Annotated in this window: 53 protein-coding genes, 1 pseudogene and 2 riboswitches (2 of these 56 only partly in view); of the genes and pseudogenes, 35 read left to right on the top strand and 19 right to left on the bottom strand. The window is 41.9% G+C overall.

Annotated elements, in window-relative coordinates; genetic code table 11:
- The 5 genes from NST65_RS18365 to NST65_RS18345 all read right to left on the bottom strand — a co-directional run.
- Positions 1-571, bottom strand: partial view of a glycosyl hydrolase 53 family protein gene (locus tag NST65_RS18365; protein WP_061110302.1) — the start only. Its footprint begins 638 nt before the window's first position; only the first 571 of its 1,209 coding nucleotides appear in the window; its start codon is at positions 569-571; its stop codon lies beyond the left edge, outside the window.
- An 11-nt stretch (positions 572-582) separates the two neighbouring features.
- Complete coding sequence (locus NST65_RS18360; RefSeq protein WP_024423962.1) at positions 583-1,425, bottom strand: sugar ABC transporter permease; 843 nt, start codon at positions 1,423-1,425, stop codon at positions 583-585.
- Between the two features lies 1 nt (position 1,426).
- The gene (locus NST65_RS18355; protein ID WP_065214989.1) at positions 1,427-2,665 is read right to left on the bottom strand and encodes a sugar ABC transporter permease; all 1,239 of its coding nucleotides are present in this window, start codon (positions 2,663-2,665) and stop codon (positions 1,427-1,429) included.
- A gap of 146 nt (positions 2,666-2,811) precedes the next feature.
- A complete protein-coding gene (locus NST65_RS18350; protein ID WP_041118317.1) occupies positions 2,812-4,077 on the bottom strand; it encodes an extracellular solute-binding protein in 1,266 nt (421 codons plus the stop codon).
- A 172-nt stretch (positions 4,078-4,249) separates the two neighbouring features.
- Entirely contained in the window at positions 4,250-5,245 is a 996-nt protein-coding gene (locus NST65_RS18345) for a LacI family DNA-binding transcriptional regulator (protein WP_044334886.1), read from the bottom strand.
- A gap of 172 nt (positions 5,246-5,417) precedes the next feature.
- Here NST65_RS18345 and NST65_RS18340 point away from each other — a divergent pair, with 172 nt between their 5' ends.
- The gene (locus tag NST65_RS18340) at positions 5,418-6,314 is read left to right on the top strand and encodes a LysR family transcriptional regulator (RefSeq protein ID WP_046312694.1); all 897 of its coding nucleotides are present in this window, start codon (positions 5,418-5,420) and stop codon (positions 6,312-6,314) included.
- An 18-nt stretch (positions 6,315-6,332) separates the two neighbouring features.
- Here NST65_RS18340 and NST65_RS18335 read toward each other — a convergent pair whose 3' ends face one another.
- Positions 6,333-8,009: a hypothetical protein gene (locus NST65_RS18335; RefSeq protein ID WP_340891044.1), complete on the bottom strand. Its 1,677-nt coding sequence runs from the start codon at positions 8,007-8,009 to the stop codon at positions 6,333-6,335.
- A gap of 398 nt (positions 8,010-8,407) precedes the next feature.
- Between NST65_RS18335 and NST65_RS18330 the strand changes: the two genes are divergently transcribed.
- From NST65_RS18330 to NST65_RS18305, 6 genes are all read left to right on the top strand, one after another.
- Positions 8,408-8,851: a hypothetical protein gene (locus NST65_RS18330; protein WP_024427564.1), complete on the top strand. Its 444-nt coding sequence runs from the start codon at positions 8,408-8,410 to the stop codon at positions 8,849-8,851.
- Positions 8,852-8,854: 3 nt separating this feature from the next.
- Positions 8,855-9,193, top strand: coding sequence for a DUF3969 family protein (locus NST65_RS18325; protein WP_051627327.1), 339 nt, complete (start codon positions 8,855-8,857; stop codon positions 9,191-9,193).
- A 164-nt stretch (positions 9,194-9,357) separates the two neighbouring features.
- A complete protein-coding gene (locus tag NST65_RS18320) occupies positions 9,358-10,215 on the top strand; it encodes a MurR/RpiR family transcriptional regulator (RefSeq protein WP_342489211.1) in 858 nt (285 codons plus the stop codon).
- Positions 10,216-10,400: 185 nt separating this feature from the next.
- Complete coding sequence (gene gntK, locus NST65_RS18315) at positions 10,401-11,945, top strand: gluconokinase (RefSeq protein WP_342489210.1); 1,545 nt, start codon at positions 10,401-10,403, stop codon at positions 11,943-11,945.
- Between the two features lie 24 nt (positions 11,946-11,969).
- Positions 11,970-13,298 carry a GntP family permease gene (locus NST65_RS18310; RefSeq protein ID WP_034281397.1) on the top strand — a complete coding sequence of 443 codons (1,329 nt, stop codon included), beginning with the start codon at positions 11,970-11,972 and terminating at the stop codon, positions 13,296-13,298.
- Between the two features lie 215 nt (positions 13,299-13,513).
- On the top strand, positions 13,514-14,497 hold the full coding sequence (locus NST65_RS18305; protein WP_342489209.1) for a hypothetical protein: 984 nt from the start codon (positions 13,514-13,516) through the stop codon (positions 14,495-14,497).
- Between the two features lie 31 nt (positions 14,498-14,528).
- On the opposite strand, the gene NST65_RS18300 is transcribed toward NST65_RS18305, so the two are convergent.
- Positions 14,529-15,866 (bottom strand): amino acid permease, encoded by a 1,338-nt coding sequence (locus NST65_RS18300; RefSeq protein ID WP_041118308.1) that lies wholly within the window; start codon positions 15,864-15,866, stop codon positions 14,529-14,531.
- A 314-nt stretch (positions 15,867-16,180) separates the two neighbouring features.
- Here NST65_RS18300 and NST65_RS18295 point away from each other — a divergent pair, with 314 nt between their 5' ends.
- A complete protein-coding gene (locus tag NST65_RS18295) occupies positions 16,181-17,695 on the top strand; it encodes a PAS domain-containing protein (protein ID WP_101676610.1) in 1,515 nt (504 codons plus the stop codon).
- Positions 17,696-17,734: 39 nt separating this feature from the next.
- On the opposite strand, the gene NST65_RS18290 is transcribed toward NST65_RS18295, so the two are convergent.
- Entirely contained in the window at positions 17,735-18,718 is a 984-nt protein-coding gene (locus NST65_RS18290) for a Gfo/Idh/MocA family oxidoreductase (protein ID WP_144496463.1), read from the bottom strand.
- 130 nt (positions 18,719-18,848) lie between these two features.
- Entirely contained in the window at positions 18,849-19,208 is a 360-nt protein-coding gene (locus NST65_RS18285; protein WP_024423948.1) for a MerR family transcriptional regulator, read from the bottom strand.
- A gap of 301 nt (positions 19,209-19,509) precedes the next feature.
- Here NST65_RS18285 and yidA point away from each other — a divergent pair, with 301 nt between their 5' ends.
- The gene (yidA, locus tag NST65_RS18280) at positions 19,510-20,322 is read left to right on the top strand and encodes a sugar-phosphatase (RefSeq protein ID WP_041118302.1); all 813 of its coding nucleotides are present in this window, start codon (positions 19,510-19,512) and stop codon (positions 20,320-20,322) included.
- Between the two features lie 35 nt (positions 20,323-20,357).
- Here the strand turns inward: yidA and NST65_RS18275 are convergent, their stop codons facing one another.
- Entirely contained in the window at positions 20,358-21,365 is a 1,008-nt protein-coding gene (locus tag NST65_RS18275) for a helix-turn-helix transcriptional regulator (RefSeq protein WP_144496462.1), read from the bottom strand.
- Between the two features lie 129 nt (positions 21,366-21,494).
- On the opposite strand from NST65_RS18275, the gene NST65_RS18270 reads away from it, so the two are divergent.
- Both NST65_RS18270 and NST65_RS18265 read left to right on the top strand, forming a co-directional pair.
- Positions 21,495-22,202, top strand: coding sequence for a class I SAM-dependent methyltransferase (locus tag NST65_RS18270; protein ID WP_065214978.1), 708 nt, complete (start codon positions 21,495-21,497; stop codon positions 22,200-22,202).
- Entirely contained in the window at positions 22,199-23,296 is a 1,098-nt protein-coding gene (locus NST65_RS18265) for a saccharopine dehydrogenase NADP-binding domain-containing protein (RefSeq protein WP_342489208.1), read from the top strand. Before NST65_RS18270 ends, NST65_RS18265 begins: the two co-directional genes overlap by 4 nt.
- Before the next feature lie 27 nt (positions 23,297-23,323).
- Here NST65_RS18265 and NST65_RS18260 read toward each other — a convergent pair whose 3' ends face one another.
- On the bottom strand, positions 23,324-25,147 hold the full coding sequence (locus tag NST65_RS18260; RefSeq protein WP_342489207.1) for an acyltransferase family protein: 1,824 nt from the start codon (positions 25,145-25,147) through the stop codon (positions 23,324-23,326).
- 226 nt (positions 25,148-25,373) lie between these two features.
- Between NST65_RS18260 and NST65_RS18255 the strand changes: the two genes are divergently transcribed.
- The 11 genes and pseudogenes from NST65_RS18255 (at position 25,374) to NST65_RS18205 (ending at position 35,700) form a co-directional block, all read left to right on the top strand.
- Positions 25,374-26,249: an aldose 1-epimerase family protein gene (locus NST65_RS18255; protein ID WP_098677080.1), complete on the top strand. Its 876-nt coding sequence runs from the start codon at positions 25,374-25,376 to the stop codon at positions 26,247-26,249.
- Between the two features lie 59 nt (positions 26,250-26,308).
- A complete protein-coding gene (locus NST65_RS18250) occupies positions 26,309-27,253 on the top strand; it encodes a sugar-binding transcriptional regulator (RefSeq protein WP_251232373.1) in 945 nt (314 codons plus the stop codon).
- 84 nt (positions 27,254-27,337) lie between these two features.
- Positions 27,338-28,009 (top strand): deoxyribose-phosphate aldolase, encoded by a 672-nt coding sequence (deoC, locus tag NST65_RS18245; protein WP_034281386.1) that lies wholly within the window; start codon positions 27,338-27,340, stop codon positions 28,007-28,009.
- Between the two features lie 166 nt (positions 28,010-28,175).
- Positions 28,176-29,357: a NupC/NupG family nucleoside CNT transporter gene (locus NST65_RS18240; RefSeq protein WP_034281385.1), complete on the top strand. Its 1,182-nt coding sequence runs from the start codon at positions 28,176-28,178 to the stop codon at positions 29,355-29,357.
- A gap of 25 nt (positions 29,358-29,382) precedes the next feature.
- On the top strand, positions 29,383-30,684 hold the full coding sequence (locus NST65_RS18235) for a pyrimidine-nucleoside phosphorylase (RefSeq protein WP_041087525.1): 1,302 nt from the start codon (positions 29,383-29,385) through the stop codon (positions 30,682-30,684).
- A 151-nt stretch (positions 30,685-30,835) separates the two neighbouring features.
- A pseudogene (locus NST65_RS18230) lies at positions 30,836-31,320 on the top strand (MarR family transcriptional regulator).
- Positions 31,321-31,333: 13 nt separating this feature from the next.
- Positions 31,334-31,972: a nitroreductase family protein gene (locus NST65_RS18225; protein ID WP_041118286.1), complete on the top strand. Its 639-nt coding sequence runs from the start codon at positions 31,334-31,336 to the stop codon at positions 31,970-31,972.
- Positions 31,973-31,997: 25 nt separating this feature from the next.
- Positions 31,998-32,291, top strand: a complete 294-nt coding sequence (locus NST65_RS18220; RefSeq protein WP_098677081.1) for a putative quinol monooxygenase — start codon at positions 31,998-32,000, stop codon at positions 32,289-32,291.
- A 189-nt stretch (positions 32,292-32,480) separates the two neighbouring features.
- Complete coding sequence (locus NST65_RS18215) at positions 32,481-34,862, top strand: immune inhibitor A domain-containing protein (RefSeq protein WP_098677082.1); 2,382 nt, start codon at positions 32,481-32,483, stop codon at positions 34,860-34,862.
- 206 nt (positions 34,863-35,068) lie between these two features.
- Positions 35,069-35,323: an ORF6C domain-containing protein gene (locus NST65_RS18210; protein WP_012011773.1), complete on the top strand. Its 255-nt coding sequence runs from the start codon at positions 35,069-35,071 to the stop codon at positions 35,321-35,323.
- A 5-nt stretch (positions 35,324-35,328) separates the two neighbouring features.
- Positions 35,329-35,700, top strand: coding sequence for a DUF1304 domain-containing protein (locus tag NST65_RS18205; protein WP_034281380.1), 372 nt, complete (start codon positions 35,329-35,331; stop codon positions 35,698-35,700).
- Positions 35,701-35,734: 34 nt separating this feature from the next.
- Here NST65_RS18205 and NST65_RS18200 read toward each other — a convergent pair whose 3' ends face one another.
- Positions 35,735-35,899: a hypothetical protein gene (locus tag NST65_RS18200; protein WP_003214630.1), complete on the bottom strand. Its 165-nt coding sequence runs from the start codon at positions 35,897-35,899 to the stop codon at positions 35,735-35,737.
- 255 nt (positions 35,900-36,154) lie between these two features.
- On the opposite strand from NST65_RS18200, the gene NST65_RS18195 reads away from it, so the two are divergent.
- From NST65_RS18195 to NST65_RS18145, 11 genes are all read left to right on the top strand, one after another.
- Positions 36,155-36,811, top strand: a complete 657-nt coding sequence (locus tag NST65_RS18195; RefSeq protein WP_326135197.1) for a type 1 glutamine amidotransferase domain-containing protein — start codon at positions 36,155-36,157, stop codon at positions 36,809-36,811.
- A gap of 141 nt (positions 36,812-36,952) precedes the next feature.
- Positions 36,953-38,080 carry a hypothetical protein gene (locus NST65_RS18190; protein ID WP_326135198.1) on the top strand — a complete coding sequence of 376 codons (1,128 nt, stop codon included), beginning with the start codon at positions 36,953-36,955 and terminating at the stop codon, positions 38,078-38,080.
- A 56-nt stretch (positions 38,081-38,136) separates the two neighbouring features.
- Positions 38,137-38,240, top strand: a riboswitch (TPP riboswitch).
- Between the two features lie 87 nt (positions 38,241-38,327).
- Positions 38,328-39,014 carry a thiaminase II gene (gene tenA / locus NST65_RS18185; RefSeq protein WP_025093767.1) on the top strand — a complete coding sequence of 229 codons (687 nt, stop codon included), beginning with the start codon at positions 38,328-38,330 and terminating at the stop codon, positions 39,012-39,014.
- Positions 39,011-39,610: an ECF transporter S component gene (locus NST65_RS18180; RefSeq protein ID WP_061110279.1), complete on the top strand. Its 600-nt coding sequence runs from the start codon at positions 39,011-39,013 to the stop codon at positions 39,608-39,610. The genes tenA and NST65_RS18180 overlap by 4 nt, the downstream gene beginning before the upstream one ends.
- Complete coding sequence (locus NST65_RS18175; RefSeq protein ID WP_046312729.1) at positions 39,585-41,183, top strand: ABC transporter ATP-binding protein; 1,599 nt, start codon at positions 39,585-39,587, stop codon at positions 41,181-41,183. Before NST65_RS18180 ends, NST65_RS18175 begins: the two co-directional genes overlap by 26 nt.
- Positions 41,173-41,907, top strand: a complete 735-nt coding sequence (locus NST65_RS18170; RefSeq protein ID WP_342489206.1) for an energy-coupling factor transporter transmembrane component T — start codon at positions 41,173-41,175, stop codon at positions 41,905-41,907. Before NST65_RS18175 ends, NST65_RS18170 begins: the two co-directional genes overlap by 11 nt.
- Before the next feature lie 149 nt (positions 41,908-42,056).
- Positions 42,057-42,896 (top strand): methyl-accepting chemotaxis protein, encoded by an 840-nt coding sequence (locus NST65_RS18165; protein ID WP_342489205.1) that lies wholly within the window; start codon positions 42,057-42,059, stop codon positions 42,894-42,896.
- A 169-nt stretch (positions 42,897-43,065) separates the two neighbouring features.
- The gene (locus NST65_RS18160; protein WP_024427540.1) at positions 43,066-43,881 is read left to right on the top strand and encodes a YwqG family protein; all 816 of its coding nucleotides are present in this window, start codon (positions 43,066-43,068) and stop codon (positions 43,879-43,881) included.
- Positions 43,882-44,116: 235 nt separating this feature from the next.
- Positions 44,117-44,950 carry a PRD domain-containing protein gene (locus NST65_RS18155; RefSeq protein ID WP_034281373.1) on the top strand — a complete coding sequence of 278 codons (834 nt, stop codon included), beginning with the start codon at positions 44,117-44,119 and terminating at the stop codon, positions 44,948-44,950.
- Between the two features lie 326 nt (positions 44,951-45,276).
- The gene (locus NST65_RS18150; RefSeq protein WP_034281372.1) at positions 45,277-47,184 is read left to right on the top strand and encodes a beta-glucoside-specific PTS transporter subunit IIABC; all 1,908 of its coding nucleotides are present in this window, start codon (positions 45,277-45,279) and stop codon (positions 47,182-47,184) included.
- Positions 47,156-48,574: a glycoside hydrolase family 1 protein gene (locus tag NST65_RS18145; RefSeq protein ID WP_034281371.1), complete on the top strand. Its 1,419-nt coding sequence runs from the start codon at positions 47,156-47,158 to the stop codon at positions 48,572-48,574. The genes NST65_RS18150 and NST65_RS18145 overlap by 29 nt, the downstream gene beginning before the upstream one ends.
- 53 nt (positions 48,575-48,627) lie before the next feature.
- Here NST65_RS18145 and NST65_RS18140 read toward each other — a convergent pair whose 3' ends face one another.
- The 5 genes from NST65_RS18140 to NST65_RS18120 all read right to left on the bottom strand — a co-directional run bounded on the left by NST65_RS18140 (position 48,628) and on the right by NST65_RS18120 (position 54,784).
- Positions 48,628-49,752, bottom strand: a complete 1,125-nt coding sequence (locus NST65_RS18140) for a 5-methyltetrahydropteroyltriglutamate--homocysteine S-methyltransferase (RefSeq protein WP_342489204.1) — start codon at positions 49,750-49,752, stop codon at positions 48,628-48,630.
- An 88-nt stretch (positions 49,753-49,840) separates the two neighbouring features.
- A riboswitch (SAM riboswitch) is annotated at positions 49,841-49,953 on the bottom strand.
- An 82-nt stretch (positions 49,954-50,035) separates the two neighbouring features.
- Entirely contained in the window at positions 50,036-51,355 is a 1,320-nt protein-coding gene (locus NST65_RS18135; protein ID WP_024423918.1) for a gluconate:H+ symporter, read from the bottom strand.
- 50 nt (positions 51,356-51,405) lie between these two features.
- Positions 51,406-52,827 carry a four-carbon acid sugar kinase family protein gene (locus tag NST65_RS18130; RefSeq protein ID WP_342489203.1) on the bottom strand — a complete coding sequence of 474 codons (1,422 nt, stop codon included), beginning with the start codon at positions 52,825-52,827 and terminating at the stop codon, positions 51,406-51,408.
- Between the two features lie 7 nt (positions 52,828-52,834).
- Positions 52,835-53,728 (bottom strand): 2-hydroxy-3-oxopropionate reductase, encoded by an 894-nt coding sequence (gene garR / locus NST65_RS18125; RefSeq protein ID WP_081125095.1) that lies wholly within the window; start codon positions 53,726-53,728, stop codon positions 52,835-52,837.
- 198 nt (positions 53,729-53,926) lie between these two features.
- On the bottom strand, positions 53,927-54,784 hold the full coding sequence (locus NST65_RS18120) for a MurR/RpiR family transcriptional regulator (protein WP_212051342.1): 858 nt from the start codon (positions 54,782-54,784) through the stop codon (positions 53,927-53,929).
- Positions 54,785-54,944: 160 nt separating this feature from the next.
- On the opposite strand from NST65_RS18120, the gene NST65_RS18115 reads away from it, so the two are divergent.
- Positions 54,945-55,622: a DUF3298 and DUF4163 domain-containing protein gene (locus NST65_RS18115; protein ID WP_342489202.1), complete on the top strand. Its 678-nt coding sequence runs from the start codon at positions 54,945-54,947 to the stop codon at positions 55,620-55,622.
- An 84-nt stretch (positions 55,623-55,706) separates the two neighbouring features.
- Here NST65_RS18115 and NST65_RS18110 read toward each other — a convergent pair whose 3' ends face one another.
- Positions 55,707-55,886, bottom strand: coding sequence for a hypothetical protein (locus NST65_RS18110; RefSeq protein WP_008345664.1), 180 nt, complete (start codon positions 55,884-55,886; stop codon positions 55,707-55,709).
- Positions 55,887-56,175: 289 nt separating this feature from the next.
- Positions 56,176-57,408, bottom strand: a complete 1,233-nt coding sequence (pepT, locus tag NST65_RS18105) for a peptidase T (protein ID WP_047202931.1) — start codon at positions 57,406-57,408, stop codon at positions 56,176-56,178.
- A 226-nt stretch (positions 57,409-57,634) separates the two neighbouring features.
- On the opposite strand from pepT, the gene NST65_RS18100 reads away from it, so the two are divergent.
- Positions 57,635-57,671, top strand: partial view of a WXG100 family type VII secretion target gene (locus tag NST65_RS18100; RefSeq protein WP_024427532.1) — the 5' end (the start) only. The gene runs 287 nt beyond the window's last position; the window shows 37 of its 324 coding nt (coding positions 1-37); the start codon lies at positions 57,635-57,637; its stop codon lies beyond the right edge, outside the window.

Raw genomic sequence — 57,671 nt, 5'->3', positions numbered from 1 at the left:
CGTTTGGCCACAGCATACCTGAGTTCAACTCATTCCCAACCTGAACCATATTCGGCAAGGCATTTTGCGCTCTCATCGCTTTGAGCACATCGCCTGTGTAAGTGCCGACCGCTTTTTCTAAATCGTTTTGTGAGAGGGATGCCCACGCTTTCGGTTTGAATTGTTTACCGGGGTCAGTCCAGAAATCACTGTAGTGAAAATCAAGCAGCACTTTCATGTTTTGTGCTTTTGCACGTTTCGATAAAGCGATGGCTGTATTGAGATCATTTGTGCCGCCGTTATAGGCTCGGCCTTGATTGTCATATGGATGGTTCCACAGTCTGATACGCACATAGTTGACGCCTTTATCCTTTAATAGCTTGAGCGGATCAACCTGCTGTCCGTTCTGGTTGTAGTATTTGCCGCCGCTTTTCTCTACTTCTGCAAGCATAGAGATATCGGCTCCCTTGATGAAATCACCTTGCAGGCCATTGATCGGTTTCACAGAAATCGTATCGGCCCTTGCTTCAGGCAGAATACCTAATCCCATCAGAAAGAAAACGACAACAGTGACAAGCAACCATTTCTTCATCAAATCTCCCCTTATCCTTTTGTGCCGCCTTGTGTAAGGCCGGATACAAATTGTTTTTGTAAAACAAGAAACAATAAAGCAACTGGAATCGCAATGAGTAAAGCCCCGGCTGCAAAGGTCGTGTAGCTGGCACCCATTTTATCTGACACAAGATTGTACAGACCGATTGGGAGCGTATACATTTCGGGTGAGCGGACAATGACACTGGAGATGATGAAATCACCCAGTGGTCCTGTAAATGAGTTGATGGCAACAACGGCTAAAATCGGCTTGGCAAGCGGCATAATAATTTGGATGAAAATCCGGAAATGCCCTGCGCCATCCATTCTGGCTGATTCATCGAGATCCTTTGGAATCGCATCAAGATAGCCTTTCATTAAATACGTATTCATCGGAATTTGTCCACCTGCATAAATCAAAATCAGGGCAAGGTGGCTGTTAATGAGTCCAAGCATTTGAGCGAGAACAAAAATCGCAATCAGCGCTGAAAATTGAGGAATCATTTGCAGCAGCAAAAAGAGCATCAGCCCATTTTTTCGTCCTTTGAAGCGGAATCTGGAAAAGGCATAGCCTGTAAAACTGACAAGAACCAGCGTTAAAACCATTGTGGCAATGCTGATCTTCATTGAGTTCCAATACCATTTTGCATAAAGTGCCCCCTGACCGAAGAAGAGTTCTGTGAAGTGGCTGAACGTTGGATTCTTCGGAAACATGCTTGTACTCATGAGGCTGTTCCCAGGGTTAAAGGAAGCACCGATCGTCCAAAGCAGTGGATATAGAATACAAATGGAGGCTATGAAAAGGATAAAATATGTGATGCTCAGGCGAATGAGCTTGTTTTGTTTTGACCCCATATCACATCATGTCCTCCTCTTTGAATGAATTCGTTCTCTTAAACTGCCAGAGTGCAATGGCGATGACAAAGATTGAAAGTAAGATCGTGACAGCGGCAGCGAGTGCATATTGAGAAGACTGCATCGTGAGTTTGTAAATCCAAGAAACCAAGATGTCCGTCCCCCCAGCAGTTGAGCCAGCCACAGGCGGTCCTCCGCCATTAAATAAGTAGATGATATTAAAGTTGTTAAAGTTAAACGTATATTGCGTGATTAATATAGGCGCAATGGAATAAAGGACAAGCGGTAACGTGATGGACCGGAATTTCTGAAAGAAGTTTGCCCCATCAATGGTCGCAGCTTCGTATAGATCCTCTGGAATCGCCTGCAGAACACCGGTTGTCATAATGAAAACAAAAGGAAATCCAAGCCAAGTCTGCATCGCAATGAGGGCAATTTTGCTCCAAAATGGATCTGTCAGCCATGGTTTTGGATCAATTCCAATCGATGCAAAAAGTGTGTTGTTAATGGCTCCAAATGTATCGTTGAACAGTCCGGCAAACACCAAAATGGTCACAAAACCCGGAACAGCCCAAGGGAGAATCAAAATGGTTCTAAAAAACCGTTTTCCTTTTAAATCCTTCTGATTGAGCAGAACCGCTAGAAAGATGCCGACAGCACATTGAAGGGTCGAAGCAGCGAGCGTCCATACGACGGTCCAGCCAAGTACATCAATGAAGGTGTCTCTCCAAATATCAATTGAAAAGATATTTTGAAAGTTCTTGATCCCTACCCAATCGATCAGATTGGCAGGAGGCGAGTGGTATAAATCGTAGTTCGTAAAGGCAAGCGCAAAGCTGAACATAATAGGAAAGACAACAGAAAAAAGAAGTAAAAAGAAAGCAGGAGTGCTCATTAAGTAAGGAAAGCCTTGGTCGATCAGCTGATGATATTGAGCTCGGATGGAATGGAGCGGAACCCCTTGATCACGTTTCTTTCCGTTCATAAAAGCATCACGCATCATGAGTACGTAAAAGCCGATACCAAAACCAGCTGTTAACAGCGCAATAATCCCTTTTGCCAAAAGAAAAACAGAGTTGTCACGAGGCAGCATCGTACCAAGTGTGAACAGCCCCCAGAAGCCAATATTGAATAAATCATAAAATACGATGAAAAAAGAAACACCGAACAGGAAAAAAAGTGCCCCTTTGCCGTACTGCTTGTTGTAAATCTGCCCCATCCCGGGTATAAGAGAGAACATTAGCGCCCGTCTCCGGTGTGTCTTTGATTCCACTATGTGTGTGCGGTCTAGTTCAAGGTTACCCGTCACGTCTAACACCTACTTCATATGAAATTAGCTCAAATACGGGCAGCTTGATAGACTTAAAGGCTACCCGTGTTTGATGATTATTTAGAATGGTTTGCTTTAATTTGAGAGTCGATTTGATTGACGGCATCATCAAATGCCTTTTTCACATCTGTCCGGCCGGTTGCAATGAGACCTAATGCGCTGTCAATCGGCTTCCACACCTCTGCCATTTCAGGGGTATTCGGTGTCAGCGTGGCATATTTCGTTTGTTTTGAAACAGCATCCGCATTGGCGTTTCCAGTAATAATTGGATCTTTCATCAGCTTTTTCACTGGTGGAATTTCCTCTGTCACTTCGAATCGCTTCTTCGAATTTTTTTCATTCGTGATAAACTCAACAAATTTCTCAGCAAGTTCTTTATTTTTAGAATAAGAGGAGACGTTGTAGCTCTTTACACCTAAGAATGAGCTCATATGCTTTCCGTTAGGGAGTGTTGGCAGCTCTGTTACGCCATAGTCAATTCCAGCTTCTTTATATGGACCAAATGACCATGGACCAGAAATGACAGCTGCTGCCTTTTTCTCTGTGAATAAGGAGTTGAGGACATTGATTCCTTGTTCACCAATGATGCCTTTCGGGAAAAGTCCTTCGCTAAAGAATTTTTGAATGTATGCTCCGCCTTCGATGGCGCCATCGTTGTTCAGGCCAATATCATTGACATCATAGGAGCCATCGCTTTTCTGCTTGAAAATATAGCCCCCTGACCCGCCTAACACACTTTGTGCATAGTAAATTTCATCCCATTTCGCTACAAAACCGTATTTCCCGTCTTTTGTCAGCTTTTTCGAAAGGTCATACCAGCCATCAAGTGTAGTTGGTGCCTTTTTGACAAGGTCTTTGTTATAGAAAAGCACTGTCGTTTCGACGGATTTCGGAAGGCCATACAGCTTGCCGTCTACCGTTTGTGATTGAATGGATTCGTCTGTAAAGGAATTGATCACTTTTTGATCAGGCTTGATTTCCTGTAACAGCCCCTCAGTGACGGCTGATCCAATTTGATCGTGAGGCATCGTGATAACGTCTGGGCCTGTCCCGGCTGCTCCATCAAGGCGGAGAGCTTCGATTTGGTCGGCATACGCTTTTTCGACCACTTTGATTTTCACATCGTTTTGTTTTTCAAATTCTTTCACAGCGTCTTGAATCCCATCAGACTTTTTGACATCCTCCCATACTAGCAAGGTCTTTGTACCTGTAGATGCTGGCTGTGTCCCGCTTGAATTGTCATCTCCTGGCCCGCATGCTGAAAGCAGAAGCACAGCAGTACCAACGACTGCTGATAATGTCGCCCATTTTCCCTTTTTCATTGGTAATCCCCTCTCGTTCTTTTTTCACAGATGGTAAGAAAACGCTTTCTTAATGTGAGAATATCAACTTAAGTAAAAAAAGTAAACATATTTTATTAAATTTATTAAGTAAAATTTTTTACTCGTATAGAGAGAAAAGAAGCCCTCCACTTTGGCAGGACTTCCAGTTTGTTTATATGGTGCTTTTCCGAAAGACAGGCTCTGAGGCAATCAGAACAGTCTTAGGCAATGTTCTGCCATCCACAAGTCTTTCTAAAAGTAAATCGATCGCTGTCTCACAAAGTAATGACGTATGGATGTGATACGTGGTGAGCGGCGGCGACACATATTGAGACACATGAATATCGTTGATACTAAAGACGCTGACGCGATTCGGCAGAGAAAATCCGCGCTCATTTAATGCTTGTAAGCAGCCGATGGCAAGAGGGTCACTAGCGACACAAAAAGCGGTGGGCAGATCATCACCAAGCTCGTCGATCGCCTTCATCATCAGCGAATAGCCTTCATCTACTGAGAAATGGTGGCCGATATAGACCAATCGCTCATCAAGCATATGGCGGGCCAGCATGTATTCACGGAAAGTCGTTTCACGAATATCTGGAATGTGCACGTTCGTATTGAGATCAAGGTCTGTACCGCCAATGAATCCAATGGATTGGTGCTCTTTTTCGATAAAGGAATCGATGATCTTTTCAACAATTCGTTTCAGGTTCGGCTTTACAGAATCAAAACGGTCTTCATCTGGCGTTGTATCAATAAAGACAATATGCGGAGTGATCGCATATAATTGGTCAAGCTCTGACGTTTTAAAGCGGCCGATGGCGATGATTCCTTCTGTAGCAGAATCAATGGAATGAAGCCCATCAGACGGATTGTAAGCGGTGACATTTAAGCTCCGAGTATTGGTGAGTTCCTCAATGCCGAGTCGAATGGATTTAAAATAAATATCTTCAAGCTCTTCCTTTTCGGTCATCCAATAGAGAAAGGCGATTTTTTTTAATGAATGTTTGAATGTCTTCTTTTGGTAGGACAAAGCTTCTGCGGCGGCATATACTTTTTCGCGTGTTTGATCGGTGACGGATAGGTTGGGATCTTGGTTCAGTACGCGAGACACCGTTGCAATGGATAAGCCTGCTTTTTCTGCAATGTCCTTTATTTTAGCTGCCAAATCAGCACCTCCTATAGAAAATATCTCCTCTTAGTATAGAGTCTTTAAAAAAATTAGTAAATATTTTTATTAAATTGTTTTCGTTTAGGCGGTTCTTTACGTGCTGGAGAGGAATTAGTAAGATATATATAGGTAAGGTGTTGGATTAAGATTTCTGATAGGAGAGGGACCGATGTATTACGATGCACTGAAGACATTTGTGACAGTGGTGGAGGAGAAGAACTTTACAAAAGCAGCCCAAAAGCTGCGAATTTCTCAGCCGAGTGTCAGTCTTCATATTAAGAACTTGGAGCAGGAATTCCAGACCGTTCTGCTGAATCGTTCACCAAAGCAATTAACCGTTACACCAACTGGGGATATGCTGTACCATCGATCAAAACAAATCATTCGTCTCTATGAACAGGCGAAGCAGGACATTTATGAGCATCATCATTTGGCAAGAGGAAAGCTGACCATCGGGGCGAGCTTCACAATTGGTGAGTATGTGCTGCCGCAAATATTGGCAGAGTTTCATCAGCTCTATCCGCATGTTGATATTGAGGTGGTCATTGATAATACAGAGGCGATCGCCAGACATGTCCGTTTATTCCATGTCGACATCGGTTTGATCGAGGGACAGACCAATGACAAGGAGCTTTCTGTAGAAACTTTTCTAGAGGACGAACTTTATATTGTGGCGCCATTAGATCATCCTTTTGCCAAGAAAAAAGATGTCACCATTGATCAATTACAAAACGAAACATGGATTACGAGAGAAGAGGGATCAGGGACAGGAGAATATTTACAGCATGTCCTGAAATCAAATGGACTGAAAGCGCGAACCTTTGTGACCTTTAGCAGCAATCAAGCGATTAAAGAAGCTGTGATCCATGGAATGGGTCTTTCTGTTTTATCTAAATATGTCCTCCAGCGAGGCAGCATTGGCGGTGAATTGGCTGTTATTTCTGTGAGGGGAATGGATTTTAAACGGAAATTCTCCTATGTCGAGTCACCGATGACCGGGGGAAATAAAAATAAGGAATTGCTCGTTGAATTGTTAAGGAAAGAGAAAGAAGAAGCTTCTCCGTAATAGGAGAAGCTTCTTTTTTTATAACCCTTTAATTGTGATTTCATCGACTGGAAGGAAGATCTCACCTGTATCTGTATATTTCATGGTGACCTGATCGCCCTCTTTTAAATAAATGACGAGAGGTTCCTTTTCAGATGACATAGTGTAGCTTTTTCCATCGTCTAGCAGGAAGGTGACGGTTGTATAATCACCGGTCTTTTCTTTGTAGACTCGTTTGACCTTCCCTTCCGCTTCTTTCTTTTCCTGCTTAGAGGAACTGTTAACGGTACCGCCGCCTTTTTGAAGAGCTGTCTTATAGGCTCTCAGTGCTTCGTTTGGTGTAGAAGCATACGCAGCGATTTCTGGATTGGCTGCAGAAACGATAAAGTAATTTTGCAGGAATCCATTTGAATCGAGAACCGGTGTGAGCCAGCTGGCTTCTCCATAGAAATTATAGAGAATCGGCATGCGCCCTTTCCATTTCTTCTCGATGAATCGTTTCTCAATAATTTGCAGAGCGCCCTGAGAATCCATGTAGGATTCTTCAAGATTTCCGGTATAATAAGTCGCTTTTCCTGTTCGGGCATTGGTCAGGGCATATCCGAGCATGGAATCAACGCCCTCTTTCGGACTTGTGAAATCTGTGAAGTAATACATATCTCCTTTTGAATCAAATACAGGGCTCACATTGGCTTCCGTTCCTTCATCTGAAGGCAGCTTTACATCTGACTTTCCAAACATACTGTTCCAGAATCCGTGAATATAGTTTCCGAAATAGCTGTTTTGCAGACTGACCGCCTCTGGTGAAACAGCACCGTCGATAAAGGCAGGTACTTGATCTAGAGCATATTTCTTCGTTGCACCCGTTTTGGCATCAACAACGACGACACCGGAAGCTTTAAAGCCGTTTCGGGCAGAGATGAAATCGCCATACGTTTGAATGTAATAAGGCTTGCCGTCATCATTGATTTCCAGCTGTGTACCGCCGTAGAAAATCAAATCTGGGTACTGGAGACGGATATGCCGCTCAATTTCTTTGTTGAAATAGGAGGAAGGCGTATAGACCATCTCCGTTTTCACGAACTTTGGATTAGCAGAGGAGTCGGTCGCACTTAATGTGAAGTAACCCGGCGTGCTGCCTGCACGAATCCATTTAAAGAAGTCCGAGAACTCCACTGGAGCGATGTATACATACTCACCGTTGACCTTCTGAATTTGCAAGCTGCCAAGCTCATAGTAGCTTGTGTTTGGCACCTGTCCGAACGATTTCTTCATTTTGTTCCGGGCAAATTGAGGCGGCACACTCGCAGGTGTTTCTTTTTCATCAAATGCTTTGATTTCTACTTTTTGCTCCATTTTGGAGACATCGAATTTCTCATTCGCATTGAATAGAAAAGCTGTCGCCATGTAAACACCGAGCAGCAATAGAATAAGAAACAGCACGCCTTTGATTTTACGCTCCAATCCAACCGACAAAAAGGCGCCTGCTGCTGTCACAACAAGTCCAATCAGCCATAGAGATGAAGGGTTACGGTCTAAATTGGTGATGTAATAGAAAACAAAAATACCGATCATGAACAGCAAAGCAAGGCCAGCAATCCACATGAGCGGCACCTGCTGCTTTGTCCCTTTCTTTCTAACGATCAACCTGAGCGGTGTGAGCAAAAGGGTCAAGACAAGACCGATCACAACCGAAAATAACAGAATATATCCCACAAACAGATCTCCTTTCAAATCAATCACTCTTTTAGTATATACGAGTGTGAGGGGGAAAAGATTCAGAAGAATCATACCAATTCGATTTTATGAAAAAATGAGTTGAAAAGGGCCTTTTAATATTTCGGTAGGTTAAATGATATTGTCCTTGCGCTAGATGATTAGATTTTAGTGAATATTTTGTGGACGTAAACATTAATTTTTATCTCCGAGGAGTGTATATTCTTTTTATTCATTACTTTATGAATTTATATTGTAATAAATAAGATGTTAAAAGACAGAGATATCTTTTAAATAGTATAAAGATTCATTTTAATTTTCTACAGAATGAAATAGTTATAACATTCCTATTATGTTATATTATTTTTTATATAGTTAATATTAGGAGGTAATTTAAATTGAAAAGACGTATCCCTTTTCTCATTATTTTTACTTTAATTGTATCGTTATTTTCACCGTCTGTAACATTCAATATTAATCGAGAGGCTTCTTCAAGAGACAAAAGTGTCCAAATTGGTTATAAAGAAGCCGATGCTGTATGGGGTCTTGTCATTCGAACTATTTTTGTAAACGGGGTGAAAGCAAGTAAACATTTGTATAAATCAATAAAATATGCCCCTAAATATCCTGCTGGTTTTAAAGCTGTTCAAAATGGGACTAAAAAAGTTACAGTAAATAATAAGAAGTTGTTATCTGAGTTAAAACAGATTGAAGGAGGGACTTGGAAAAAAGTATATAAAGATGGCTATAAAGACGGAAAAAAGGTTTCTGTACATTATTTTCAAAGTAAATCTGGTTTGGTGTATGATGTGAAAGTTAAAAAAGGTTGGAGTGTGAAATGATTTATGAATAAAATAGAACTAAGATATTCTTCACATGAAGATTTAGATAGGATTATTGTTATAAATATCATTGGTATAATCATATCGCTAAAAGAAGGTTTAATCACTATAGAAGAAGCGGAAAAGCTCATGTTCAGTCCACGAACAATCGATGTTTTAAAGAAGAAAGGGATAAATGAAGAACTGATAAATATACTTCATTTGGGAACAGAACTTGAAGATGTAGAAAGTTTAATACCACAAGAATTAAGTGATAGTTTAGAAGAAATAAGGGTAAAATGCTTAAAATTCCTGGAAAGAAATACAGAAAATGAAGTTAAAAATAATGTGGTAGATTATTGAGCTAAAAGTGTATATTATAAAATTTTGAGTAAATCTGTTTTCATCTATTGATCAAAACGATGAATTCATAAATAAAGAAGTCTGTGCAAACAGGCTTCTTTTTTATAAGATGGGAACATGAGGAAATGTATGCGCTCACATGAATAAGGAAGGAGTGAAGTCAATTGGCTTCTGTCAGTTTAAGTAGTATTGAAAAAATACGAGCAGCAAGCAGAGGATTGCCGCCAAAGCTGAAAGGAATTGCAGAACATATTACGAGTGAACCCGGCGACATTATTCATTTGTCTATTGTCGAGCTTGCCAAAAAGACAGCGAGCTCAGAGGCAACGATTTTTCGTCTTTGTAAAAGGCTTGGATTTGAGGGCTTTCAAGATTTGAAGATTGCAATTGCCCAGGAAATAGATCAAACAAAGCCTGATTATGTAGATGAAGAAATGAGTCTTGATGATGATACGGCCGTTTTTATGCAAAAGGTTTTTCAGGCGAATATATCTGCATTAAAGGATAGCTTTCAATTACTGAATCCAGAGGATGTAGAAAAAGCCATTCAAATCATTCATGAAGCAAAGCGCTTAGAGTTTTATGGGAGTGGCGGGTCCGGACTTATTGCAACAGACGCTTTTCATAAATTTATGAGGACAGGCATCAACTGTATTGTTCACACCGATTCCCATTTTCAAGCGATGTCTGCCGGTCTTCTCGACCAGCACAGTACAGTGATTGGTATATCTCATTCCGGCCGTAATAAAGATTTACTCGATGCGATGAAAACAGCAAAGGAAAAAGGAGCGAAAATCATCGGTATTACAAGTTATCAGCGCTCCCCATTGAGCCAGCTTGCTGATGTCACGTTGTATACTTCGACGCAAGAAACGGCTTTTCGAACAGAAGCGATGTCTGCAAGACTTGCTCAGCTCACTGTCATTGACGTACTATACTTTGCACTTGCTCACTTAAGACAGCAGGAAACTTTAACAAATTTAAAACAAATGAGAGAAACCATTTCACAAAAAAGGGTGTAATGGTTTCAAAAATAAATTTTTCTATTAGTGAAAAATGCCGTTGTGGTAACGATTTTGAGCTTTTAAGTGAAAATAATTTTCTTTTTAGTCGTTGAATGTCGAAAAAATTATTCCTATAATGGGATTTAACAGCTATATCAAAACAATAAAATATGATTTCAAATCAATGATTGGGCGTGATACAGATGAAGGGAAACCAGGCGGTAATTGGTTTGGATATTGGAACAACAAGTACAAAGGCGGTTCTGTTTGGACCACAGGGGAAAGTGATAGCAAAGCATTCGGTTCCTTATGATCTCATTCAGCCCCAGCCAGCATGGGTTGAACAGGACCCTGAACATATATTAGAAGCCGTCATTGCAAGTGTAAGAGGTGCGTTGACGAAAGCAGCATTTGATGCAAAACATCTCATAGGCGTCGGGATTAGTACAGCGATGCATTCCTTGATTGTGATGGATAAGGATGGCAAGGCGTTAACGAACAGTATCATTTGGGCAGATAACAGAAGTGCAGAACAAGCCAAGCGAATCACTTCAGACATGGACGGCTTCCAAGTGTATAAAAGAACCGGCACGCCGATTCATCCAATGTCACCGCTTTCAAAAATACGGTGGATCAAGGAAATGGCACCTGATGTCTTCAAGAAGGCAGCGAAATTCATTTCCGTCAAAGAATATATTCTTTATCATTTCTTCGGTCAGTATGTCGTCGATTATTCAATCGCTTCAGCAACGGGACTGTTCCGTTTGGAAACGCTTCAATGGGATGAGCAGGCGCTGCGAATTGCTGGAATTGAGGCTGATCAATTGTCTGAACTTGTTCCCACGACGTATCAGCTGAGAGGGCTTCAGCCAGAGATCGCCCTGCGAATGGGCATTGCGGAAGATACACCATTTGTTGTTGGTGCGAATGATGGGGTTCTAGCGAACTTAGGTGTGGGAGCGATTGGAAAAGGTGAGGTGGCTGTCACGATTGGGACAAGCGGTGCAGTTCGTACGGTCGTGGACAAACCAATAACAGATGAACAATCAAGAACGTTCTGCTATGCGCTGACTGATAAGCATTGGGTGGTTGGAGGACCGACGAATAATGGCGGGATCATGCTGAGATGGCTGAAGGATGAATTTGGATCCTCGGAGGTAGAGGTAGCAAAGCGCCTTGGAGTGGACCCTTACGACCTGATGATTGACATTGCGAAAAAAGTTCCAGCCGGCTCAGAGGGGCTGCTGTTTCTGCCATTTTTAACAGGTGAGCGAGCACCTTATTGGAATCCAAATGCGAGAGGCACTTTCTTTGGGATTGGTCTTCAGCATAAGCGGGAGCATTTTATCAGAGCTGTGTTAGAAGGCGTCATTATGAGTGTTTTCTCAATCGGTGTGGCCTTAAGGGATTTAACCGGTTCAGCAAAGGATGTCAGGGCGTCGGGCGGATTTGCGCGATCTCCGCTGTGGCGGCAAATTTTAGCGGATACGATGGGCAGGGAAGTACTTGTTCCAGAAAGCTACGAGGCATCAGCACTTGGGGCGGCTGTGCTCGCACTTCATAGTTTAGGTTATATGGAAGAGATAGAAGAGGTTCAAGATTGGATTCGAATCTCTGCCCGTCATGAACCCAATATGGAGAACAATGAAACATACATAGAACTGTTTTACTTATATGAGCGTCTCTATGACAAACTCAAGGATGAATTTGATGTCATTAGTGCGCTTCAATTAAAACAAAATCATTAAACATCAGGGAAAAGGTGGGAGAGCATGCTTTTATTCATCGTGATTGCCGCAATTGTCCTTTTACTCATCCTCATAACAGTTGCTAAGTTGAATCCGTTTGTGAGTTTAATTATTACCTCTATGTTAGTCGGCTTTGCCACAGGGATGGACCTGCAGGAAATCATTCAATCCATCAAAACGGGGTTAGGCAATACGTTATCATTGCTGGCCATAGTTCTAGCGCTTGGAACCATGCTTGGGAAAATGATGGCTGAATCAGGTGGAGCTGAGCGGATTGCTCACACATTAATCGGCCGGTTTGGGACGAAAAATGTGCATTGGGCGATGATGTTTGTTGCCTTTATTGTGGGAATACCTGTCTTTTTCCAGGTCGGATTCGTTCTTCTCATTCCTTTATTGTTTACGATTGCGATTGAAACGGGCATCTCGCTCGTGACAATTGGGATTTCGCTCATTGCTGGATTGTCTGTCGTTCATGGTCTTGTGCCGCCTCATCCAGCTGCCATGGCAGCTGTCGGCATCTATCATGCCAACGTGGGGAAAACCATCTTCTTTTCCATTATTGTCGGTTTGCCGACAGCTATTATTGCTGGGCCGCTGTATGGAAAGTGGATTGGAAAGCGGATTCATAAACCAGTTCCAGAGCTGCTGAGAAAGCAATTTACTGAACGCAATGAAGATCGAAAACTTCCCGGCTTTGCAAATACGATGTTTACGATTTTGGTGCCAGTGATTTTAATGCTTCTTGCCACACTGGCGGATATTATTTTACCAGAGGACAATATTTGGTATCAGGTATTTAAGTACATTGGAGATCCAATTACAGCGCTACTGATTGCAACGGTGTATTCTTTCTTCAGTCTTGGCTTTGTGCAAGGAATGAGCCGTGACCGGGTGCTTTCCTTTAGTAATGAGTGTTTAGGACCGATTGCTTCCATTTTGCTTGTCATTGGAGCAGGCGGGGCTTTCAATAATGTGCTCATCGATTCGGGTGTTGGTGAATATATTGCGGATTTAGCCAAGCATTCGCCAATCTCGCCAATTTTGCTTAGCTGGCTGATTGCTGCGGTTATTCGTGTGGCAACAGGTTCTGCTACGGTCTCCATGATGACGGCAGCAGGTATTGTCGCACCGATTGCTGCAACTATGCCGGATGTGAGCAGAGAGCTTCTAGTGTTAGCAACAGGGGCGGGTTCGTTGATTTTGTCTCACGTCAATGACTCTGGTTTTTGGCTGATCAAAGAGTATTTTGGTATGACCATTAAAGAAACGTTTTTGACATGGACGGCTATGGAGACGATCATTTCCGTTAGTGCCATTGCATTTATTATGATCATTAATATGTTTATATAGCGAAACACAACAGCCTGATTCTGCGGAATTGGGCTGTTTTTGCTTTTGGCAATACCACCTTTGTCAGATTGGGGTAAAATAAAGATATTGAGAAGCGGGAGGCGGACACGATCGAACCATTAAAACACGTTTATCATGAATTATTTATTGAAGAATTAGCGGAGAAACTTGCACAAGCGTCGACTGGGTTTGATGCTGAAGAATTCCAGCGGCTTGTGTTTCAAAAGGATTGGCAGCAGCTTGAGTTAAAAGGCAGAATGAGAAGAGTCACTGAATCGATGCATGCCTGTCTGCCTAAGGATTATGAGAAGGCCATTGAAGTGCTGCGTCAGACAGCCCCGCATTTTTCAGGACTTAGTGCGCTTGTATTTCCAGACTACGTCGAAACATATGGCCTAGCACATTGGGATATCTCGATCAAGGCGCTCGAATTCTTTACGCCTTTTTCCACTTCTGAATTTGCCGTTCGGCCTTTTCTGATTCAGGATCAAGACAAAATGCTGGTGCAAATGCTTGTATGGTCACAGAATCAAAATGAGCATATTCGGCGGCTGGCTAGTGAAGGATGCAGACCACGTTTGCCATGGGGATTAACTGTTCCTGCGCTTAAAAAGAATCCTTCGGTTACGCTGCCTATTCTAGAAAACTTGAAGTCGGACCCAGCGCGCTATGTGCAAAAAAGTGTAGCGAACCACCTAAATGATATTTCTGCAATTCAGCCTGATTTGATGAAGAAGACGGCTAAAAGCTGGTATGGAACGAATGAACATACGAACTGGATCATCAAACATGCATCCCGTACTTTACTAAAAAAAGGCGATCCAGATATCATGGCTTTGTTTGGTTATGGGGATGATCCATCTGTTCAAGTAACAGATTTGAAAGTAGTGCAAGACCCTATTCGTATTGGAGAGAAAATGACCTTTCAATTTACACTTCAGGCCGCTAAGCCACTAAAGCTGCGTGTAGAGTATGCCATAGACTATGTCAAAGCTCGGGGTACCCGCAATCAAAAGGTATTTAAAATCACAGAGTTTGAAACAAGTTCAGCGTTACATAGAGAATTTATCAGGTCTCAGTCCTTTCAAAATATGACGACGAGAAAGCACTATGAGGGAACCCATACTTTAACGATTATTATCAACGGCATTCCAAAAGCGTCAATTGATTTTGAGGTAACAGAAGATAGCAGCTCATAAAAAAACCCGCCAATTCGGCGGGTTTTGGCGTTTAAGCCTTCTTTTTCATTAAGAATGAAGCGATGATGGCAGCGACTAAGAAACCAATGCTGATAATGGAGCTAGGCAGGTTTTCTTGTCTGAATAGGAACAAAACAAAGCTCAAACTGAGTACAAGACCTGCAAATAAAGTTAGATACGGAAACAGCCACACCTTGAAATACGGCTCCTGTGGATATTTTGGACGCAGTTTCAGATGTGCCAGACAAATGCTGATCCAAATGAGTGAAACAGCAAAACCAGGAATAGCCAGCATATAGCTGAAAATTTGGTCCGGATATAAGTAAGCAAAAAATGTTCCGATAAGAAGAAATAGAACGGTAACCCATAAACTTAAAATGGGTACGCCTCTTTTGTTGACCCGTGCCAGTTTTTTCGGACCGCCGTCTGATTTAGCCAGTGAATGAATCATTCTCGTCGTTCCATAAATTCCGGAATTAGCCGCAGATAGAACGGCTGTAATCAAGACGAAATTAATGAAGTGAGAGGCGCCTTGCATACCAGCAGCAGAAAAGACTTGGACAAAAGGACTGTTATTTGGGTCAATTTGATTCCAAGGAATAAGGCCGCAGATGATCAAAATCGGCAATGTGTAAAATAAGATAATCCGCCACATCATACTTTTGACTACTCCAGGCAGGACCTTCTCCGCATCCTTTGTTTCAGTAATGGTCAGCCCGATCAATTCAGAGCCTCCATAAGAGAAAATAACCACTAAAAGTGATGCAAAGATCGCACCCCATCCGTTCGGGACGAAGTTTTGATAGTTGGTAAAGGCTGGTGTGCTTTGTTCGTTTGGAATGATCCCAAATAATAATGCTGCACCAAGAATAATAAAGACAATAATAACGAAAATCTTCATTCCAGCGAACCAAAACTCAATTTCACCAAAGTATTTTACATTATTTAAGTTAATTCCGATGACTAAGAGTGAACAAAGTAAACATAGTGACCATAGCGGCACGTTCGGCAGCCAGTATTGAAGCAGACTGCCAGCTGCAATAATCTCAATGACACATACAGTGAGCCACATAAAACAGTAAACCCAGCCGACGACAAATGAAAAACGTTGACCAAGCGCAATTTGTATAAGGTCGCGAAGATTATTTCCCGGATACACAATGGCCATTTCGGCTAATGCTGCCATCACAATGAGGAGCAGCAATCCAGCAAATACATAGGAAAAAATGACCCCAGGGCCTGCTAAACCAATTGTATCGGCACTTCCTTTAAAAATTCCTGTACCAATGACCCCGCCCATCGCAATCATGCGAATGTGACGCGGTGATAAAAGCTTTTTTAATTCTTGTTGCTCCTGATTCGCGCTCATGACGTTCTCCTTTTTTAAAAATGCTTATGTTCCATTTTCTTTTTTCAAGACGTCAGTGTCAATATAAAAAAAGAGATTTTTCAGACAAAAATAGTGGTTGATTCTATCAAAACATATACTTATATCCATAATTCCCTTATTTCATCCATATTCTAAAAATGAAACTTCAAATAAATGAACATTTGCCTTATTTATGACATAAACAATTTTCAGTTTTTGTCGATATATCTTTTGTATTACTAAAGTCCTAATAAAGAATTGTTTATAACTGTAAAATATTTCAAAAATGTAAGAGTTGAAAGGAGTTATGAAAGATGTTTATGAAAAAAGCAAATGATTCATCGGCTGGAATCCTTCTGAGTGAAAGCAGCCAATTAATAGAACGAATCGAAAAGGGAGACCTTTCAGCAAGATTAGATACTGCTGCATTTTCTTCTAGCCAAACAATAGAAGCAGTGGCACAAATGAATGAAGCGCTGCAAAAGATGCAGGAAGCACATGAAAATATTCAAATGCGGGTGGAATTAGTGACAAAAGCCATTCAAGTTGGCTTATGGGATATGGTCGTCATCGCTGGAGACCCGGTCAATCCAAAAAATGAATTCACATGGACGGATGAATTCCGCAGAATGCTCGGCTTTCAAAATGAGCACGATTTTCCAAATCTATTAGACAGCTGGGCATCTCGAATACATCCGGATGAACAAGAATATACATTAGATGCATTTTCTTCGCATTTATTGGATCATTCAGGGCGTACGCCATATGATATCGAATATCGATTGAAGTTGAAAAATGGAGATTATCGCTGGTTCAAAGCAACTGGAACGACCGTTCGTGATCGAAATGGTGTCCCTCTTCGTGTGGCGGGAGCTCTTTTTGATATCCATGATCAGAAATTGAAAGAAGAAGAGCTGCAAGCATTCGTCACAAGATATGACTTAATCAACCGTGCGCTTGTCGAAGCTCCTTGGGACATGGTGGTAGAGGCCGGTGATCCAGTCAATCCAAATAACGAATTCTGGTGGTCTCCGCAGTTCAGAAAAACGCTTGGCTTTACAGACGAAAAAGATTTCCCGAACGTGTTAAGCAGCTGGAGCGACCGTCTGCATCCTGAAGATCAAGAAATGGCTCTTCAAGCCTTTGCAGATCATTTAAATGACCACTCTGGACGCACACCGTTTGATATTGATTACAGATTGCAGCGCAAAAATGGGGAGTACCGCTGGTATCATGCGGGTGGTGAAACCATTCGTGATGAAAAAGGTGTTCCTCTTCGTGTAGCAGGAACCATTCGTGACATCACGTTAGAAAAAAACAAAGAGAAAACAGCGAATGAAATGGCTTCACAAGTAGAACAGCTTTCAAGTTCTATTAGCGAGATGGTATCGGGCATTAGCTCTGTGACAAATCAAGCACAGGAGCTTGCTGTAGCTCAAGAGCAGTCAACGTCTGCCGCAAATCTAGCAAAAAATAGTGCAGATGAGACGAAAAACATTTCTGACTTAATCAAAGAAGTGGCGAACCAAACGAACCTGCTTGGTCTGAATGCTGCAATCGAAGCAGCTAGAGCTGGTGAACAGGGCCGCGGATTCTCTGTTGTTGCAGATGAAGTACGGAAGCTGGCGCTGCATAGTGCCAATGCAACGGAAAATATCGAATCTAGTTTAACGGAAATGAAAACACAAATTGATGAAATTCTTGAAAATATCTCGAATATGACAGCTCTTACGCAAACACAGGCTGCTTTAACAGAGCAAGTGAATGCTGCAGTCGATGAAGTGAATCACATGTCTCAGCGTCTTGTGGCGTATTCAAAGAGTATTTAATGAAAAAAACCGCCCTCTCATAGAAGGCGGTTTTTTTCATTAAATTTGATCTGCTGGGAAAACAATACCTGCATCTTTTCTTGCGGCATCAAGAACTTTCATCACGGAGAGACTTTCATCAAGCCATGCATAGCACTGTTCATGATTTTTTGTTTCAATGATCTGCTGGAAAGCTTCTGCTTCATAAAACAGCCGATTTGGATTCGTCTGTGCATTGAGTGAGATGACCCTGTCATCAACATGCAGCAGCACTTCCTCGCACCCATTCGCCCCATTTTTCACATGAATGAAGCCTTTTTCTCCTTGAATCAATGCAAAGTTCATGCTGCTTGTATCCTTACTGCCGACACTTGTCGCAATAAAATCATTGTAAGTGAACGTCAAAACACCAGATGTGTCAATACCGTTTGGATGGCGGTTTGCCTGATATCGGACTTGCTCTGGTGATCCAAAGAGGTTCATGATGAAATGGACATTATAGATGTTAATATCCATCAGCGCTCCTCCAGAGAACTCAGGGTTAAAGACATTTGGCGTTTCGCCGGCTAGCAGCTGATTATATTTGCTTGAATATTGACTATAGTTGCATTGAACCAGTTTGATTTTACCTAATTGATGAAGGTGCTTTTTGATCAAATGATAGTTTGGCATATGAACGGTCGTAATGGCTTCAAATAGGAGAAGCTGCTTTTCCTTTGCGAGAGCGATTAAGGCTTCCAGCTCTTTCACATTAGAGGTAAAAGGCTTTTCGCATATCACATGTTTTCCGTGTTTCAATGCTTTCGTTGCATGCTCGCTATGTAAACGATTCGGTGATGCGATGTAAACGGCTTCTACGTGAGGATCTTCTAGCATAGCAGTTAGATCCGTATAAGTTGTCTGCACCCCAAATTTGTCTGCGAGCTTCTTTGCCGTTGCTTCCTTTCTTGAATAGACAGCGTGACAAGAAGCACCGTCGAGCTGTTCAACCGCTTGCAGGAAGCCTTCCACAATGATACCTGTTCCGATGGTTGCGATGTTCATTCTCAAAACCCCTTCCACTCGTTTAAGCTGACTCTAGTATAACCGATGTTTTCATTGAACGTGTACTGAGATACCTGAGCGAAGGTGTGCCAGTGATCAACATCGGCACACCTTTTGGCAGCCCTTACAATCAGCTGATATTTGCTAATGTTTGCTTTGTTAACAATTGAATAGCTGCCTTCCTTTTTTTTAACTCTTGAATAGAGTGCTGGATATCTTCGACTTTTTGCTCGAGCAGCTGTTCAGCTTCTGTTTTTGACTTTTTTTCGAAAAGTGATTTGATAATTTCACGAATTTCTTTAAGCGAGAAATCTAGCTTTCTCGCTTCCGTGATAAATGACAGCATGAGTACATATTTTTTATCATATAGACGATAGCCGTTATGTGCTCTCTTTGGCTCTGGGAGCACTCCCTCATTTTCGTAAAAACGAATGGTTTCAATATGTACACCAGACATTTTTGACAATTTACCTCTCGTAAACGTAATCATTCCCTGCACCTCCTTTCTTTGCTATCCATCATACAATTAGATTTACTCGTTTCAAAACATTCTATAGTGGTGGACGATTGTTCTGTTTTACTAGTTTCAAATGGGGGATCAGCGCGATGAATAGAATGCGTTATAATAGAGTAGACTCATGTGATATTTGTTACAGATATGAACAAGTAGACAGCGTGAAGAAAAAACGATAGGCTAAAATAGGTAAATAGTAATGAAATAACCTGTCATCATCGTAATGGTGGCTCAAAATAGTGACAGCACGTTTTTGCTGAGAAAAGGGGACCAGTGAATGTATAAATTAGTCGCAATTGATATGGATGGTACGTTATTAAATGATCAACATATGGTACCGGATGAAGTGTTTGAAGCCATTCAACAGGCTAAGGCAGAAGGAATTAAAATTGTCTTATGTACAGGCCGGCCGATTGGCGGAGTAAATCGCTATTTAGCTGATCTTCAGCTTAATCAAGAGGGAGATTATGTGATCGCGTATAATGGAGCACTTGTTCAAAACAGCCATACAAATGAAGTGGTGTCAGAGCTGACATTATCCTATGATGACTTAGCTTCTTTATATGAATTGAGCCGTCAGCTGGATACACCGATGCATTATTTCGATTCAGCCAATCTATACACACCGAATCGCGATATTAGTGAATACACAGTTCTTGAATCCTATTTAACAAAACTGCCGCTTAAGTATTTACCTGTCGAAGAGGCAGATTCATCTATGAGGCTTCCGAAGATGATGTATATTGATCAGCCAGAACGTTTGGAAAAAACGATACAAGCCATCCCATCTGAAGTGAAGGAAAAGTATATGATGGTGAAAAGTACAGATTTCTTCCTTGAAATCCTGCATCCTGATGTGAGTAAGGGAAATGCCGTGAAGCTTCTAGCGAAGGAGCTGGGAATTCCTCGTGAAGAAGTCATGGCTATTGGTGATAACGGGAACGACGTCTCAATGCTAGAGTTTGCGGGCTGCGGCGTCGCTATGGGAAATGCCATTGATGATGTCAAAGCCGTAGCAGATGTTGTAACAAAATCTAATAATGAAGCCGGAGTAGCACATGTCCTGCATGAGCTGGTTTTAGGAAAATAAGAAAAGAGCGGTCTGCCAGTGCGGTAGCCGCTTTTTTATATATTGGAGAAAAAGTAAACAAGCATACGTCTGCTGCTTAAATTCGTCTTTTGCAGCATCGCTTTCACATGATCATGAACGGTATGGGGTGAAATATATAACGTACTCGCAATTTCCTTTGTCGACTGGCCCTTTAATAAGCAGTCGAGGACGTTCATCTCTCTTTCTGTCAGCCTGTACGTTTTCGCTGCATAAGGAAGAATATCATTTGTTTGGGCTCGTTTGATGTGAATCATGACAGCCTTCTCCTGCCTGTCAGCCTGCGCCAATCGAAAGGCTTGAAGGGAAAGAAAGACCCCCGTAGGCATTCTTGTGATGCTTGCTGCTGTTTGATCGGTACCGCCGTATAAAAGTTTAGCGCCTAATGCTCTGAACGGGCGGGGCATGACGGCTTGGTCATGGATTTGCTCAAAGGCTTGAAATGTACGAAGCCAATGGAGCCCTGTCTCATTTCCATAAAGAAGCTTGTAATGAGTTGAAAGAATGAGAAATCCTTGCTGCTCCGCCGCATCATCATCTTCAGTGGCCCATTTATTGAAAATCTCATCTCTCAGCTTGGCTGCAAGTGACGGTGTTAGATCGATGACTGCTTGTATATCTCGCTTCTGAAAAGGTTCCTTGCCCTGTTGACGATAAAGACTGGCGATACCCCAGCATTCTCCTTGAATCACAAGGGCTGCCCGCAATTCATCAGACCAACCGTTAGGTATCAAAATATGCAGATAGCGCTCGCTGCTCAGATATTCTCCGCTTTGGACGAGACTCGCAGCATGAATAGGGCCTTTGGCTAGAAACTCATGCTGATGCACGTCCTTTTTTAAAAATTCATTTTGAAAGAGCTGGTCATGAATTTCTTCAATCGGTTCATCAGTGTAGGAACCTGTCGAGAGGAGAGTGGCTGGATCGATGGTTGTGATACAGGCGGCATCAAAATCAATGACAGCAGCAAGTTCGTCCCGAATGTACTGCCTTAGCTGCTGAAAATGAGTGGCTGGATTGACCACATGATCTCCTCCTCAAAAACCCCCACTTTTAGGGATCGTTTTTTCTGGTGCCTCTTTTTACAATAAAGATGTCATATCGTTAGTGTACAGGAAACGATGGAAAGCGGAAAGGAACTGGAGGAGAATCATATGAAAGGAAACCAGCATTGGCACGACCCTGTTGCTGAATCATACGCAGCAACGATTTCACATAAAGTACCCGGCTATCACCTTTTGCATGAGTTATCAGTAGATGTATTAGAAACTGAAATAAAGGGAGCGGCCTCTCTTATTCTAACTGTCGGAGCGGGTGGGGGCGAAGAGATCATCAACATGCTTCAGAGAAAAGAAGACTGGCTCATCACAGGAGTCGATCCCTCTGCATCTATGCTGGATATGGCGAAACAGCGGGTTTCAAAGCTCCATATGGAGACGCGTGTCACATGGTATGAGACCGCATTAAACAAGGTGTCTGCTGAAGCTGTTTACGATGCCGCAGTGAGCCTGCTCGTGATTCATTTTGTAGAAAATCGGCTGCCATTTTTACAGGAGATTGCACAAAGGCTTCAACCAGGGGCCCCGTTTGTACTAGCATTTATACAAGGAGAGATGAATTCCAGCGCATTTCAGCAAGAGCTTCATATGCTGTCTCTTTTCATGAAGCGGCAAGGTCTAGGAAAAGAAGTGTTTTCGTCCTTTCATGACAGACTGGGACGTGCAACATATCCTGTGCCTGAGGAGGAAATGAGGGGACATTTAATTGAGGCGGGGTTTCGAGACATCAGACCTTATTTTCAGGCAGGAATGATCAAAGGGCTTGTTTGCAAGCGAGGTCGTAGAAAGGCGGATGAGAGATGAGATCACAGGTAATGGTAATTGGCGGCTATGGACATGTTGGACAGCAAATATGTCTTCAGTTAAGTGAAGTGTATAAAGGGCAAATTGTTGCGGCGGGGAGAAGCTATGAGAAGGCTGAACAATTTTCACAGCAGACCAAAGGCAGAGTCCGTCCTTACAAACTAGATGTTAGAAAGCCATTAGATTCTGACTGGATGAATGAAACAAAGCTGGTGATCATGTGTCTCGATCAAGAAGACACGTCATTTGCTGAAACCGTTCTGCGGGCAGGCATTGATTATATCGATATTTCTGCAAAAGGGGCGTATATGGAGCAAATGGCACAGCTGGATCAGCAGCAAATCAGTGCAACGGCTTTGCTCAGTGTAGGCCTCGCGCCCGGTCTTACAAATTTATTAGCTGCGAAAGCGGCTTCTATGCTTTCATCAGTGGATCAAATAGATATTGGGATTATGCTTGGATTGGGGGATCAGCATGGAAAAGCCGCGATTGAATGGACGATTGATCATGTCCATACTGAATATGAACTCACTGAACATGATCAGCAGAAAAGAGTGAAAAGCTTTACTGGAGGCAGACCGGTCAACTTTGGTGGACAGCTTGGAAAGCGGTATGATTATCGATTCCCCTTCTCTGATCAACAGACATTGCCTTCCACAATTCATGTGCCATCTGTGACGACAAGGCTTTGTTTTGATTCACGTCTAGCGACGGGTGCATTGGCCTTCACAAGGAGCCTTGGACTGACGTCGTTCCTTACATTACCGAAAATGAAGGATCGAGCCATTTCAATGATACAATCTTCTCAAGTGGGAACAGATCAATATGCAGTCAAAGTGGAAGCGGCAGGGACGGATGGGAAAAAGGTTCATCATGCAGCGCTTGGAATAAAAGGACACGACGAGTCTCAAGCAACAGCTCAAGTCGCCTGTGCTGCGGCCCTGCATTTATTGAACAGGCGGTTTCAGCCAGGGATTTTTCATATTGAAGAATTATTTTCACTAGCATATGAGAACGGGCATTTTGTTTTGGTGGATCAAAAAACAAGGGAAGAGCAGACATTAGCGATAAGGGCCAGCCTTTTGACGGCATAAAAGAAGACTAGCATTCTGCTAGTCTTTTTATGGTGACGTTGACACATCCCCTTTTTTCTTAATGCTTGCTGTGATGAGCTGTGTCAGTGTGTCAGAACCTTTTTTTGAAAGATGGACACCATCGGACTGAAAATAGGATGGCTGTCCAGTAGCGGCTGAATGCCAATCGACCAAGGTGACATTTTGATCTTGATCAGCCACTCGCTGAATGACCGCATTCACATCATTTTCCCATGACCTTGGAACCCTCGTATTCACTAGGAAAATATGTGCCTTAGAAAAGTTTTGAATGAATGCTTTCAGCGTGTCCTCAGTAAAATAACCATTTGTGCCGAGTTCAATGATAACAGCGGCATCAGATTGATTAAATGATTTGTATTGAGGGGCAATGCTGACGGCTTCGTTCATTTGTCTGCCAACTTTCCCATCGATGGTGATTTGTTTATATGCTTTTTCTAGATTCGGCGCAATGTCTAACATGACAGAATCACCAATGGCAAGAACTTGGTGAAATTGTTTTTGATCAGCTGCTTTTTTTTCGTGCTTTTCTTTCTTTTTCTTCGCTTTTGATTCCGGTGGTTCGGCTGTTTTTTTCGGTGCTGTCTTAATTTGCGTCACTTCCTTCACATGTGGGGAGGAAGTGGACGAGTTAGACATGCCAATGATAAATAAGATCAAAAGAGCTGCGGTGATCCCAAGGAACACCTTATTAGATGTAGACCACTGTTTGATTCCTTTTTTCCAAATAGACCAAGAGGAAAAATATTGTCTGAAGCCATGCTGGCGGATCGGCTGTTCGATGAAGCGATAGGAAGCCTCAGCAACTAGTAAAATGGCGATGAGCTGCAATGTGACACGCGCTATGGAAGGCTGTCCAATTTCAATGACCGGTGTGGTCAGTACGATAATGGGATAATGCCACAGGTAAATACCATAAGACCGCTTACCAAGCCAGACGAGCGGCTGAAAGGACAGCCATTTCCCTATAAGACTTGCAGGGTGGCAGACGCACCCAATTAAGATGGCCGCATTCAGACAGAATAAAAGCATGCCGCCCTGATAGAGAAAGGCATCGAAATCGTCCACTGCATAAACACAAAAAAGGAAAATCGCAAACGAACCGAAACCGGCAATATGTAAAATACGTCTGCCAACAGGAAGTAATCTTTTGCTGGATAGTCTTTGCATAGGCCACACAAATGCCAGGCTGCATCCAATCAGGAGCGCAAATGCACGAGTATCTGTTCCATAATAAACCCTGCTTGGATCGGTATCTGGTGAATAAAGAATCGCCATCCATAAGGCAGAGACAAGTGCAAGTCCAAAGGTGATCATAGGAAGATGGGATCTGTTTTTTACCCATTTCAGCCCTGCAATCAACAGTACCGGCCAAATGATATAAAATTGCTCTTCTATTGCCAGAGACCACAAATTTTTCAGTGGAGATAGGGCATTGAAGCTATCAAAATATGAAAGCTGGTGAAAAATGTACCACCAGTTACTGACATAAAAAAAGGACGATATGGCATCGCCACGAATGGACAATAATGCATTTGATCCAGCAATCGCGCACCAGCTGACGGTTATAAAAATCATGATGTAAGCGGCTGGAAGAAGCCTCCTGATCCGTCCCATCCAAAATGGCAAAAGCTCTTGATAGCCTAAATCCTGCTTATGTAACAAGATCGTTGTAATCAAGTAACCAGAAATGACAAAAAATAAATCAACGCCAAGAAACCCGCCGCTTGCGGGTCCGATATGTAAGTGATAAGCAATGACTGCCAATACAGCAACGGCTCTTAGTCCATCTAATCCTAAAATATAACGAAAACGATTTTCCTTGCTGTTCATGAAAATGAATCCCCCATCAATGTCAAACGCTTCTTTTTGTTGTTCATTCAAAAGAGCAACGATTCTTTTATTTTATATAAGATTAGACGAATCAGCATTACATTTTGTTGGCGAATTTCTATCTTTTTTAAAATTTTTTTAATTGATGGGTTAAGAGATGTCGAATTTGATACTCAAAACCAAAATCCCTGTCATAATAAATGTAGAAGGAAAGGGGATGTGTTGAATGAGAACGATCGAAAATGATCAGTTATTGGTTCAGATTCATGAAAAAGGAGCGGAAGTCAGGGAGGTGCTTGACAAGGAAAGCGGGCGTCACTATATGTGGTCTGGTGATCCAGCTTATTGGGGCAGGGTGTCGCCTGTCTTATTTCCGATTGTTGGGCGATTAATGAATGACCAATACAAGATTGACGATCAAACCTTTGAGCTCACGCAGCATGGTTTTTTACGTGATGTCAATTTTGATTTATATGAAGAAACGAAGCATACGGTGACCTTTCAATATGAATCAAGAGGCCGGCATGTGAAGCAATACCCGTATGAATTTACAGCGCGAATTCGTTATGAACTATTGGAAAATGGACTGAAGATTTCCTGGGAAATTGATCATGACGGAGAGGATACGATGTATTTCTCCATTGGAGGGCACCCAGCATTTCGTATTCCTCTTCTTGAAGGCGAGCAAACAGCAGATTATTCACTCACATTGACACCTTCCACTGAGCATCTCCCTGTGCAATATGAACTGCGGAATTCACTTGTCAGAGAGAAAGAAAAAGGTATTGAACTTGAGTCGATCCAGCTTCGACCGGAGCTTTTTCAGCTTGATGCGATGATCTTTAGCCATATCAATCGAGTGTCATTGACTTCAGGTGCAGGTCACGGAGTTGAGGTCGATCTCACAGGCTTTCCTTTCGTTGGCATTTGGTCGCCTTATGATCAAGAAAAAGGAACGATGGCTCCTTTTGTTTGTATTGAGCCGTGGTATGGCATCGCCGATATGGAAGGGACGAATGGACAGTATAGGGAGAAGTTTGGGATTCAAACATTAGAAAAAAATGAGACCTTTCATGCCGCTTATACGATTTTCTTCAAATGAACATTTGTGCATGATGAGGTGAACAATTTGTTATGATAGAAGAAAAAGGGGGCGTATGAATGGATCGAGAGAAACAACAGCTGAGTATTGAAGCGGCAAGGCTTTACTATTTGTCTGATTACAGCCAGCAGGAAATTGCCAAACAGCTCGACCTGTCGAGACCGACTGTATCTCGGCTGCTTCAATATGCGAAAGAGAAGGGGTACGTCCAGATTACGGTGATGGATCCGTTTGAAGATTTAAATGAGCTTTCTTCATTGCTCAAGGAAAAATATGACCTGCTCGAAGCTCATGTGGTGTTTTCGCCGAAGGACGACTATCCAACCATCACCGATTATTTGAGCCGATTTGGTGCAGATTACTTGCAAGAAACGGTGAAAGACGGTGATATCGTTGGCGTGAGCTGGGGAACGACTATGTATCAAATTGCACAAAAGATGCAACCTAAACAGGTAAAAGGTGTAGAGGTTGTCCAGCTCAAGGGTGGAATCAGCCATTCTCATGTGAATACATATTCTGCGGAAACCATCCAGCTGTTTGCTGAGGCCTTTCAAACAGCACCGCGTTATTTGCCGCTTCCTGTAGTATTTGATAGTGCTGCCGTCAAAGAGATGGTTGAGCAGGACAGACATATTCAGCGAATTATTGAAATGGGCAAGCAGGCGAATATCGCTGTGTTTACTGTTGGAACGGTCAGAGATGAAGCACTTTTGTTTAGACTAGGTTATTTCCGTGAAGAAGAAAAAGCGCTCCTCAAGCAATCCAGTGTCGGAGACATTTGCTCGCGCTTTTATGATCAAGATGGACGCATTTGCAGTGAAACCATTAACAATCGCACAATTGGCGTGGAGTTAGATGATTTAAGGACAAAAGAACGATCCATTCTTGTCGCTGGCGGTCATCGAAAGGTGGCTTCTATACACGGCGCACTAAGAGGAAAATATGCGAATGTATTGATCATCGATCAGCACACAGCGAGGGCTCTTTTAAATGTCACAAAATAGATGAACAAAATTTCATAACTATGTTTACAATTGTTCATCTGTCATATATGATGAAAGTATCATAATTAAAAGGAAGTGTGAAGCATGACGATAGCGAAGCTCATTGATCATACAGCACTAAAACCAGATACAACTAGAGCTGCAATTATGCAGTTACTTGAAGAAGCAAAGACTCATCAATTTGCATCTGTTTGCGTAAACCCAACTTGGGTATCTCTAGCGTCGAAAGAACTAGCAGGAACAGGTGTAGATGTATGTACAGTCATCGGTTTCCCGTTAGGCGCAAACACAACAGCGGTAAAAGCATTCGAAACAAAGGATGCCATTGAAAACGGTGCCACAGAAGTGGACATGGTCATCAATGTTGCGGCATTGAAAGACGGCGAATATGATGTGGTTGAACAAGATATTCGTGCAGTTGTAGACGTAGCAAAAGGCAAAGCATTAGTGAAAGTCATTATTGAAACATGTTTACTTACTGATGAAGAGAAAGTCAAAGCTTGTGAGCTTTCAGTGAAAGCCGGCGCTGATTTTGTGAAAACATCGACTGGATTTAGTACAGGCGGTGCGACTGCTGAGGACATCGCATTAATGCGTAAAACAGTAGGACCTGACATCGGTGTGAAAGCATCAGGCGGCGTGAGAACAAAAGAAGACGTTGAGGCAATGACAGCAGCAGGTGCTACCCGTATTGGCGCTAGTGCAGGCGTTTCCATTATCAAAGGGGATCAATCAGCTCCTTCGAAAGACTATTAATTCATACGATCCTATGGTAGGATAACATTCATGACTCATAAATGATGAAAAAGTCATATGCGGAAGGATCTCACTTCTGGGAATTTCTTCCGCGTTTTGTTTACAAAATAGGGTTTGTTCTATACAAGCACATTAATGTAAACGAATTCATTCAAGGAGGAAAAACATGAAATACGTGATTGGTATCATCGGTTTGCTAGTGATTCTCGCCATTGCATGGCTGGCTAGTAATGGGAAAAAACGAGTGAAATTCCGTCCAGTAATTGTCATGATTGTACTGCAATTTATTTTAGGTTATATTCTGCTCAATACAGGTGTTGGAAACTTCCTAGTCGGAGGTTTTGCAAAAGGATTCCAAATGCTTCTTGGCTATGCCGGTGAAGGAATCAACTTCGTATTTGGCGGGTTAATGAATGATAAAGCGTCCACTTTCTTCATCAACGTCTTACTGCCGATCGTCTTTATCTCGGCGTTAATCGGTATCCTGCAGCATTGGCGTATTCTTCCGCTTATCGTACGCGGAATCGGATATTTGCTTAGTAAAGTAAACGGTATGGGGAAACTAGAATCTTACAACGCAGTAGCGTCTGCGATTTTAGGTCAATCAGAAGTCTTTATTTCTATTAAGAAACAGCTTGGATTATTACCTCAGCAGCGTCTTTATACATTATGTGCATCTGCAATGTCGACGGTATCGATGTCGATTGTTGGTGCATACATGCAAATGATTAAACCAGAGTACGTGGTTACAGCACTTGTGCTGAACCTATTTGGTGGATTTATTATCGCATCGATCATCAATCCATATGAAGTGTCTAAGGACGAAGACATGCTTGAAGTCGTCGAGGAAGAAAGACAATCCTTCTTCGAAATGCTTGGCGAATACATTATGGATGGTTTCAAAGTAGCGATTGTTGTTGCTGCAATGTTGATTGGATTCGTTGCATTAATTGCGATGATTAACGGTATCTTTACAGCAGTCATTGGTGTTTCTTTCCAAGATGTACTTGGATATGTCTTTGCTCCATTTGCGTTCCTTGTTGGTGTACCTTGGAGCGAAGCGGTACAAGCAGGAAGCATTATGGCAACCAAAATGGTATCGAACGAATTTGTTGCGATGCTCGCTCTATCTGGAGACGGTCTGCATTTCACTGCTCGTACAGAAGCGATCATTTCTGTATTCCTTGTATCATTTGCGAACTTCTCTTCTATCGGTATCATTGCTGGAGCAGTCAAAGGCTTAAACGAAAAGCAAGGGAACGTCGTCGCACGATTTGGATTAAAGCTGTTATTCGGTGCAACTCTTGTCAGCTTCTTAACAGCAGGTGTAGTCGGTTTAATTTTCTAATTTAAAAAAAGGAATGGTGAAAACAATGAGAATGGTAGATATCATTGCGAAAAAACGTGACGGAAAAGAATTATCTTCAGAGGAAATTTCTTTCTTTGTCAAAGGTTATACGGATGGAACAATTCCTGACTACCAAGCAAGTGCCTTGGCTATGGCAATTTTCTTCCAAGATATGACGGATCAAGAACGTGCAGACTTAACACTCGCTATGGCGAACTCAGGAGATACAATTGACCTGTCTGCCATTGACGGTATTAAAGTAGACAAGCACTCAACAGGCGGAGTAGGCGATACAACAACGCTTGTACTCGCCCCTCTTGTTGCAGCACTAGATGTACCTGTTGCGAAAATGTCTGGGCGCGGCCTGGGGCATACAGGCGGTACAGTGGACAAGCTTGAAGCGGTGAAAGGCTTCCACGTAGAAATTACAAAAGACGAATTCATCGAGCTCGTGAACCGTCATAAAGTAGCGGTCATTGGGCAATCAGGCAACCTGACACCAGCTGATAAAAAGCTGTATGCTCTTCGTGATGTGACAGGAACTGTTAACTCAATTCCGCTTATTGCAAGCTCCATTATGAGTAAGAAAATCGCTGCTGGTGCAGATGCGATTGTACTTGATGTGAAAACAGGCGCAGGTGCTTTCATGAAAACACCAGAAGACTCAGAAAAGCTTGCAAAAGCCATGGTTCGCATCGGTAACAACGTAGGCAGACAAACAATGGCGGTCATCTCTGATATGTCTCAGCCGCTAGGATTAGCGATTGGGAATTCCCTTGAAGTGAAAGAAGCGATCGACACACTCCGAGGCGAAGGTCCTGAAGACTTAAACGAGCTTGTGCTCACATTAGGAAGTCAAATGGTCGTTCTTGCGAAAAAAGCAGACACACTTGATGAAGCAAGAGAAAAGCTGATTGAAGTGATGAAAAACGGCAAAGCACTTGAGAAATTCAAGGAATTCTTAGAAAACCAAGGTGGAGACAGCTCAATTGTGGATCAGCCTGAAAAACTGCCGCAAGCACCTTACAAAATCGAAGTACCTGCCAAAGAATCAGGTGTCGTAGCTGAAATCGTCGCGGATGAAATTGGTGTTGCAGCGATGATCCTTGGAGCAGGACGCGCAACAAAAGAGGACGATATCGACCTATCTGTCGGCATCATGCTGAACAAAAAAGTGGGAGATCGTGTTGAAAAAGGAGATTCACTTGTGACTCTGCATGCGAATCGTGAAGATGTTGCAAATGTCATGGAGAAAATTTATGACAACATCCGCATTGCTGATCATGCCGATGCACCAACATTGATCCACACGGTCATTACTGAATAAAGAAAAAGGACAAAAGCGATTCGTCGCTTTTGTCTTTTTTTATGGTCATTTTAGGCTCGTCTTTTTCTATTGAAATAAAAAAATTCACTTTATGAAACAAACCTCTTGCAATCATCAAACAATGGGTGTATATTAATTGACGAGTCAATGATTGATATATCAAGTAATTGATTTCTGAATAGAAAAGAGGGGATGGCATTGACTGCATTTTGCTCTGAAGAGGCAGAGGTATTATATCGTTTGCAGTGCGTGAACCGTATGATGGGCGTGAAGTTCGAAGCATGTACGGGCATCAGCCAATCAAGACTTGAGTTGCTATCGCTGTTATTCCAAGCCGATGAAATCAGCCAATCAGATTTGCAGAAAAAAGTAAATATTGATAGTGCAGCTGTGACGCGTCATTTAAAACAGCTGGAAACAAAAGGAATGGTCACACGCAGAAGAAAACCAGAAGATAATCGAGTCACACTTGTCCGCTTAACAGAAGAAGGCAGAACGAGAATCGAAGCTTCTAAAATAGAAAAAGAACGATTTATCTCAGAAATGCTTGAAAACGTAAGTGAAGAAGAACGAAGGCTTCTCACTGATGTGCTCATCCGTATACAACAAAACATCGAAAAGATTCAAACAACCTAAAGGAGTGTTACACATGGCTACAACATTAAAAACAAACGATTTTATGGAAATTATGAAAGGGCGCCGCTCTATTCGTAACTATGATCCATCTGTGAAAATCAGCAAAGAAGAAATGACAGAGATTTTAGAAGAAGCAACAACTGCACCATCATCAGTAAATGCACAACCTTGGCGCTTCATGGTGATTGACAGCCCAGAAGGAAAAGAAAAGCTTGCACCACTTGCAAAATTCAACCAAACTCAAGTGTCAACATCAGCAGCTGTCATTGCAGTTTTTGCAGATATGAAAAACAATGAATACTTAGAAGAAATTTATTCAAAAGCAGTAGAAAATGGCTACATGCCGCAAGAAGTGAAAGAAAGACAAATTGCTGCATTAACTGCACATTTTGAAGCTCTTCCAGAACAAGTGAATCGTGAAACAATCTTAATTGACGGTGGACTTGTGTCTATGCAGCTTATGCTTGCTGCACGTGCACACGGTTATGATACAAATCCAATTGGCGGATATGATAAAGAAGTCATCGCTGAAACATTTGGATGGGATAAAGAACGTTATGTACCAGTCATGCTTCTGTCCATTGGGAAAGCGGCTGACGAAGGTTATGCATCTTACCGTTTACCGATCGACCGTATCACAGAGTGGAAATAATTTTTAAAAAAAGGGAGACGATCACATGATCATTATTCATGCAGGGATGACCATTCATCCAGAAAAAGAAAACGTATTTTTAGAAGAAATCAACGAATTAATGAAAGCTTCACAGGCTGAAGAAGGCAATGTTTCCTACAAGCTGTTCAAGGATACAGAAAAGGAAAATACATTTTTAATGGTAGAAGTGTGGAAAGATGACGTTGCGGTTCAGAGCCATAATGCAAGTGCTCATTTCCAGGCTTTCGTAGCGAAGGCAAAAGAATTCTTAGCCGCTCCACTTGACGTGGTTGCCTTTCAAGGCCAGCAGCTTTCATAGAAAAACAACAAACACCCTAGGCGGTTATCGCCTAGGGTTCTTTTATTTTCGACATATGGTTCCACCCATTTCATTCACGTATTGTGCATTTTCCACAAAATTTCTGAAAATAAAATGTTTTTCGACTTAACTATATTGGAATATGCTAGAATTAGATATTATTTATTACCAAAATAGGGAGGAACCAATATGAAAAAAGGGAAATGGACGAAAATTGCACTAACCGCTGTCCTAAGTTTAGGCACATTGACAGCTTTCAGCACCCCTCTATCTGCCCACACCACAGAAAAATCAACATCCTCAGATGGCGGTCATTATTCAGGTATTCCATTTGACTCAAGTGTCGTGAATGAAGACCGTCTTATCAAAGCCTTGAAAAAACAAGGAAAGATCAAAAAGAATGCCAATGAGGCAGAAACCCAAAAAGCATTAAAGAACTATCTAAAGAAAAAAGAAGAATCGGCAATGAAACAAAGTGCCAGCACCTTAACAGAAGAGCCTGAATTCCTGAAAGAATACAAACAAGAGGTACATAACAAACTTGCCAAAAAGAAAAAATTAAAGAAGCATAAAGGAAAAGAAGGCAATCAAGTAAAACCGGTCAAAAAGGAAAAGTATAAAGGTGACGTCCGCAATGATAAAGTATTGGTTTTATTAGTAGATTTTAAAGATTATAAGCATAATAGTATCAAAAAAGAAGAGACTGATATGTACTATGACAAGTACGATCAACAGCACTATCAAGATATGCTTTTCGGAAAAAATGGCTACATCGGTCCAGATGGGAAACGGAAAGTATCCATGAAGCAATATTATGAAAAGCAGTCTGGCGGCAGTTACACAGTTAGTGGAACAGTTGCAGGATGGTATACAGCGAAGCATGAAGCAGCTTATTACGGCGGGAACGTACCTGACGATTCAGGCAGTGACGGCAGACCGCGCGAATTGGTGAAAGAAGCACTCGAAGCAGCAGCAAAAGATCCGAATATTGATCTCAGCGAGTATGATCAATGGGATCGCTATGATATTGATGGCGACGGGGTTTATAACGAGCCAGACGGCATCATTGACCATCTGATGGTCGTTCACGCCGGCGTAGGTGAAGAAGCAGGCGGCGGACAACTTGGCGCTGATGCGATTTGGTCACACCGCTGGTCACTTGGTGATGTATTTGAAATTCCGGATACTGAATCTGAAGTTGGTCAAGGCGGGAAATTAGGCGCGTTGGATTACACCATCGAGCCTGAAGATGGCGCAGCAGGTGTGTTCACACATGAATTCGGACATGATCTTGGTCTTCCTGACGAGTACGATACACAGTACACAGGCAGAGGAGAGCCCGTTTCTTACTGGTCGATCATGTCAAGCGGAAGCTGGGCAGGTAAAGTTCCTGGTACGGAACCAACAGGCTTTAGCCCATATGCGAAAGAAATGCTTCAAAATCTGCATGGGGGCAACTGGCTTTCTGGACAAACCATCGATGGTAAAACATTAAAGAAAAGCAAAACAGTATTAATTGATGAAGCAGCAACAAAAGGAACGAACCATGATGCCGTTCGAGTCGATTTACCAGATAAAGAGATTGTCGTCACGACACCTGCTCAAGGGAAATATTCGTACTTCAGCGGAATGGGTGACAATTTGAATGCAACCATGACGACAACAGGTATTGATTTGTCAAAAGGAAGCAAAGCAGAGCTGACATTTAAAGCATGGTACGATATTGAAGAAGATTATGATTATGCGTATGTCGAAGTGCGTGAAACAGGGACTGATCAATGGAAGACCATCGCGGGTAACATCACGAATGATCGAAATGAAGCAGGTGCAAACGAAGGCAATGGCATCGACGGAAAATCAGACGGCTGGGTAGATGCAGCCTTTGACCTGTCTGCTTATGCAGGGAAGAAAATCGACCTGCAATTCCGTTACACAACTGATGCAGGCTATGCACTTCCAGGCTTATTCGTAGATGACCTGAACATCACCGCAGATGGAGCGAAAGTATGGTCAGATGATGCCGAGGGCACGTCTACTTTTACCTTTAATGGATTCTCAAAATCTAATGGAAAACAATATGCAGCACAATACTATTTACTAGAGTGGCGCTCTTATGCTGATGTCGATAAAGGCTTAAAGCATATTAAACGCGGGGCAAGTCTGATGAGCTACAATAACGGGTTGGTCGTTTGGTATGTCGATCAATCATACAGTGATAACTGGGTAGGAAAACATCCGGGGAACGGCTTCCTTGGCGTAGTAGATGCAGATCAGCAAGTATTAAAATGGAGTGACGGTTCCATTGCCGCCACAGGGTTCCAAGTACATGATGCAGCATTCTCTTTGAATCCAAGTACGAAGCTGAATATAGATTATACAGCAACAACGGGCTTAACTTTGCAAGATCGCTACATTCGACCGGCTCGTACATTTAGTGATAAAAAGAACTATGTGAATCCAAACAACCCAGATGCAGGACGCGATGTACCGACATATGGGTTATCCTTTAAAGTCGTTGGACAAAGTAAGGATCGTTCTGTTGGAAAGGTATTAATTTCGAAAAGTAACTAAATAGAAAGCCGGATTCTACCATTGAATCCGGCTTTTTGATATGTGAGAAAAGGATTGTGAGGGCACGATTGTTTTTTAAATCGAATGTCTGTTCTTTTTTATTTTGATATCCGAATGAAACCATTATATAATAGACACTGGAAGGTTTTTCTTTCAACCAAGATTCTTTTTAGCTGTTAAAACAAAGGAAAGGATGAGCGTTACCAATGAGTTGTGTCACTGCCAAGCAATTAAAGGTGATTCGAGGGACGATGCAGACTTTTTGCAGCCATTTGGAGTATGATGGCCACGGTAAGCTTCATATCAATACCATCATGGCTTTTATTAAAAAGGAATTCGGCGTGAGAAAAATGAAAGACATTCCACAAAGTCGCTTTACAGAAGCACTAGAATTAATACAAGACTTTGATTTATACACGGACAAAATAGAGATTCGTGACCGTCTATCAGAAAGGAATTAACTAAATTGAATATTTTAGCAATGATTTTAGTAGGAATTGTCGCATTAGAACACATTGTCATCATGTTATTAGAAATGTTTTTTATGGAATCAAAGATGGCGAAGCGGTCTTTTAAGCTGCCAGAACACTTGCAAAAAGATCCAAATGTCAAAGTAATGTTTGCCAATCAGGGGCTTTATAACGGGTTTTTAGCTGCAGGACTCATTTGGGGGCTCATTCTTGGATCGAATACCGTTGGATATATGATTCAGCTGTTTTTCATTCTTTGTGTGATCATCGCAGCAGTATTTGGCGGTGTAACATCCAATAAATCAATTATCATCAAACAAGGAGTACCAGCACTGCTTGCACTCATTGCACTGATGCTGGCGATCTAATCTTAAATAAAGCCGCCCCTGGTGAGGGCGGCTTTTATCTTTTTCGAAGACCCATCAAACGAATAATGGATGTCAGACAAAGGGCAACGGCAACGGCCAAAATGATTTTTCCGTACATGACCCCCGTTAGGTTCATCAAAAAGACGGCCAATATAATACAGAGCGTGATGATGATCATCACAATCGAATAGGTTTTCATCTCTTTTCCACTCCTTTAAAAATCCCCTCATGTGACGAGAGATCTGTCAATCTTTCCTCATATTATATCACTCAATGACAATTTTACATGAAATTCCCTACCAATAGAATGTGACATATTGATTAGATTTCGAGTCATACCATATTTTTTAGAAAATCGGGTATAACATAATGAGCTGGCCTAAAGTCATATTGCTTGATATTTAATTGTGCAAAATATAAAATAACCACAGGATAAATCGAAAGGATGATCAAGATGAGTAAGAAAGTGTTATTAGTATCGACAAGCAGCCCAGAAATGAATGGACATCCAACAGGCTTATGGCTAGAAGAGTTGGCAGAGCCATTTCATATTTTTAAAGAAAATGAACTAGAAGTACAAATTGTCTCTATTCAAGGTGGCACTGTACCAATTGACAAAAATTCAATTCCTGAAGGTGTCCCAACGCAATATCAAGATGTATATGAATTACTTCAAGACACAAAGGCGCTTACAGATGTGAATCCCGCTGATTATGACGGAATTTTCTTTGCTGGAGGGCACGGCCCTATGATCGACTTTGCGTCTAATCAACTGGTAGCGGATGCGATCTTAGCAGTTTCAGATAAAAATGGTGCGATCGGAGCCGTTTGTCATGGCGTTTCAGCATTCGTTGATGTGAAGGACCATAATGGCAAATCATTTATCGAAGGCAAAAAAATCACAGGCTTCACAAACGAAGAAGAGGAAGCCGTGCAGCTGACATCAAAAGTTCCATTTTTATTGGAAACAAAACTTCGTGAGCAGGGGGCAGCGTTTGAAAAAGGAGACGCCTTTGCGCCATTTGCTGTCGTTGACGGACAAATCATCACTGGACAAAACCCGGGATCAAGTGCAGAAACAGCACGCTTGTTTGTCAAAACCATTGCATAAAACGATCAAAAACCAGTCGTGACTCATGCGGCTGGTTTTTTTGTTATAAAAATGTCCCAAAAAAGACCAAAACAATAAATAGAATAATGGTAAAATAATCACAGGGTAAAAAACCCAAATGAGGAAAAAGGGGATGTTCCTGTGAGAGCATTTTATGTCAAAATCACCGCAGCTTTACTATCTGTTTTACTCGTCGCAACAGGTTTGTTGTCACCAGCATTAAAAGCAGAAGAAGCACCGAAATCAGAAGGGAAAATATCACCACTGACGGAAAAAGCGATTCAGCAAGTGCAAGAATCGTTTGAAAAGCAGGATGAAGGAACCGCTATTCAACAGAAGCAAGTGAAAAAATCATTTAAAGTGAATAAGAAGAAAGGAATCAGTATCAAACGAAAAGCTGCTAAAGAAGGCAAAATGCGCACGTCTGCCGTTCGCTCCATTGATGGACTAGCTATTAATCAATCGGCTGTCTTAACAGAGGACGACCCAGTTGATTTATGGTTTTTAAGCACATCTTCACCTCAGGCACTCATCAGCCGGATTACCTCTTCAAACCCTGATTATTTTGTTCAATTATTTGTTGTTGATTATGAAACAGGACAAGCCTACCCGACAGATTTGATTCAACCGGCAGGCAGCCTGCTTGGATTGACCAACTTACCAGCAGGTGATTATGCATTCGGTATTACAAGCGCCGGAGAATTTGGAGATTCCTACACGATACAAGTAAATGCAAAAAACCCGCCCAATTTCACGGGGGCTGTATCTCTTTCGTCCACCTTGCAATATTTTGTAGCTGAGTATGCAAACGGTGATGTATTTGCAAATGGTACAAAAGTATACAATAAGCAAACAAAGACAGCAAATTATGAATGGGAGCGTGTTTTTTATTTCTCTTATGATGGAAAATACGAACAAAGAACTCATTCAATCTCAAGTGTGAAAGTAAAAAACATTTCGGCTCCTGTGTCATACTCAGCTCCTTATGCGAGCTCCTCAGAAGCCATCCTCGTTTACTTAGATGTTGAGACATTGTTTATGTACCATCAATCATCATATGCAAGCGGGCAATATTACCATGATACCTTTGTTGATACACTCGGGAAGACAACACCAAGACGCTTAGATATTGATGATATGACAAATTACGGTGATCATATTTTAGCTGTAGATTTAAAAACAGGAAAGCCGATTGATTTCTTCAGTGTGCTGAATTTCTACTATGCTGCAGGGATCGAGAAGCTGCCAACAATCAGAACGTTGAATTAAGAAAGGCGGTTGACATCAAATCGCCACATGTGTAGAGTAAAGATAATTAAATGACAAAAGTCCACTAGGGGAGTCATGTATGACTGAGACAAGAGAAAATCTTGGACCCTTTGAACCTGATCTAGTTCGTACTAGCGGAGGGAAGTGGAGCTGGACCTTGTCTTATTCATGATTGAATTGATAAGAAGGCCGCTCCATTTGGGGTGGCTTTTTCATTTATTCAACTGAAGAAGAGGAGGCTTTTTTTATGACATTTTCTACGCAATTAAGGAAAGAAGCAGAACCGTTATTTGAAGCCATTTATCAGCATCCGTTCGTCAGAGGCCTGGCAGCAGGAAAGCTGGAAAAGGAACAAATCATTCATTACGTCAAACAAGATGCAGAATACTTACAAGCATTCATTAAAATTTATGCAGCAGCGCTCAGCAGATGTACAGACAGAGAGGATATTGCGTTTTTCCATCAGCAGATTGCGTTTGTACTAGATAGTGAGACGCACCCTCATCAAAACCTTTGCCGAGTGGCAGGAGTAGCATATGATGAGCTCCAAGGTGCTTCTTTGGCTCCGAGTGCTCATCACTATATTCATCACATGCTGCAAGTTGCGCAAGAAGGCACGCTTGGTGAAATCATCGCTGTCCTGCTTCCATGTCCTTGGACATATTGGGAAATAGGGAAACGAATGCTTACAGATGTGCAGCCGGACCCGTCACATCCGTTTTATGAGTGGATCACGTTTTATGGAGGATTAACCGATTCTGTTACAGGTGAGCTTTGCAAGCGGCTCGATCAGTTGGCGGAAGCAGCAAGTGAGAAGGAAAAGGAAAAAATGAAACAGCATTTTATCTTAAGCTGCCAGCTCGAGTACAAGTTTTGGGAAATGGCCTTCACTGTTGAAGAGTGGCCAGTTCAACTGGAGGTGCATTCATCATGACATGGAAGATGAAAGAAGTCGTTCTTGCGGTGATTTTATCCGTTGCATGCGGTGTGATCTATTTAGGATGGTCCACGCTATACTTACCGATTACAGCACTTGTTGGCCCAGCAGGAGGCAACATCATGTTTGGAATATGGGTCATTGCCAGTCCAATCGTTGCATATATCATTCAAAAGCCGGGAGCTGCTCTGATTGCGGAAACAGCCGCCGCTGCTGTGGAATTATTGACAGGAAGCCACTTTGGACTTTCAGCTCTGCTGATTGGTGTATGCCAAGGGCTTGGGGCAGAAATCGCCTTTGCTCTTTTTGGTTATAAACGGTATCGCATGTGGACACTGATGCTCTCTGGTGCCTTTGCCGCTATCGGAGCGATGTCTTACAGTCTCGTGGCAAATGGCTTTGGATATTACACGCCTCAAGTTTTACTTATGACGCTTGTGACTCAAATCATTAGTGGAATGATACTTGGCGGCTGCCTTGCGAAAGTGGTGGTGGACGCACTATCCAAAACAGGTGTACTGAATCAATATGCCATCATGAAAGAAAAACGAAACAAAGGTGAACAGCATGAATTCATTTCTCGCGTGCAATGAACTCTCTGTCCGTTTTTATGAACAGCCTAAGCCCGTTTTGCATCAAATCTCCCTTACGATTCAAAAAGGGGAAAAGGTGCTTATTTTAGGACCGAGCGGAAGCGGGAAATCTACGCTCATTTCGGTTCTGGCTGGAATCATTCCAGAGCATGTGGAAGCAGACATGCAGGGCGAAGTGGTGTTACAAAGACATACAGGCGTCATGTTTCAAGATCCAGACTCTCAGTTTTGTATGCACCGCGTCAATGAAGAAATTGCCTTTAGCTTAGAGAACCGTTCCGTCCCTCGTGAAGAGATGGATGACACCATTCAGCAGCTCATGCAAAAAGTCCAACTGAATGTCGATCCGCATACAGAGATTCACACGTTATCTGGCGGCATGAAGCAGCGATTGGCACTTGCTTGTTTACTCGCATTACAGCCGGATGTTCTATTCTTTGATGAACCAACCGCACAGCTTGATCCGGCAGGTAGAATGGACATATTTCAACTGCTGCAGCAGCTTGCAGCCGGTCAGCAGCAGACCATGATTTTTGTAGAGCATGTGCTTGACGGTGTCATCGAATGGATGGACCGGGTGATTTTATTAGATGATCAAGGCAGCATTTTAGCAGATGGAGCTCCAAAAGATGTGCTCACGGCATATGAGGAAGAAATGAAAGAGGCTGGAATTTGGCGGCCCAAATTATTTCCCGAGAAATGGTCCACGATCATTCAAGATCCATTTCATCCACTGAGTCAAACCTTTATGCAAACTTTTAAAACACGAAAAGAGCAGCGAGAAAAAGTGCCATCAATCGAACGAAAGACAATGATTCGTACAGAAAATCTTCAATTAAGCTACGGGAAAAAAAGGATTATGAGTGATCTCCAGCTTGATATCAAATCAGGGGATTGGGTGGCGATCATTGGGGAAAATGGAAGTGGAAAAAGTACACTTCTCAAACATTTGGTTCGTTTAGAGCCAACGAAAAAAGGCCACATTTTCTTAAAAGATACACTCCTAAAAAAGTGGTCAGACCGAGAACTATATGAAAAAGCAGGCTTTGTGTTTCAAAATCCGGAGCTTCAATTTATACAAGACACAGTATTCGATGAAATTGCCTTTGGCGGCAGACAGCGAAACTGGCCAGAATCAGTCGTACAAGAAAAAACGGTTCAGCTGCTGAAAGAGTTCGGTTTAGAGAATCATGCAAAAGCACATCCCTTCACCTTAAGCTTAGGGCAAAAAAGAAGATTAAGTGTTGCCACGATGCTCCTTTTTGATCAAGATGTATTGCTGTTAGATGAGCCGACTTTCGGGCAGGATGAAAAAACGGCGAAGGAATTGATGAGGCGTTTAAAAGAGCGTCAGCGCCAAGGTACGACCATTGTGATGGTCACACATGATATGGAGCTTGTCGATGAGTGTGCCGATCAAGTGCTTCTGTTTCATCAAGGGAAGCATGTTTATGATGGCACCCCTTATGATTTATTTTCAAATCAAGAACTTGTCGATGCTTATCAGCTGAGAGCTCCTTTACATTATCGCTATGTGGCAGAAAGAAAGGACGTGCTGACGATTGCAAAGTAATCAATCCTTTCTTTCTACTGTGAATCCAGTCATGAAATTACTCGCTCATCTGCTTGCGATGGGCTGTCTCATGTCGATTTCTGACCCTAAAACTACCTTTATCATTTGGCTGTTTGCTCTTGGCATTGGACTTGTTTTAGGTGGATGGAATATGAAGTATCTCGTTACAAGGCTTGTCCCTTATCTGCTCTTTTTTATTCTCGTCTTTTGGATGATGGCGGCCTTCGGCAAGGGGGATCATACCGTTTGGAAGTGGGCGTGGTTTCATATCACAGAGGAGAGTTTAAGAAATGGGCTCACCATCGCTTTTAGAATGCTGGGATTTGTGACATTTGGTCTCCTTTTTACGTCCACAACAGATTTGACGGCATTTATGATGAGTCTGATTCATCAATGCCGAATGTCCCCAAAATGGGCGTATGGCATGCTTGCCGGCTTCCGGTTTATTCCGTTATTTCAAAGTGAATTAAAACAAATGAAAGCTGCACACAAAATCAGAGGCTACAAGCAAAAAAACAGCTGGAAAGCCTTTATGCGTTATGCATTGCCCCTTTTTACGCAAGGCGTACGAAAATCAGAACGCTTAGCGATTGCAATGGAAGTCAGGGGCTTCACAGGGACGAGAGAGCGAACGTATTATCATATCATCAGCACCTCATGGATTGACTATATGTATCTTTTTCTCATCGGTATCAGTGTCTTCATGTGCATTTACTTTGTTTAAAAAACACCCACATTCTCTTGATAGAATGTGGGCTTTTTATATGTCTTAGGTCATTTGATTGATATTAGTACACATTACAGGCTGTAATAGATCATATAACGAACCGATAAAGAAGGTGTACTAGAAAAAGAGAGGATGAACGTAAGCGAATGTCACAGAGAATCGATAACATAATAGACGCTTTACCAATCATTGGACTCGCTATGAGAGAGCAGCTAACCTTTTCTATTTTAGGGAAAGAGAAGGTTCTTTACTATCAGCAGCATGGGAATATTGATTTAGGATTTAAAGCTGGTGATGCACTAGATGCTGGATTCCAAAACTTTGCGATGCTGAAAAATGGGAGAGAACCATCGTTTATCCAAATTCCGAAAGAAGTATACGGGATTCCAATGGATATCGTAGCCGTTCCAATTAATGATGAATCAGGTCAAGTGGTTGCTGCCTTCTGTGTGGCATATGACCAAACGAATCAACAACGATTAGATCACATCATGACGGAGAGCAACGAAGCTTCCGAAAAATTAGTCGCAATGGTACAGCAGGTTGCCGCACATTCAGAGGAACTACAAGCGACAAGTGAACAAATTCTACAAAATACGAAAACCACTGTCGAAAATTCCTCTAAAATCAATCAAGTGTCCAATCTCATCAAAGGTATCTCTGATCAAACGAACTTACTTGGACTCAATGCATCAATAGAAGCTGCAAGAGTAGGGGAAGCAGGAGCAGGCTTTGGAGTGGTCGCAACAGAAGTGAGAAAGCTGTCAACTCATGCGAAACAGGCGACGACTGATATTGAAACAGCCCTAAAAGATGTGCAGGGGTCGATCAAAGGAATGGAAGAAGAAATTGCGCAAATTGTCGCTTCCTCTGAGCATCAAGCAGAACTAGTAGGCACTTTTACGAAAATTATTGAAGGTCTTCACGAAACAAACGAAACGATGAAAGCATTAGCAAACGACTTAGTAAACTATCAAGTGAAATAAAAGAACGACAAAACCTCCAGCTGAATCGGAGGTTTTTTTATCATTTCAAGGTGAGAAACTTGTTAGGATTATGACCGTTTTATCGCTGACAGGCAGGATACACTTCTGTATGATAGAAAAAGAGAGACTAGTTTTGTCATTAGACCTATTCATAAGGAGGAAGATCATCGTGACACAATCAGCGAAGCTGAAAGAAATACTTGCACCCTACCGTCCGTTGTTAGATGAAACGGAAAAACCAATGATTCAATTGCAGATGAAACAAGGAAAAACAGGACCATACGACAGCAAAATAGCTGGTGATCCTTATTTTCCAAAAAACGACGAATATCCAGTTGACGGCGAAGGACATCCTATGAAACTTTTGGCGCAAATTAATTTCGGCCAGCTGCCCAAGGTGAAGGATTATCCAGAAACAGGACTTTTGCAAGTTTTTATTTCTGTGCATGATGATCTTTATGGGATGAATATTGACCATAAAACAGAGCAAAAAGATTTTCGCATCAAATTTATTGAGGAACCTTTCTTGGCAGAAGAAGAGTTAATGACTGATTTTTCTTTTGTGAAAATTCCAGACGATTTTTATTTTCCTGTGACGAAGGAAGGCGCAATTACAGGTGAATTATCAAGCGAAACGATCAGTGTAGGAGATTTCCGCTTTGAAAAAGTCACAGGAAAGAACAGCTGGGACCTATTCGAAGATGCAGAAGGTGTTAATGGCGATGAAGCAGATGCCCTGCTGGATGAATTTTATGAAACAGCGAGTGGCTTTGGTCACAAATTGGGCGGGTACCCAGGGTTTACACAAGAAGACCCGCGTACCTATGTAGATCAAGAACATACCGTTCTATTATTACAAATTGACTCAGATGATGAAGTAGATTTGATGTGGGGAGATTGCGGTATTGCCAACTTTTTTATCAAACCAGAAGACCTTAAACGAAAAAATTTCGAGAATGTCGTCTATAATTGGGACTGCTCCTGATTTTGTAAAAAACACACTTTAAACACTCTTTATAGAGTGTTTTTGTGTATGTTTTTAGACTTTTTTGCCCCTATTTCGTCATTTTTGAGAGGTAATATGTCATTCTTTCTAGTTGACCGGATCAAAAAAAAATGTAAAATCATCTTAAAGTCCTCTTTTTTGAAAATAATAATAACATGACATATGAATCAACGATAAAATGCTCGAAAAAGCGGAATGTACTGGGGGGTATCAATTGATCATTTCTAAAGTAATCAATAATAATGTTGTCAGTGCGTATGATGACGAGCAGCATGAGCTGGTCATTATGGGCAGAGGGATCGCGTTTCAAAAGAAAAGCGGAGACCCGATTGACGAAGAACGAATCGAAAAAGTATTTTCTATTCAAAATAAAGATATATCAGAAAAATTCAAAACCCTGCTTTATGATATTCCAATCGAGTATATGCAAGTGTGTGAGGCGATTATTGAGCATGCGAGAACAACCCTTAACAAAAATTTAAATGACAGCATCTATGTGACGCTGACGGATCATATCACCTTTGCCATTGAACGTCATCAAAAAGGAATGGACATCAAAAATGCCTTGCTCTGGGAAATCAAACGGCTGTATAAAGATGAGTTCAGATGCGGTTTAGAAGCTATTCGGATCATTGAGGACAAGCTGAGCATCCATCTTCCTGAGGATGAAGCCGGCTTTATTGCCATGCATATTGTCAATGCAGAGCTCAATGAAGAAATGCCAAACGTTATTCAAATCACCAAACTCATTCAAGACATTTTAAACATCGTTAAGTATCACTTTCAAATTGATTTGGACGAGGAATCATTAAATTATTTCCGTTTTGTTACGCATTTGAAGTTTTTTGGTCAGCGTCTGTTTAACGAAACACAGATGGAAAATCAAAACGAGTTTCTGTATGAAGTGGTAAAAGAGAAAAACACCGCAGCTTTTCAGTGCGCAGAAAAAATTAACGATTATGTTCAAAAAGAATACAACCGAAGTCTCATAGAAGATGAAATGCTATATTTAACTTTGCATATAGACAGAGTAATAAAAAGAAAATAAATTCAAAAAGAAAGCGTTGACATCACAAAATTAACATGATAATTTATAACTATAAACTAAATAACCACAATCTTTTAGGATTGTTACTGGTCAAGCAGGCAAAACCTAAATCATTGTCCCTATCTATGATAAGGCGTGATTTAGGTTTTTTTATATCTAAAGACTTATAAAAATTAAATAACGATCAATCGCTATGAAGGATTGTTACTGGTTAAGCAGGCAAAACCTAAATATCGATTAATGTCTGAATCGCTATTTCTCGGACATTAATGGATGTTTAGGTTTTTTCTATATCAAGATGAAATCAACGTTTGGAGGGTAATACAATGAACCACAAACAAACAGCAAAAGAAGTGCTAGAACTTGTCGGCGGTGAAAAGAATGTTAAGCAAGTTACGCATTGTATGACAAGACTTCGCTTCAACTTATACGATGAAAGCAAGGCAGATAAAGAGAAGCTGCAATCAACAGATGGCGTCATGGGCGTGAATCAAAGCGGAGGCCAATATCATGTCATTATCGGCAATGATGTCTCAAATGTCTATCAAGCGATGATCGCTGACTCAGGTCTATCATCTGATGTAAAGTCAGGCGGTACAGAAGAAGCGTCAAAGCAAAATGTGATATCAAAGCTTTTCGATTTTATCTCTGGTGTCTTCACACCGATTCTTCCAGCCATCGCTGGGGCCGGTATGATCAAAGGGATTTTGGCACTGATGCTCACATTCCAGTGGATATCAGATAAAAGCAGTACGTATGCGATTTTAACAGCCATCGGAGATGGAGCCTTTTACTTCTTACCGATTCTGCTTGCTGTAAGCGTAGCCAAAAAAATTGGCACAAATCAGTATATCGCGGCTGCCATTGCAGCAGCAGCACTGCACCCGCAGTTAACCGCTTTACTGGGCGCGGGAAATACAGAATTTCTAGGCTTGCCAGTGGTTGCCGTTGTGTACTCTTCATCGGTGATTCCAATTCTACTCACCATCTGGCTTGGTTCATATGTTGAAAGATTCGCAGAAAAATATAGTCCGAAATCATTAAAGATCATCCTTGTTCCAACCGTCACACTTCTAGTCGTTGTACCAGTTATGCTCATCGCGGTTGGACCGCTTGGCGGGATTATCGGAAGTGGCCTTTCAGGTGGAATTGATTTATTGTTCAAACATGCAGGTCTTTTGGCCGGACTCTTGATCGGCGGCTTCATGTCACCATTGATCATTACGGGCATGCACTATGCACTGCTTCCAATCATGATCAACAACATTACGTTAAACGGTTTTGACTTCATTCTTCCAATGATGTTTGTAGCAAATATGGCACAAGCAGGCGCAGCATTCGGTGTCTTCTTAAGATCAAAAAACAAAACATTTAAATCATTGGCGATGTCTACAAGTATCACAGCCTTAATGGGTATTACTGAACCTGCTATGTATGGTGTGAACATGCGATTGAAAAAACCGTTCCTTGCAGCCCTTATTGGTGCAGCAGCAGGCGGCGTGTTCATGTCAATCTTTAAAGTAAAATCATATGTGATATCTGGATCAGCAGGCCTTCCAGGTCTCCCAACATTCATTGGACCAACATTTGTCTACTCAATCATCGGCTTAGTAATCGCCTTTGTCGTAGCAACGATCATGACACTTGTTCTCGGATTCAAAGATGTACCAGTGAAAGATGATACAAAAGCAGACAAACCAGAAGAAAAGAAAGACACAGCAGCACTTCAAAATGAAGTGGTACAAAGCCCGCTTGAAGGTCAACTAAAGCCGCTCAATCAAGTAAATGATGCAACATTCTCTAATGAAATCATGGGTAAAGGTGCAGCCATTGTACCAACAGTTGGGCGTGTTGTAGCACCTTTCAACGGCAAGGTTGAAACCATTTTCCACACAAAACATGCCATTGGTTTGAAGAGTGAACAAGGTACAGAACTTCTCATTCATGTGGGGATTGACACGGTAAAACTTGACGGAAAGTATTTTACAAGTCATGTGCAGTCAGGTGATCTGATTCAAGCAGGAGATGTACTCATTGATTTTGATATCGAGGGCATTCAGCAAGAAGGCTATGATGTCACCACACCTGTTATTGTCACCAACACAAACGATTTTGCACAAGTTGATGCGAAAACAGATGGAACGATTACAGTGAAAGAGACACTGCTTACAGTCAGTGTAGAAGAAAAAGAGGAGGGTATTCAACATGAACAAGTTAGAAAAAACATTTCCTAAAGGTTTCTTATGGGGCGGCGCTGTTGCAGCCAACCAAGTTGAAGGCGCATATAATCAAGATGGAAAAGGCTTATCGACAGCTGATGTATCACCAAATGGTATTATGCACCCATTCGATGAATCAATGAAAGACCTTAACTTATATCATGATGCAATCGATTTCTACCATCGCTATAAAGAAGATATTGCACTCTTTGCAGAAATGGGATTCAAGTGCTTCAGATTATCCATTTCTTGGCCGCGTATTTTCCCAAATGGCGACGATGCGGAACCGAATGAAGCAGGCCTCGCTTTTTATGAAAAAGTATTTGATGAACTGCATAAGCATGGAATTGAGCCAGTTGTCACCATCTCTCACTATGAAATGCCGCTCGCACTTGTGAAAAACTACGGCGGATGGAGAAACCGTAAGCTTGTGGATCTTTATGAAACATACGCGAAAACATTGTTCACCCGCTTTAAAGACAAAGTAAAATATTGGATGACCTTCAATGAAATCAACGTTGTATTACATGCGCCTTTCACTGGCGGCGGACTTGTATTTGAAGAGGGTGATGACGAGAAAAGCATTCAATATCAAGCAGCGCATCACCAATTTGTTGCAAGTGCTTTGGCTGTCAAAGCAGGACACGAAATCATTCCTGATGCGAAAATCGGCTGTATGATTGCAGCGATGACAACTTATCCGTACAGCTCAAGACCAGAAGATATGTTTGCTGCAATTGAGCAAGACCGTAAAACATTGTTCTTCTCAGATGTACAGGCAAGAGGTTATTACCCAGGTTACATGAAACGTTATTTCCTTGAAAATGACATCAACATCGAGTTCCAAGAAGGGGACGAAGATATTTTAAGAAACCATACAGTGGACTATATTGGCTTCAGCTATTATATGAGCTTTGTGACAAGTACAGATCCAGAGATTCTTGGACAAGTGACTGGCGGTAACTTATTTGAAGGTGTGAAAAACCCTTATCTAGAAGCAAGTGATTGGGGCTGGCAAATTGATCCGAAAGGACTTCGTACAACACTGAATCAGCTGTATGACCGCTACCAAAAGCCATTGTTTATCGTAGAAAATGGATTGGGTGCTGTCGATCAAGTAGAAGAAGACGGATCCATTCAAGACGATTACCGAATTGATTACCTCAGAAGCCATTTGCTAGAGGCGAGAGAAGCGATTGCAGACGGAGTTGACCTGATCGGTTATACAAGCTGGGGCCCAATTGACCTTGTCAGCGCATCAACGGCTGAAATGAAAAAACGCTACGGCTTCATTTATGTCGACCGTGATAATGAAGGAAACGGTACATTAGATAGAAAGAAAAAGAAAAGCTTTGACTGGTATAAACAAGTGATTGCGACGAATGGTGAACATTTGGATGCATAAAAGAAAAAGACAAACCGCCATACTGCGGTTTGTCTTTTTTCTACTCTGAGGGACTACGAAGTCCACACTTGATCTGCAATCTCAATCACATGACGCAGCTTTTCCCATTGTTGCTCTTCTGTTAACAGGTTGCCTTCCTCTGTTGAGGCGAATCCGCATTGTGGGCTCAAACAGATTTGGTTAATGTCTACATATTGAGCCGCTTCCTCAATACGTTTTTTAATCTGTTCACCTGGCTCAAGCTCTCCATATTTTGAAGTGACAAGGCCTAGTACGATTTGAAGATTTGGGTTCTTCACATATCGAAGGGGCTCAAATCCGCCAGAACGATCGTCGTCAAACTCTAAAAAGAGACCATCAAGATCTAAGCCGGCAAAAATTGTTTCTGCTGCTGCTTCGTAACCACCTTCAGCTGCCCAAGTTGATTTAAAGTTACCTCGGCAAATGTGCATCGTAATCACCAAATCCTCTGGGCGGTCAGCAACAGCTTCATTGATTGTCTTCGCAAACGATTCACGAAGTTCATCTTCTTCACGGCCAAAGGCTTTGATTTGTTCGTGGCCTTTTTCAGAAAAGAACACCGCCCATGCCGTATCATCCAGCTGCAAGTAGCGGCAGCCTGCATCATAAAAAGCACGGATTGCTTTCTTATATGCCTGTGCCACATCATGGTGGAATTCCTCTAAGCTGTCATACACTCCTTCTTCAAGCTTTCCACGGAAAAAGAGCATATTCGGACTTGGAATCGTCATTTTAGCCGTATGATCACCAGCGATGCTGTGAAGGAAACGATAATCCTCCAGCATTGGATGATCTGTAAAATCGATCTTGCCTGTTACCTTGATACCTCTAGCTTTTGTCGTTGTGTTATGGAATTGAATGCCTTGATCTGCTTCAAATCCTTCAACTCCATCGAGTCCTTCAAGAAAGTCAAAATGCCACCATGCACGTCGGAACTCACCATCTGTGACAACCTCTAACCCAATTTCTTTTTGCTTCTCTACAATACGTGTAATTTCTTCGTTTTCAATTTGTCGGAGCTGCTCTGCTGTCAGCGTACCGTCTGCTTTTTGCTTGCGTGCTTCCTTGATGCGCTCTGAACGAAGTAAACTTCCTACTTGATCTGCGCGGAATGGCGGTTTCGTTGTTTTCTTTCCAATGGTTTGTACTTGTGTCATGCTGAATCCCTTCTTTCTTCAGGTTAAAAAATCAAATAAAAAAGCTCTTCCTTAGATAAGGAAGAGCATCATATACTGTGAGAACTCTGCCTTATCTTCAAACAAGCATTTGCTTGCTTAAGGAATTAGCACCATTCTGTTCCTGGGAACAGCGGTTGCCGGGTTTCACAGGGCCAGTCCCTCCACCACTCTTAATAAGGTTACCTTTTGATTCAATTTTCTTAATAAACACAATTATTCAACGTTTTCAGGGAAAAGTCAATGGTTTTTACAATTTAATTTCCTACATGAACAAATCAGCGACAAGAACACCAGCTAGTCCGACAAGTGAAAGCACGGTGACCATCAATGTCCACGTTTTAAAAGTTTGAGCCATTGATAGGTTAAAGTATTCTTTATAAATCCAGAAACCCGCATCATTCACATGAGAGAACGTAATACTGCCGGCACCTGTTGCGATCACCATTAATTCAGGGCTGACACCCGTCAGGCCAATCAGTGGTGCAGAAATGCCAGCCGCCGTGAGACCAGCGACAGTGGCTGATCCTAAAGAAACACGAAGGACAGCAGCAATGAGCCAAGTCAGAAGCAGGGGAGAAAGTGTGCTTCCTTGCATGATTCCTGCAATGTATTGATCGACGCCGCTATCAATGAGCACTTGTTTAAAGGCACCGCCGCCTGCAATAATTAATAGAATCATAGCAATAGAGCCGATAGAATCCGTGATGGACTTCATCACATCCTGCATGCTCTTTCCTCTTCCAAGCCCAAACGTGTAGATGGCAAGCAGCACTGAGATTAATAGTGCAATCGCCGGTTCGCCTAAAAACTCAGCGGTTGGCAGCAATGGGGAGGATGGGAAGAAAATTTCTAGAAATGCTCTGAATGTCATAAGTAATACAGGCAAAACAGCAGTGAAAATGCTAATGCCGAAGCTAGGCATTTCTTCTTCTGTGAATTCCTTTGGATTAAATAAATTCTTTGGGATATGTGCGTGCAACTGATCTTTTTTAAATAGTTTCGTAAACAGAAGTCCGCCTACTAAAACAGCAGGAATCGCTAAAATAATCCCAACCAATAAAGTTTGTCCCATGTTTGCCTGAAAGACATTCGCAATGGCAGTTGGTCCTGGGTGAGGAGGGAGGAAGCCATGTGTGGTGATGAGTGCAGCGACGAGCGGCATACCCACATACAGCACAGGAAGTCTTGCAGCTTGAGCGATTGTAAAGACTAATGGAATTAAGATAATGAATCCGGTTTCATAAAATAGAGCAATTCCAATCACAAACCCAGTCAGCATCGTCGCCCATTGGATTTTTCCGATGCCAAATCGGTCAATAAGTGTCATCGCGATCCGCTGAGCTCCGCCAGAATCAGCCATCAATTTCCCAAGCATCGCTCCAAAACCGAGAACGAGTGCCAGATGTCCGAGCGTACTGCCAAGTCCTTTTTCGACGGAAGCGATCGCTTCTAGTGGTGTCATCCCTTCTAACACAGCAACAATTAAAGAGACAATAATCAAAGAAATGAAAGCGTTTAACTTAAAGACAACCATGAGTAACAGCAATAACAAAACGCCAAGTCCAATAAACACTAATGACATGATCTTTCCTCCTTTGTGGTGCATAAGGGGGCGCAAAAACCCCCTATGCCTTATCCTTCAAGTATGTCTACAGCTTCTTTTAACGTATCCTTTGCCCCAACATTTCCCGGGAAAATCACATAAGACATGAAAGGGAATTTACTTTCTTCTCCTGTTTGCCAAACAGGGATCCCTGGTTTGATTTGACCTGCCACGGTCGCACGTTTCACGCTAAGTCCTCTTGTCCCAATATCGCTGGAGGTAATTCCACCTTTGGCAATAAGATACTTAGGACGAATGGTGAGACGCTGGACAATACTTGTCACAGCATCACTAATCTGTACAGAGAGTTTTAGTTCTTCCTCTTGGCGATCATCCCCAAGATCAAGCCGTTCTCTTCTTGTATAAACAGCCACAGATTGACCAGCTGCCAACAGTGTTTCAGTTTGCTGAATGACGCGGTCAATTTCTTCGCGAAAGGCATCAGGCTTTAACACGAGGTGGGTATTAAATTCAATAAAAGCCATCTCTTTATTTTGCTCAAGCGCTTGTAATTGTTCTGTTGTTTTTTTCACATGAGAACCGACCATAATGAGACCACCATGAGGGCTTTCTTCTTGTATCAAGTCATCTCTTGTTAATAAGGCTTGATCCCCTATACCGCCAAGTACTTTTGTGAGCGCCGCCGCACTTCTGAACATCAGCTGCTGTCCTGCTTGAATGGCTTCAATGAGAGCGGTGACAAAGACTTTGACATCATCATAATCCACCGCGTTTACAACCACCTTTTTGAAATCCTTCACACTCATGAGCTGATGTTTGATTTGATCAATGCGTAAAGCCCGCAGATCAGCTAACGAAATGTAGGTCGTGTTCTCTTTTGTGAACATTCCTTCTGACTTTTCTTCAATCCATTCTCCAAGATGAGATGATTGAAAGCCGAATGTGCGGTCTCTTGCAAATTCTGTGTCACCAGCAGGAATTAATTCATGTCCTTCCTGTACGTAATGAATATTGTCGATCGTAAAGCGTCCACCTTCTTGGAAAAAAGGAAGAAGGATTTCACCATCGAAATGGCGGGAGCTTTGCTGTTCAATGGTCGTTTTGAGTACTTCAGTTTCAAGCGGAAAGTGCCCGCGAAGAGTAGAATCCCCTCTGCTGACAATGACGAAGTCCTGATTAAGCCGTTTAGCCACCTTTACAATGGTTGCAGCGATTGTTTCGTGCACAGCGGCAGTTTCTTTCTCTGTCATACTGCGAGAATTGGTCAAAATAAAGAACATGCGGCTATCTTCAAGAAAACCAGCTTCAATGCTTTCCTCTGACCAATCGGTGAAAACAGAGACGCCATGTACGGTTTGAATCCCTGTTGGATCATCGTCTAATACAATAACTTTATGCTGAAAGCTGCTCAGTGCTTGTTCGTATGCTGATTGAATGGCCTTTGAATCTGCTTTCGGAATGGCATTCAGTATGTCAGTGCTTTGTTTCATGACCATCTCATCCTTTCTTTACTTCGACATGAGCCATTTTTTCGTAATATTGAACGATGCCGCCATGATCAAGCCCGGATTTTCCGTCCGCTTTGAGGGCGTGGAAGATTTCAAGTAGCTGACTAGAAAGCGGAAGAGGAACACCGATATCGTGAGCAGTTTCCATGACATTCGTTAAATCCTTCAAGTTGATGTCGATGCGTCCGCCAGGTTCAAAATTTCGTTCTAAGATGAGAGGGACCTTTGCATCGAGCACCGCACTTCCTGCCAATCCGCCGCGGATGGCTTCATACATCTTATCAATGGCAATGCCTGATTTAGCAGCTAGAACGAGCGCCTCGGACATGGCCGCAATATTTAAGTTGACGATGATTTGATTGGCAAGCTTCGCTGTTGTCCCGCTGCCATTTGCCCCAACTAATACGACTTCAGTGCCCATTGCAAGCAGGACATCCTTCACTTGCTCAAAGATGGATTCTTCGCCGCCAGCCATGATGGCAAGTGTTTTGTCTATTGCCTTCGGTTCTCCGCCGCTGACAGGTGCATCGATAAATTCCACCTGATGCTGTTTGGCAAGAGCAGCTAAAGCCCTGGAGGTGACAGGAGAAATTGAGCTCATATCTACGATGACAGTGCCAGGTGCAGCTGTCGTTAAAATGCCTTGATCACCTGAAACGACTGCCTCTACATGCTCTCCTTTAGGAAGCATTGTGATGATGATATCGCTTTCAGAAGCTGCCTCAGCTGCTGAAACAGCACCTTTTGCTCCGGCTTCTTGTAACGATCGAATCGCTTCCTCATTTAGGTCAAAAACTGTCAAAGCATGACCAGCTTTTAATAGATTGAGTGCCATAGGTTTTCCCATAATACCTAGTCCAATGAATCCAATCTTCTTTGTCACGTTGTCCGCCCCCTATATAGAAAACCCTTACAAAAAGCGCTTTCTTTTCATTATGTTAGTATATATACTATCTTTTAAATTTAATAGTAGGAAATAAACTATTGTTCATTTAATGTACATGACGTGATAGGAACGTGTCAACGGAAAATATGAAAAAAGTCACAAAAAAAGACCGGAATCAGCTCCGGTCTTTTGTGTTTATGTTTTATTTTTAGCTACGGCTAATCGAGATCGTTTCACGTTTTCAATGGCATTTGATCCTAGCTCTAAAACAGCGGAGACGTATAGTACATCAATGATCACAAGCTGGTTGATACGGGAGATCATGGAGTCTGATCGATAGGTTGTCTCTCTTGAAGAACTAAGCAGATGAAAGTCAGACCGCTTTGCGAGCTCAGATTTCGGATAGCTGGTGATAGAAGCAACCTTTGCCCCTTTTTCTTTTGCAAACTGTACGGCGTCAAGAATTTCTCTGCTCTCTCCTGAATGGGAGATTGCGACGATAAAATCGTGTTCCGTGGCGTGTGTTGCAATCATATTCATCATATGCGGATCACTGCATAGGCTCACTTCAAAACCAAGCTGCAGGAACTTATGATAAGCATCCCCAGCAATAAAGCTGGACGCACCTGCTCCAAAAAAGACGGTTTTATGTGCCTGTTTCATGTGTTCAATGAATTGTGTGACGGCATGCTCTTCTAAAATATGCTTCATATCTTGTATAGAGTTTGTTGTTAACTCTATGACCTTATGTTTAATGTCAGCTACACTATCGGTTGCCTCGATCTCACCGTATATGGATTGAGGTGTATTGGTCGCGATATCCTGTGCGACATGGACACGAAACACTTGATACGATTCATAGCCAATTTTTCTTAGAAACCGAAAGATCGTCGTTTCACTTGTGCTGCATTCAGCAGCGAGTGCACTTATAGAATGAAGCACAACTTTCTGAGGGTTTTGTAAAATGTAATTGGCAATCTTTTTCTGGGTTGGGGACAAACTATGAAACGTTGTCCGAATGTGACTAAAAATATTCTCTTCTATGATAAACACCACACTTCATCTAGCATTCTACATTAAGCATACAGGAACTTATGAAAACGGTAAACAAACCCGATGTGGAAAAATGAAGAATAATATGGAAAAATACTTCTTTTGGTTCTTTTGTCATGGTATACTCATTTGGTAATAGACAAAAATGGGGGTTTTTACTATGACAATGAAAAAAGGCCTGACGATCAGCCTGCTCATTTTCTCACTGATTGTTTCCTTGTTTGCGCCAGTTGAATCTGCTGATGCCAAACAAGCAAAAAAAGCAAAAGTAAGCACACACTATTATAAGAAGAAAAAAACGTTCAAATATGCACAGGTGAAAAATCTAAGCAAGACGCATATGAAAACCATCAATCGTGATTTAAAAGAAGATATCGCCTTCTCTTATTCTACTTACTTGTACTTAAAGGACGAAGCGAAAAAGGAAGGCTACGGGAAGGTCACGTATGAGAGAACGTATAAAACGAAATTTAACAATGGTAAGAAACTGAGTATCTTAAACTATGATTACATGTATAACGGTGGAGCGCACGGAGACACAATGGTTTCCAGCATGAACTATGTGTTAACAAAGAAAAAAACAAAGCAGCTGTTCTTGACAGACGTTGTGAAAACAAAGAAAAAGCGTACGAAAGTAAGAGATTATATTTATAACTACACAAAGAAACATAAAAGCAAATTCTACGCGAACCTGAAAAAAAGCGACATTGAAATCAACTACAACACGCAGTATTACTTCACGAAAAAGGGAATTGCTGTTGTCTTCCAGCCATATGAAATTTCACCTTATTATGTTGGAATTCCTATGATTCAAGTGCCTGCGAAGGTATATAAATAAAAAGAAAAACGACCAGATTGAGTGGTCGTTTTTTGCTGTTTATTCAACAAAAAGAGCCCCCTCATGAGGCTCTTTTATTTGGATTTATACTTGTTTAGGTGCATCGTTTAGTGGGTGACGGCGTTTTCCGTTGTAGTGGCGGCGCATACGAAAGATTTCAAACTCCGAAAGCTCTGCGCTTTTTCTTTTTTGGGTGCGGTTATCTTTTTTGAAAGAGAATAGTAAGTAGCAGCAAAGTGAAGCGATAATCAATAAAATCATCATATGACATTCCTCCAATTCATCCTATTCTTTAAGTGTAGACAGGGTGAGTGATGTTTATAACTGAAAATAAGCAGCAGAATCGGTTTAGTTCTTAAGGTTCATTCGATCTGCTATTTTAGGTCTAAAATACTGGTTGTTTTTAACTATTATATTTCCAGTTATTTCACTCGTCAAGAAGAATTTTTTCTGGGGTTGTCTCTATTAGTACGAATAAGTGTCATAAAAGTTTCAGAAAATTGTAAACTTTTATTAAAAAACCGTTCCCGAACAGGAACGGTTTTAAACATGTCTATGCTTTTTCTTCAAATAAACGGGCAATTTCAACGATAACTTCGGTTGCTTTCACCATGTTTTCAACGGAAATAAATTCATATTTACCGTGGAAGTTTTCACCGCCGGTAAAGATGTTTGGCGTTGGAAGACCTTTATATGAAAGCTGGGAGCCATCTGTGCCGCCGCGAATTGGTTCAATGACCGGTGTTACTGAGCGATTTTCCATGGCTTCATGAGCAATGTCTACAATATGTTTTACCGGCTCAATTTTTTCTCTCATATTATAATATTGATCCTGAATGCTGAGGGTGATGCTGTTTTCTCCGTATGTGGCTTTTAAGTCATTAGCTATTTTTTCAAACAGGGCCTTGCGATTGTTGAATTTCTCTTTATCAAAATCACGGATAATATATTGCAGCTCAGCCTCTTCTACTTCCCCTACAAATTTCGTCAGGTGGAAAAAGCCTTCGTAGCCTTCTGTATACTCCGGAGATTCGTCAGAAGGAAGTTTGTTGTGAAAAAGCATCCCGATTTTCGCAGCGCTGACCATTTTGTCCTTTGCTGTCCCTGGGTGGACATTGTTTCCTTTAATGGATACTTTCGCGCCCGCTGCGTTGAAGCTTTCATATTGCAGCTCGCCAAGCGGTCCGCCGTCAATTGTGTACGCATAGGAAGCGCCAAAGGCATCAACATCAAACTTGTGCGGCCCTCTGCCAATCTCTTCATCTGGCGTAAAAGCGACACGGATTTTTCCATGCTTGATGTCTGGGTGTTCGATGAGGTAATGCATAGCGGTCATAATTTCTGCGATACCAGCTTTGTTATCTGCACCAAGCAGGGTTGTGCCATCTGTAGTGATCAGTGTATGTCCTTGGTACTTTTGTAAATTTGGAAACTGTTGTGGAGATAAAACGATATGTAGATCTTCATTTAAGGTAATGTCGCCGCCTTGATAGTTCTCATGAAGCTGCGGTTTTACATTTTTGCCGGTGAAGTCAGTGGCTGTGTCAATATGAGCCAGAAAGCCAATGGTCGGCACATCTTTGTCTGTGTTAGAAGGGATCGTTCCCATGACATAGCCGTTTTCATCCATTGTTACTTCTTGAATCCCAATGGATTTCATTTCTTCAACAAGCTGTCTCGCCAGATTCAATTGTCCTTCAGTAGATGGGCAGCTTTCCTTTTCTGCATCCGACTGCGTATCTACCTTCACATAACTTGTGAAACGCTGAATCATTTCCTCTTTCATCTATACGTCACTCCTTTTGTAGAATACGTCCATTTTATCACGTCTTGAATGCGCTTCATAACAAGAAAGGCTTTCTCTGGCAATTAGAGAGGAAAAAGGCCTACTTTCATTAGGTAATGTGCTGAATGGTTCTTTAGGGTGATTTTTTTGGGTGTCTTTTTATTTATAATGAGGACATATAAAATCATCCATTTGTACGTTAAATTGGGAGAAAGGGGTGCGAAAGTTGGATTCTAGTCAAACGCTGGCACTCGCTCAAAAGT

Source organism: Bacillus sp. FSL P4-0248 (genome assembly GCF_038593305.1).
GTDB classification, from domain to species: domain Bacteria; phylum Bacillota; class Bacilli; order Bacillales; family Bacillaceae; genus Bacillus; species Bacillus safensis.
The sequence above is the reverse complement of the archived record's forward strand: the minus strand, read 5'-3'. Positions and strand labels throughout refer to the sequence as shown.

Excerpts from the sequence above, each read along its gene's own strand:
- NST65_RS18360 (WP_024423962.1), bottom strand. The coding sequence starts at position 1,425 with ATGGGGTCAAAACAAAACAAGCTCATTCGCCTGAGCATCACATATTTT.
- NST65_RS18355 (WP_065214989.1), bottom strand. The coding sequence starts at position 2,665 with ATGTTCTCTCTTATACCCGGGATGGGGCAGATTTACAACAAGCAGTAC.
- NST65_RS18350 (WP_041118317.1), bottom strand. The coding sequence starts at position 4,077 with ATGAAAAAGGGAAAATGGGCGACATTATCAGCAGTCGTTGGTACTGCT.
- NST65_RS18340 (WP_046312694.1), top strand. The coding sequence starts at position 5,418 with ATGTATTACGATGCACTGAAGACATTTGTGACAGTGGTGGAGGAGAAG.
- NST65_RS18325 (WP_051627327.1), top strand. The coding sequence starts at position 8,855 with ATGAATAAAATAGAACTAAGATATTCTTCACATGAAGATTTAGATAGG.
- gntK (WP_342489210.1), top strand. The coding sequence starts at position 10,401 with ATGAAGGGAAACCAGGCGGTAATTGGTTTGGATATTGGAACAACAAGT.
- NST65_RS18310 (WP_034281397.1), top strand. The coding sequence starts at position 11,970 with ATGCTTTTATTCATCGTGATTGCCGCAATTGTCCTTTTACTCATCCTC.
- NST65_RS18300 (WP_041118308.1), bottom strand. The coding sequence starts at position 15,866 with ATGAGCGCGAATCAGGAGCAACAAGAATTAAAAAAGCTTTTATCACCG.
- NST65_RS18295 (WP_101676610.1), top strand. The coding sequence starts at position 16,181 with ATGTTTATGAAAAAAGCAAATGATTCATCGGCTGGAATCCTTCTGAGT.
- NST65_RS18290 (WP_144496463.1), bottom strand. The coding sequence starts at position 18,718 with ATGAACATCGCAACCATCGGAACAGGTATCATTGTGGAAGGCTTCCTG.
- NST65_RS18285 (WP_024423948.1), bottom strand. The coding sequence starts at position 19,208 with ATGATTACGTTTACGAGAGGTAAATTGTCAAAAATGTCTGGTGTACAT.
- yidA (WP_041118302.1), top strand. The coding sequence starts at position 19,510 with ATGTATAAATTAGTCGCAATTGATATGGATGGTACGTTATTAAATGAT.
- NST65_RS18270 (WP_065214978.1), top strand. The coding sequence starts at position 21,495 with ATGAAAGGAAACCAGCATTGGCACGACCCTGTTGCTGAATCATACGCA.
- NST65_RS18265 (WP_342489208.1), top strand. The coding sequence starts at position 22,199 with ATGAGATCACAGGTAATGGTAATTGGCGGCTATGGACATGTTGGACAG.
- NST65_RS18260 (WP_342489207.1), bottom strand. The coding sequence starts at position 25,147 with ATGAACAGCAAGGAAAATCGTTTTCGTTATATTTTAGGATTAGATGGA.
- NST65_RS18255 (WP_098677080.1), top strand. The coding sequence starts at position 25,374 with ATGAGAACGATCGAAAATGATCAGTTATTGGTTCAGATTCATGAAAAA.
- NST65_RS18250 (WP_251232373.1), top strand. The coding sequence starts at position 26,309 with ATGGATCGAGAGAAACAACAGCTGAGTATTGAAGCGGCAAGGCTTTAC.
- deoC (WP_034281386.1), top strand. The coding sequence starts at position 27,338 with ATGACGATAGCGAAGCTCATTGATCATACAGCACTAAAACCAGATACA.
- NST65_RS18240 (WP_034281385.1), top strand. The coding sequence starts at position 28,176 with ATGAAATACGTGATTGGTATCATCGGTTTGCTAGTGATTCTCGCCATT.
- NST65_RS18235 (WP_041087525.1), top strand. The coding sequence starts at position 29,383 with ATGAGAATGGTAGATATCATTGCGAAAAAACGTGACGGAAAAGAATTA.
- NST65_RS18225 (WP_041118286.1), top strand. The coding sequence starts at position 31,334 with ATGGCTACAACATTAAAAACAAACGATTTTATGGAAATTATGAAAGGG.
- NST65_RS18220 (WP_098677081.1), top strand. The coding sequence starts at position 31,998 with ATGATCATTATTCATGCAGGGATGACCATTCATCCAGAAAAAGAAAAC.
- NST65_RS18215 (WP_098677082.1), top strand. The coding sequence starts at position 32,481 with ATGAAAAAAGGGAAATGGACGAAAATTGCACTAACCGCTGTCCTAAGT.
- NST65_RS18210 (WP_012011773.1), top strand. The coding sequence starts at position 35,069 with ATGAGTTGTGTCACTGCCAAGCAATTAAAGGTGATTCGAGGGACGATG.
- NST65_RS18200 (WP_003214630.1), bottom strand. The coding sequence starts at position 35,899 with ATGAAAACCTATTCGATTGTGATGATCATCATCACGCTCTGTATTATA.
- NST65_RS18195 (WP_326135197.1), top strand. The coding sequence starts at position 36,155 with ATGAGTAAGAAAGTGTTATTAGTATCGACAAGCAGCCCAGAAATGAAT.
- tenA (WP_025093767.1), top strand. The coding sequence starts at position 38,328 with ATGACATTTTCTACGCAATTAAGGAAAGAAGCAGAACCGTTATTTGAA.
- NST65_RS18180 (WP_061110279.1), top strand. The coding sequence starts at position 39,011 with ATGACATGGAAGATGAAAGAAGTCGTTCTTGCGGTGATTTTATCCGTT.
- NST65_RS18175 (WP_046312729.1), top strand. The coding sequence starts at position 39,585 with ATGAATTCATTTCTCGCGTGCAATGAACTCTCTGTCCGTTTTTATGAA.
- NST65_RS18165 (WP_342489205.1), top strand. The coding sequence starts at position 42,057 with ATGTCACAGAGAATCGATAACATAATAGACGCTTTACCAATCATTGGA.
- NST65_RS18150 (WP_034281372.1), top strand. The coding sequence starts at position 45,277 with ATGAACCACAAACAAACAGCAAAAGAAGTGCTAGAACTTGTCGGCGGT.
- NST65_RS18145 (WP_034281371.1), top strand. The coding sequence starts at position 47,156 with ATGAACAAGTTAGAAAAAACATTTCCTAAAGGTTTCTTATGGGGCGGC.
- NST65_RS18140 (WP_342489204.1), bottom strand. The coding sequence starts at position 49,752 with ATGACACAAGTACAAACCATTGGAAAGAAAACAACGAAACCGCCATTC.
- NST65_RS18135 (WP_024423918.1), bottom strand. The coding sequence starts at position 51,355 with ATGTCATTAGTGTTTATTGGACTTGGCGTTTTGTTATTGCTGTTACTC.
- NST65_RS18130 (WP_342489203.1), bottom strand. The coding sequence starts at position 52,827 with ATGAAACAAAGCACTGACATACTGAATGCCATTCCGAAAGCAGATTCA.
- NST65_RS18115 (WP_342489202.1), top strand. The coding sequence starts at position 54,945 with ATGACAATGAAAAAAGGCCTGACGATCAGCCTGCTCATTTTCTCACTG.
- NST65_RS18110 (WP_008345664.1), bottom strand. The coding sequence starts at position 55,886 with ATGATGATTTTATTGATTATCGCTTCACTTTGCTGCTACTTACTATTC.
- pepT (WP_047202931.1), bottom strand. The coding sequence starts at position 57,408 with ATGAAAGAGGAAATGATTCAGCGTTTCACAAGTTATGTGAAGGTAGAT.